General features: G+C 57.1%; 45 protein-coding genes, 1 tRNA gene, 3 pseudogenes and 1 riboswitch (2 of these 50 cut by a window edge). Of the genes and pseudogenes, 20 read left to right on the top strand and 29 right to left on the bottom strand.

Features of this window, described 5'->3' with window-relative positions; genetic code table 11:
- Positions 1-247 carry the 3' portion of a hypothetical protein gene (locus J2D73_RS11575; RefSeq protein ID WP_207881706.1) on the top strand. Its footprint begins 944 nt before the window's first position, so only the last 247 of its 1,191 coding nucleotides appear in the window; its start codon lies beyond the left edge, outside the window; its stop codon occupies positions 245-247.
- A 1,340-nt stretch (positions 248-1,587) separates the two neighbouring features.
- Here the strand turns inward: J2D73_RS11575 and J2D73_RS11570 are convergent.
- Positions 1,588-2,526 carry a LysR substrate-binding domain-containing protein gene (locus J2D73_RS11570; protein ID WP_207881705.1) on the bottom strand — a complete coding sequence of 313 codons (939 nt, stop codon included), beginning with the start codon at positions 2,524-2,526 and terminating at the stop codon, positions 1,588-1,590.
- A gap of 959 nt (positions 2,527-3,485) precedes the next feature.
- Here J2D73_RS11570 and J2D73_RS20820 point away from each other — a divergent pair.
- Positions 3,486-3,689, top strand: a pseudogene (locus J2D73_RS20820) (DUF2312 domain-containing protein); the annotation flags it as partial.
- Positions 3,690-3,826: 137 nt separating this feature from the next.
- On the opposite strand, the pseudogene J2D73_RS11565 reads toward J2D73_RS20820, so the two are convergent.
- The 7 genes and pseudogenes from J2D73_RS11565 to J2D73_RS11535 form a co-directional block, all read right to left on the bottom strand.
- A pseudogene (locus J2D73_RS11565) lies at positions 3,827-4,093 on the bottom strand (HU family DNA-binding protein); the annotation flags it as partial.
- A gap of 494 nt (positions 4,094-4,587) precedes the next feature.
- Positions 4,588-4,833: pseudogene (locus J2D73_RS11560) on the bottom strand (helix-turn-helix domain-containing protein); the annotation flags it as partial.
- Positions 4,834-4,978: 145 nt separating this feature from the next.
- On the bottom strand, positions 4,979-6,769 hold the full coding sequence (locus tag J2D73_RS11555; RefSeq protein ID WP_207881702.1) for an oxaloacetate-decarboxylating malate dehydrogenase: 1,791 nt from the start codon (positions 6,767-6,769) through the stop codon (positions 4,979-4,981).
- A 64-nt stretch (positions 6,770-6,833) separates the two neighbouring features.
- On the bottom strand, positions 6,834-7,391 hold the full coding sequence (locus J2D73_RS11550; RefSeq protein ID WP_243429886.1) for a lipocalin-like domain-containing protein: 558 nt from the start codon (positions 7,389-7,391) through the stop codon (positions 6,834-6,836).
- A gap of 17 nt (positions 7,392-7,408) precedes the next feature.
- On the bottom strand, positions 7,409-8,212 hold the full coding sequence (locus J2D73_RS20815) for a c-type cytochrome (RefSeq protein ID WP_243429885.1): 804 nt from the start codon (positions 8,210-8,212) through the stop codon (positions 7,409-7,411).
- Positions 8,213-8,822: 610 nt separating this feature from the next.
- Entirely contained in the window at positions 8,823-10,466 is a 1,644-nt protein-coding gene (locus tag J2D73_RS11540) for a GMC family oxidoreductase (RefSeq protein WP_207881700.1), read from the bottom strand.
- 18 nt (positions 10,467-10,484) lie between these two features.
- Positions 10,485-11,021, bottom strand: a complete 537-nt coding sequence (locus J2D73_RS11535; protein WP_207881699.1) for a sorbitol dehydrogenase family protein — start codon at positions 11,019-11,021, stop codon at positions 10,485-10,487.
- Positions 11,022-11,307: 286 nt separating this feature from the next.
- On the opposite strand from J2D73_RS11535, the gene J2D73_RS11530 reads away from it, so the two are divergent.
- Positions 11,308-12,768 carry an ATP-binding protein gene (locus tag J2D73_RS11530; protein WP_207881698.1) on the top strand — a complete coding sequence of 487 codons (1,461 nt, stop codon included), beginning with the start codon at positions 11,308-11,310 and terminating at the stop codon, positions 12,766-12,768.
- On the top strand, positions 12,765-13,382 hold the full coding sequence (gene fixJ / locus J2D73_RS11525; RefSeq protein WP_207881697.1) for a response regulator FixJ: 618 nt from the start codon (positions 12,765-12,767) through the stop codon (positions 13,380-13,382). The genes J2D73_RS11530 and fixJ overlap by 4 nt, the downstream gene beginning before the upstream one ends.
- Positions 13,383-13,662: 280 nt before the next feature.
- On the opposite strand, the gene J2D73_RS11520 is transcribed toward fixJ, so the two are convergent.
- Positions 13,663-13,896, bottom strand: a complete 234-nt coding sequence (locus tag J2D73_RS11520) for a hypothetical protein (protein ID WP_207881696.1) — start codon at positions 13,894-13,896, stop codon at positions 13,663-13,665.
- Between the two features lie 215 nt (positions 13,897-14,111).
- Here J2D73_RS11520 and J2D73_RS11515 point away from each other — a divergent pair, with 215 nt between their 5' ends.
- On the top strand, positions 14,112-14,315 hold the full coding sequence (locus tag J2D73_RS11515) for a hypothetical protein (RefSeq protein WP_207881695.1): 204 nt from the start codon (positions 14,112-14,114) through the stop codon (positions 14,313-14,315).
- Here J2D73_RS11515 and J2D73_RS11510 read toward each other — a convergent pair.
- Together J2D73_RS11510 and fghA are read right to left on the bottom strand one after the other, a co-directional pair.
- Complete coding sequence (locus J2D73_RS11510) at positions 14,312-14,704, bottom strand: hypothetical protein (protein WP_207881694.1); 393 nt, start codon at positions 14,702-14,704, stop codon at positions 14,312-14,314. The two genes, J2D73_RS11515 and J2D73_RS11510, sit on opposite strands and share 4 nt — an antisense overlap.
- A 189-nt stretch (positions 14,705-14,893) precedes the next feature.
- Positions 14,894-15,742 (bottom strand): S-formylglutathione hydrolase, encoded by an 849-nt coding sequence (gene fghA, locus J2D73_RS11505; protein WP_207881693.1) that lies wholly within the window; start codon positions 15,740-15,742, stop codon positions 14,894-14,896.
- A 381-nt stretch (positions 15,743-16,123) separates the two neighbouring features.
- On the opposite strand from fghA, the gene J2D73_RS11500 reads away from it, so the two are divergent.
- The 5 genes from J2D73_RS11500 to J2D73_RS11480 all read left to right on the top strand — a co-directional run bounded on the left by J2D73_RS11500 (position 16,124) and on the right by J2D73_RS11480 (position 22,850).
- A complete protein-coding gene (locus tag J2D73_RS11500; protein WP_207881692.1) occupies positions 16,124-16,999 on the top strand; it encodes a bestrophin family protein in 876 nt (291 codons plus the stop codon).
- Between the two features lie 265 nt (positions 17,000-17,264).
- Positions 17,265-17,855, top strand: a complete 591-nt coding sequence (locus tag J2D73_RS11495; RefSeq protein WP_026398483.1) for a CarD family transcriptional regulator — start codon at positions 17,265-17,267, stop codon at positions 17,853-17,855.
- A gap of 18 nt (positions 17,856-17,873) precedes the next feature.
- The gene (locus J2D73_RS11490) at positions 17,874-19,493 is read left to right on the top strand and encodes a tetratricopeptide repeat protein (RefSeq protein ID WP_207881691.1); all 1,620 of its coding nucleotides are present in this window, start codon (positions 17,874-17,876) and stop codon (positions 19,491-19,493) included.
- A gap of 200 nt (positions 19,494-19,693) precedes the next feature.
- A complete protein-coding gene (locus J2D73_RS11485; protein ID WP_243429884.1) occupies positions 19,694-21,193 on the top strand; it encodes a SulP family inorganic anion transporter in 1,500 nt (499 codons plus the stop codon).
- Between the two features lie 235 nt (positions 21,194-21,428).
- Entirely contained in the window at positions 21,429-22,850 is a 1,422-nt protein-coding gene (locus J2D73_RS11480) for a TadE/TadG family type IV pilus assembly protein (RefSeq protein WP_207881690.1), read from the top strand.
- Between the two features lie 224 nt (positions 22,851-23,074).
- Here J2D73_RS11480 and J2D73_RS11475 read toward each other — a convergent pair whose 3' ends face one another.
- From J2D73_RS11475 to J2D73_RS11445, 7 genes are all read right to left on the bottom strand, one after another.
- Positions 23,075-24,058: a hypothetical protein gene (locus J2D73_RS11475; protein ID WP_207881689.1), complete on the bottom strand. Its 984-nt coding sequence runs from the start codon at positions 24,056-24,058 to the stop codon at positions 23,075-23,077.
- On the bottom strand, positions 24,055-25,008 hold the full coding sequence (locus J2D73_RS11470) for an MlaD family protein (RefSeq protein ID WP_086643315.1): 954 nt from the start codon (positions 25,006-25,008) through the stop codon (positions 24,055-24,057). Before J2D73_RS11470 ends, J2D73_RS11475 begins: the two co-directional genes overlap by 4 nt.
- Positions 25,008-25,706 (bottom strand): ABC transporter ATP-binding protein, encoded by a 699-nt coding sequence (locus tag J2D73_RS11465; RefSeq protein WP_207881757.1) that lies wholly within the window; start codon positions 25,704-25,706, stop codon positions 25,008-25,010. The genes J2D73_RS11470 and J2D73_RS11465 overlap by 1 nt, the downstream gene beginning before the upstream one ends.
- A 51-nt stretch (positions 25,707-25,757) precedes the next feature.
- Complete coding sequence (locus tag J2D73_RS11460) at positions 25,758-26,705, bottom strand: MlaE family ABC transporter permease (protein ID WP_086643316.1); 948 nt, start codon at positions 26,703-26,705, stop codon at positions 25,758-25,760.
- Positions 26,702-29,026: an adenylate/guanylate cyclase domain-containing protein gene (locus J2D73_RS11455; protein WP_207881688.1), complete on the bottom strand. Its 2,325-nt coding sequence runs from the start codon at positions 29,024-29,026 to the stop codon at positions 26,702-26,704. The genes J2D73_RS11460 and J2D73_RS11455 overlap by 4 nt, the downstream gene beginning before the upstream one ends.
- Positions 29,027-29,209: 183 nt before the next feature.
- Positions 29,210-30,631 (bottom strand): MATE family efflux transporter, encoded by a 1,422-nt coding sequence (locus J2D73_RS11450; RefSeq protein WP_207881687.1) that lies wholly within the window; start codon positions 30,629-30,631, stop codon positions 29,210-29,212.
- 660 nt (positions 30,632-31,291) lie between these two features.
- Positions 31,292-32,797: a Hint domain-containing protein gene (locus tag J2D73_RS11445; protein WP_207881686.1), complete on the bottom strand. Its 1,506-nt coding sequence runs from the start codon at positions 32,795-32,797 to the stop codon at positions 31,292-31,294.
- 1,778 nt (positions 32,798-34,575) lie between these two features.
- On the opposite strand from J2D73_RS11445, the gene J2D73_RS11440 reads away from it, so the two are divergent.
- Both J2D73_RS11440 and J2D73_RS11435 read left to right on the top strand, forming a co-directional pair.
- Positions 34,576-34,740 (top strand): hypothetical protein, encoded by a 165-nt coding sequence (locus J2D73_RS11440; protein WP_207881685.1) that lies wholly within the window; start codon positions 34,576-34,578, stop codon positions 34,738-34,740.
- The gene (locus J2D73_RS11435; RefSeq protein WP_207881684.1) at positions 34,737-35,330 is read left to right on the top strand and encodes a contact-dependent growth inhibition system immunity protein; all 594 of its coding nucleotides are present in this window, start codon (positions 34,737-34,739) and stop codon (positions 35,328-35,330) included. The genes J2D73_RS11440 and J2D73_RS11435 overlap by 4 nt, the downstream gene beginning before the upstream one ends.
- Positions 35,331-35,750: 420 nt before the next feature.
- Here the strand turns inward: J2D73_RS11435 and J2D73_RS11430 are convergent, their stop codons facing one another.
- The 4 genes from J2D73_RS11430 to J2D73_RS11415 all read right to left on the bottom strand — a co-directional run bounded on the left by J2D73_RS11430 (position 35,751) and on the right by J2D73_RS11415 (position 39,753).
- Positions 35,751-36,482, bottom strand: a complete 732-nt coding sequence (locus J2D73_RS11430; RefSeq protein ID WP_207881683.1) for a hypothetical protein — start codon at positions 36,480-36,482, stop codon at positions 35,751-35,753.
- A 2,094-nt stretch (positions 36,483-38,576) separates the two neighbouring features.
- Positions 38,577-38,651: transfer RNA gene (locus J2D73_RS11425), tRNA-Thr, on the bottom strand.
- A gap of 83 nt (positions 38,652-38,734) precedes the next feature.
- Complete coding sequence (dksA, locus tag J2D73_RS11420) at positions 38,735-39,148, bottom strand: RNA polymerase-binding protein DksA (protein WP_086643319.1); 414 nt, start codon at positions 39,146-39,148, stop codon at positions 38,735-38,737.
- A gap of 116 nt (positions 39,149-39,264) precedes the next feature.
- On the bottom strand, positions 39,265-39,753 hold the full coding sequence (locus tag J2D73_RS11415) for a flagellar assembly protein FliX (RefSeq protein WP_207881682.1): 489 nt from the start codon (positions 39,751-39,753) through the stop codon (positions 39,265-39,267).
- 220 nt (positions 39,754-39,973) lie between these two features.
- On the opposite strand from J2D73_RS11415, the gene J2D73_RS11410 reads away from it, so the two are divergent.
- The 5 genes from J2D73_RS11410 to J2D73_RS11390 all read left to right on the top strand — a co-directional run bounded on the left by J2D73_RS11410 (position 39,974) and on the right by J2D73_RS11390 (position 45,609).
- Entirely contained in the window at positions 39,974-41,068 is a 1,095-nt protein-coding gene (locus J2D73_RS11410) for a flagellar basal body P-ring protein FlgI (protein WP_243429893.1), read from the top strand.
- A complete protein-coding gene (locus J2D73_RS11405; protein ID WP_207881680.1) occupies positions 41,065-41,469 on the top strand; it encodes a rod-binding protein in 405 nt (134 codons plus the stop codon). The genes J2D73_RS11410 and J2D73_RS11405 overlap by 4 nt, the downstream gene beginning before the upstream one ends.
- A complete protein-coding gene (locus J2D73_RS11400) occupies positions 41,462-41,863 on the top strand; it encodes a hypothetical protein (protein WP_207881679.1) in 402 nt (133 codons plus the stop codon). Before J2D73_RS11405 ends, J2D73_RS11400 begins: the two co-directional genes overlap by 8 nt.
- A gap of 357 nt (positions 41,864-42,220) precedes the next feature.
- Positions 42,221-44,647 carry a TonB-dependent receptor gene (locus tag J2D73_RS11395; RefSeq protein ID WP_207881678.1) on the top strand — a complete coding sequence of 809 codons (2,427 nt, stop codon included), beginning with the start codon at positions 42,221-42,223 and terminating at the stop codon, positions 44,645-44,647.
- A gap of 245 nt (positions 44,648-44,892) precedes the next feature.
- Positions 44,893-45,609, top strand: a complete 717-nt coding sequence (locus J2D73_RS11390) for a MarC family protein (protein WP_207881677.1) — start codon at positions 44,893-44,895, stop codon at positions 45,607-45,609.
- A gap of 13 nt (positions 45,610-45,622) precedes the next feature.
- Here J2D73_RS11390 and J2D73_RS11385 read toward each other — a convergent pair whose 3' ends face one another.
- Both J2D73_RS11385 and J2D73_RS11380 read right to left on the bottom strand, forming a co-directional pair.
- Positions 45,623-46,204, bottom strand: coding sequence for a uracil-DNA glycosylase family protein (locus J2D73_RS11385; protein WP_207881676.1), 582 nt, complete (start codon positions 46,202-46,204; stop codon positions 45,623-45,625).
- 25 nt (positions 46,205-46,229) lie between these two features.
- Positions 46,230-46,931: an NAD-dependent deacylase gene (locus tag J2D73_RS11380; protein WP_207881675.1), complete on the bottom strand. Its 702-nt coding sequence runs from the start codon at positions 46,929-46,931 to the stop codon at positions 46,230-46,232.
- Positions 46,932-47,194: 263 nt separating this feature from the next.
- Here J2D73_RS11380 and J2D73_RS11375 point away from each other — a divergent pair, with 263 nt between their 5' ends.
- Together J2D73_RS11375 and J2D73_RS11370 are read left to right on the top strand one after the other, a co-directional pair.
- A complete protein-coding gene (locus tag J2D73_RS11375) occupies positions 47,195-48,433 on the top strand; it encodes an NAD(P)/FAD-dependent oxidoreductase (RefSeq protein WP_207881674.1) in 1,239 nt (412 codons plus the stop codon).
- Positions 48,434-48,777: 344 nt separating this feature from the next.
- Positions 48,778-50,652: a putative bifunctional diguanylate cyclase/phosphodiesterase gene (locus J2D73_RS11370; protein ID WP_207881673.1), complete on the top strand. Its 1,875-nt coding sequence runs from the start codon at positions 48,778-48,780 to the stop codon at positions 50,650-50,652.
- Positions 50,653-50,711: 59 nt separating this feature from the next.
- On the opposite strand, the gene J2D73_RS11365 is transcribed toward J2D73_RS11370, so the two are convergent.
- Together J2D73_RS11365 and J2D73_RS11360 are read right to left on the bottom strand one after the other, a co-directional pair.
- The gene (locus tag J2D73_RS11365) at positions 50,712-51,662 is read right to left on the bottom strand and encodes a homoserine O-succinyltransferase (protein ID WP_207881672.1); all 951 of its coding nucleotides are present in this window, start codon (positions 51,660-51,662) and stop codon (positions 50,712-50,714) included.
- A 43-nt stretch (positions 51,663-51,705) separates the two neighbouring features.
- A riboswitch (SAM-I-IV-variant riboswitch) is annotated at positions 51,706-51,812 on the bottom strand.
- A gap of 332 nt (positions 51,813-52,144) precedes the next feature.
- Complete coding sequence (locus tag J2D73_RS11360) at positions 52,145-52,963, bottom strand: JAB domain-containing protein (RefSeq protein WP_243429883.1); 819 nt, start codon at positions 52,961-52,963, stop codon at positions 52,145-52,147.
- A 211-nt stretch (positions 52,964-53,174) separates the two neighbouring features.
- On the opposite strand from J2D73_RS11360, the gene J2D73_RS11355 reads away from it, so the two are divergent.
- On the top strand, positions 53,175-54,350 hold the full coding sequence (locus tag J2D73_RS11355) for a glycosyltransferase family 2 protein (RefSeq protein ID WP_207881671.1): 1,176 nt from the start codon (positions 53,175-53,177) through the stop codon (positions 54,348-54,350).
- 325 nt (positions 54,351-54,675) lie between these two features.
- Here the strand turns inward: J2D73_RS11355 and J2D73_RS11350 are convergent, their stop codons facing one another.
- The 3 genes in view from J2D73_RS11350 to J2D73_RS11340 are tightly spaced (at most 26 nt apart) and all read right to left on the bottom strand, a layout consistent with a single transcriptional unit that may run on beyond the window.
- Positions 54,676-56,232, bottom strand: coding sequence for a SpoVR family protein (locus J2D73_RS11350; RefSeq protein ID WP_207881670.1), 1,557 nt, complete (start codon positions 56,230-56,232; stop codon positions 54,676-54,678).
- Positions 56,229-57,542 (bottom strand): YeaH/YhbH family protein, encoded by a 1,314-nt coding sequence (locus tag J2D73_RS11345; RefSeq protein ID WP_207881669.1) that lies wholly within the window; start codon positions 57,540-57,542, stop codon positions 56,229-56,231. Before J2D73_RS11345 ends, J2D73_RS11350 begins: the two co-directional genes overlap by 4 nt.
- A gap of 26 nt (positions 57,543-57,568) precedes the next feature.
- Positions 57,569-57,671 carry the end of a PrkA family serine protein kinase gene (locus J2D73_RS11340; protein ID WP_207881668.1) on the bottom strand. 1,844 nt of this gene lie beyond the right edge of the window, so the window shows 103 of its 1,947 coding nt (coding positions 1,845-1,947); its start codon lies off the right edge, out of view; its stop codon occupies positions 57,569-57,571.

Below are 57,671 nucleotides of genomic sequence, written 5' to 3'. Positions count from 1 at the left end.
CGGCATCGCTAGCGACGCGGCCCTGATTGTTGCCCCCGAGGCCGCGCCGGAGTTGGATGTTGCCGAAACTGCGGCCAGAGCGGGTACAGAAGCGACCGAGGCAGCTTCCAAATCGTCCACCGAGTCAATTATGAATACGATACTTAATCGTGCTTCCAAAGCATATGATGTTCTCGATTATGGGAGCAACCTCTATGGTATGGTGTCCAGCAATGGGTCTACGGAAAATGGAAGCGACCGCACCTGAATGTGAGCCGACGCGCCCGCGAACGCATGGTTTCGAACGGGGATTTGATTCGTACGGGATCCTTTTGACGCCCCAACCTCGCACAAATCGTTCGAAATAATGATATATGATTACAAAACGTCCAGAGTATCATGTGTCTGACGCCTGTCGGAGGAAAAGCTAGGGCATTCCGTTTGAGGCCTACCCAATCTTTGCTCTGGCGCCGGCAACGATTGAATTAGCTGACTTGCGTTCGATAATTCAGCACGTGAGCGACATTACGAACCTTCCGAGCCGTATCGTCGCACGATTTCGACGTATAGATATGGGCTGGTCCCTGCTTAAATTTCGTCCCCTGATAGACTGCCTGACCATAGAGTTTCAGTAGGAATCGATGCAACCCGAACAAGGCCGCCATTCGTTGTCCATTCGCATCGACAGAGATGTGTCGTTTCCTGCCCATTATTTTCTTGCCACCGTCGAGCTGACGTCTCGGCCCGCCTGTTCACGGCAGAGCACGTAAGGCAGTGCTGTCACGTTAATTCTGTTGTAGCAAACTGGACGCAATGGGCACGTCCGCGGTGAGTGACAAACGTCATCGTTTTCCGTGTGAGCCGATTCCGATTGCACATGCTGTGTGGTTGTATTTCCGGCTCTCGTTGAACTTCCACGTGATCGAAGAGATGCTCCTCGAACACGGAATTGTCGTGTCGTATAAGACATACGTGGCGCTGGAGTAACAAGTTTGGTGCAACGTCTGCGCGCAGACTACGCCTCAAGCCGCACTGCTCCAGGCGACGTCTCGCATCTGAACGACGTTGGGATCTTGATCCTTGGTCAGCTTCATTAGCTGTGGCGGTCCGTTGATCAGGACGGCATCATTCTCACTGTAATTCTGTAAACATGACGCAATACGAGGGCGGCGAGACAGCTTCGCGAGAAGCAGGGCATCATACCAAAACGCATGATTACGTACAAACTAAAATCATACGGTGCAGCTAGAAGTCAGGTCATGCCCTGTGTGGAACACAGCTCTCATAAACGCCCGAACAGGAGGGTGGAAAATCCGTATATTTCGTTACGAAAACGTTGTTATACTCAAAAAGTTTCGTTAGTTTTTGACTGTCACCGCGTTGCCGCCATCTTCTCTGCCGTCCGTAATGTCTTCGCCCCACTAGACTCAATCGACGACGCCATCACCCGACATCTGTACATTCTCAGGGCGCTCGCTCACTGGAGTAACGCTACCGCGTTCCAGACTTGAAAATATCATCTGAGGACAAGTTAAGGCCAGACAAAGTTAACGTGACGACACCGGTGATCGTACTAATCGCGCAATGAAATGCAACTGTAGTGCTAAATCACGCGGCGGGATCGACCGGTGTACAGCCTTCTGGGCAGTTGGCGCGCAGGAACCGCGCGAAGTCGCTGAAGGCAGGGCCGCGCGGATCCGATCGGCGCCAGACCAGTCCAATCAAGCGGGACGCCTGATGGTCCAACTCGCGGATTCCCACGAGATCCGCAAGCTGCGTGCGGTTAGCCAGAGCGAGCCGCGGGATCAGTGAATATCCTTCCCCAGCCGCGATCATGTGCCATAGCATCTCGAGGCTGGTCGCCAGCCGTGAATCGCCGTCGTGACTCGACTGGGCGCCGCAGAGCGACAACGCCTGCTCGCGCAGGCAGTGCCCGTCCTCAAGAAGGATAAGCTCCGGCCCATCTAACCGGTCCAGAGGTAGAGAATCATGTTCGGCCAACGCATGACCCTTTGGGAATACGCCGAGGAAGGGTTCTACGAAGACCTGTTCGCTGACCAGGGTTTCCGAGGCGAGCGGCAGGGATAGGAGCGCGAGATCGAGTTCGTTCTGGCGTAATTTCAGAAGCAGCGGCCCGGTCATATTTTCCGTCAATCGCAATGCGAGCTGCGGATACTGTGACCGCAGGCTCGATAGCAGGCCTGGCACGTAATAAGGGCCGAGGGTTGCGATGACACCGATGCGCAAAGGACCGTCGAGCGGCCCGGTCCGGCTCCGCGCTACGTCGAGCAACATACGCGCGGAGGCGAGAACCTCGCGGCCAATAGCGATCAGGCGTGCGCCCTCTGGCGTGGGAGACACATGGCGTCGCGACCGCTCGAACACCGTTACGCCCAAAAGCAGCTCGAGCTTGCGGACTTGTTCCGAAAGCCCGGCCTGACTCACCCCGCAACGCTCTGCAGCGCGGGAGAAGTTCCGCAGGTCATCGACGGCAACGACATATTCAATGTCGCGAAGGGAGAGGCCAGAGAGAGGAGTATATGCCATGACCCATAAATAATTCCTGGCTATCGAGATGAAAAGGACACCCGTGCCTATAGCCGATATCGGCAGGAATTATTTCCATTCTAATGATATCTCACGAAGATACGATATCGCGGACGGGGTGCAGGCGGCGTGGGTTGCGCCGGGCTCCATGTGTCCCATCGTGAATTAGCCCTCCAGATTAATGAAACGGATGAGCTCGTGCCGCTTACTCGATGCCAAAACGATCCAGTTGCCTTAACATTGTATCACTCAGGCTGACGCGATTGACGTTCTATTCGGTCGCTTTGACGGTATATTTCAGAATGCCGATTATCTGCCGATGTCAGGCCATATTCCGAACGCAACAATGACGGCAGTTCCAAAGCAGCGCAATGCCAACGGAGCAAAGGCGGATCTTCTCGCTGATCGCATCCACGAAGGTTGGAAAGACAAGCGGACAAAACTGTAGCGCGAGAGCGATTACGCCCGATAGACGCTGAAGTCCACCAAAGCGACGCGGCAAGGTGATGGAACGATCTTGTGAACATATCTCTCCATCTCGTTCTTCCGCTATAATTCGCATATTTTCGTCGGTCGGAATTCCTGCTGATCCAAAAGTGGAAGGCGAAAGATGTCGCCGCCAACAATGGTGCGAGATTGAGAGGAGGGCTGCTCGACCGCGGCAATACGGCCTCTGATGTTTGGGTCAGCAGAGCCTGGCGGTCAAAAGCTGGGTGTTGTTTGGACTAATTTACGCGCTGTGCGAACAACTCGACTCGGGAGCGCCTCCAGCTGCCGCAAATCTGCGCACGATGAAGCCTCAGATGAGCGAGTTTGTTCGGCTGGGTTCAGAAATCAGGACACGCGTCAGCGACGGACGAGCCGGTCGGGTAATACTGAGAGAGGTGGAGTTCCGCGAGGCGTAACACGACGGGAGCGTCGCAGAGGCCGCAGTGGGCAGTATATAGCGGTCGACAGCTGTGCGAGCCATCATCGAGCGCATGGCGCGGCTTGAGGAAGAGCGCAAAGCTCTTACGGCGGATATCAAGGATATTTTCACTGACGCGAAATTAGCGGGGTTCGACGTGAAAGTGATCCGCGTGATCATCCGCCTGCGCAGGCAGGAGCCATCGGAGATCAAGGAACAGGAGACGTTGCCGGTTTATCGCCGCGCGTTCGGCATGCAAAGCGCGCGGCGTAAGCGGTATCAGGCCTTTTTTCGACCGCGCGCGGCAGGCGTTGCAGGCGCAGCCACCTTGGCGGCTTTGGCTTTTGCCGGAGCCGCCTTTTTCTTCCCGCTCGCCTTCGCGCGAGCTTCCTTCACGGCGGCCTTCAGGACGGGAGAGGCCTTGTAGCGGACGGTCGCGCCAGCGGCGACCTTGACCGGCTCGCCGGTGCGCGGATTGAGCGCATTGCGAGCAGGCGTGTCATGAACAGTGAACGCGCCGAAGCTGGGAAGGGTGAAGCTGCCTTTGGCGAGCAGCTCGCCGACGATGGCGTCGATCACGTCTTCCGCGCCCTTCAGGGCGGCGACGCCTGTGGACTGAAATGAGTCCTGCAGGATGGCGGCGATAAAGGCTTTACTCATAAGGCTGATCCTCTCCAAAGGTGGGCGATGTCACTCTGTGCGAGTCCGGCGCTGCGAATAAGTTAATTCTGTCTCGATGGGAAGGCGCCATTTCCCAATGTCTCCCGCCATGGATTGCCGTTTCTTTCGAAAACGTACTACGTTCGATGGACCGCAACCGAGAGACCGGCAGGATTATGAACAGCGCAGACGCTGGATGCGGGCCATGACCTCTTTCTCCGGCAGCCCCCGCGGAGAAGCAGCTTCCGCGTCCTGAAGCGTTTTGTGAAGGGGTCCTTCACGCCGAGCAGCACCATAGCCTGAGCCCGTGCGTAGCGTGCGCGCGTGTCCAGACGGCGCTCAGTCGCCTCCAGCGTCCCGAGCAGCTTGGCGTCGACCGGTAACTTGGGGGAGGGCGGCCTCGCGAAATCGGGTTTTGGCGAGCAAACTACGGTGTGGAGCATCAGCGGGACGACAGCCCGGGATTATAAAAAGGAAACAAGAACATCTTCGTCCTAGCCCTCATCTTCGCTCTGATCGACAAGCGCAGCGCTCGCGGCTACAGCCTTGTGGCGGATGTCCTTCGTCACAGCGCCAAATCTGCTGACAAGACGCGACAGGTTGCCGCCATCGCTACGATGTAAGCTGCGACACAGTTCTGGTGAAATCGCGTTGCTATGGCGCAGCAGACGCTGCGCTATCTCGCGCATGCAGGGTTTCTGATCTCTCAGACCGGCGATCATCCGCCGGTCAGCAAGCGTTAGGTGGCTACTCTTTCACGCCAATCTCCGATCGCCTTATCCAAGCGCACCTCGAGAATAGTCCTAACGGTGCACGTCAGATTAGAATCCAATCGCCGAGAGCGCTTCAAAGCAGAAGGTTTATAGAGCCCTCTAGGTCGTGATCTTATATTGCGATGACGGGTTGGTAGATTGGCCACCATTGTGCGCTATTCACGGCTTCGATCACATCAGTGAACTTCTCTTGGGCAATGTTTTGCTCCTGCGCCTTGCTGGCCACTGCGACAGCAACAACACTGGAAGTCGCACGAAGGTCCGCGTTCGAAGGCAGCAGAGCCGCGCCGGGGGTGGCGTCCGTCGCTTGACTGGCTACTGCTTGCGCGGCGGCAAAGATCATTTCATCGGAGACATGGCTCGCCCGCGATACGATGGCGCCAAAACCAAGGCCCGGATACAGGGCGGCGTTGTTCGCTTGCCCTATCGTATAGGAAACCCCTTTAAAAGTGACATTTTCAAAAGGAGCACCTGTCGCGACAAGCACTCTGCCGTCCGTCCACTCAATAAGTTGAGCTGGCGTGGCTTCATGTAAATTCGTTGGGTTTGACAACGGAAAAATAATTGGGCGCTCAACATGTGAAGCCATATCTTTCACGAGCTCTTCGGTAAACAGATGAGGCGTAGTCGAGGTGCCTATCAAAATAGTTGGACGCACTTTTTTAACGACCTCTGCCAGATCAATTACGCCACCATTCTGAGCCTTTTCACTGCGTAAGGCTGCCATTGCCGGCCACCTGGTTTGGGTTGCCGGCAACATATCAGCCGACACACGTGACCATGCCTGAACCTCCGCAGCTGGTCTGGCATAGCTTACCTGAAAATCAAGAAGTCCGTGTTTCATGTCGTCAGTAAGCAAACCCGGCAAATCGACAAGCCAGATGCGGCGGGTTGCCTCATCTTGCGACACTCCATGCCGCACCATCTGATCGCGAATCTGGTCCGCAATACCGACCCCGGCTGTGCCTGCGCCTAAAATTACCACGCGCTGATCGGACCAGAGTGTGTCACTGCGGCGAACTGCATTGAGCAATGCACCAAGAACGATTGCGCCAGTCCCCTGCATATCGTCATTAAAGGTCGGAACCTTGTCGCGGAAACGGCTCAAAATACGGCGTGCATTTGTTGAACCGAAATCCTCCCAATGCAACATCGCCCGGGGAAAGAGTTTCTTCGCCGCCCTGACATATGCGTCTATAAAGTTGTCATAAACCTCACCGACAACACGACTGTGTCGATAGCCGATGTAAAGTGGATCGTTGAGAAGCTTTTGGTTATTTGTTCCAACATCGAGTACAATCGGAATGACGCGATGAGGATCGACCCCAGCAGCCGCAGTATAGACGGCGAGTTTGCCGATGGAGATATCGATGCCGTTGGCGCCCCAGTCCCCAATTCCGAGAATTTCTTCGGCGTCACTGGCAACCAGCAGATCAATATCGTCAGCGCTGGCGCCGAAGGCTGACAGCTTTTCCTCAATTTCATCAGGTTCGTTAATACTGAGAAAAACGCCACGAGGTCGTGTTATAATCTCACTGTATTGTTCAATTGCCTCTCCAACCACCGGATCGTAGACAACCGGAAGCATTTCCATGAGATGGCGTTGAAGCAACGCGTAAAACAGCGTCACATTATTATCGTGGAGCCTCCACATATAAATGTGTTTATCGAGATCGGTGGGGGCTTTACGATAGGCTGTGAGGGCGCGTGTCAATTGAGGCTCCAACTCATTGGAGATTACCGGCGGCAATAGACCGTTTAACCCCAGAGAGTTTCTTTCCTCCTGCGTAAAGGCTGAACCTTTGTTGAGAGCCGGATCACGCAAAACATCACATCCTCGAGCGGACGTCTCAATTTTTCTAGAACAGCCTATTCCCGTGATTTTGGCCTGTCTGCTGAACACATCTATCTCCTGAAGTCGACCAATCTTTATGGCGCTAGAACCTAGAGACCGAAAATGACCTGAATCACTGAATTCGTTTAAATTCAATGATACTACGAGAAAGTTTTCCTGAATCCCAGTTGGGCATTTTGCGCCAGGGTGTGGTGACCTTTGCGTTTTCCCCATCGATTGAAATGGTGCGTCTTTGCTCTGTACCAACCCACTCCGGCGCCCAGGCAGTCTGCACACCGGTGACCCACTGATTTCCCTCGACTCTATAGCGGCCGATATATGCAACGAGAGTTTTCATAAGATGAGCGCGATCCTCATCCGTCTTCGCCGGTTGCCTGTTGCTACCTTCAAGATTGAATGCAACCCAGCCATCCGGGGTGAAAATGACTCGGCCCCGAGGAGAAGATCCCATCGCATCAATCATTTTCCCTGTTTCTTTGTCTTCTACTTTGTAAGAAACAAGCCCCCAGACGCCAACAATATTCCTTTTCAGATTAGCGGTGTCGACGAAGGACGCGGGAGTGTCATTTACGCCCTGTGCATAAGCGGGAACCTCGATCATCAATGCGCTTATCGCACATGCTCCGAACGCTGCTTTAACCCACGAGGGAAGTTTTTTTCTCGAAAACATAATTTTTTCTCCCTTTTTCAAGCTCGAATGCGTCTGAAAACGCCGTAAATACATGCCAGAGTTATGATAGTCATACTCCCTGCCATGCCAAACCGGGTGAGCGCCAGTAACGGTGATTTTGCTCCCCCCTCGCGAATCAGCTTGACTTCCGCGCCTGAGACGGAAACCTGAGGCCGTCCGTACGTGTCCAGGACATATTTTGTAAGCTTGGCTATTTCCTCGTCATTCAGTTGCGCGGCGTCCGACTTCCTGCCTCCGAAGCCGGGCATAAAGGCCTCGACACCAGAAACGTGACGGTCGACGCCAAAGAGAATGGTCGCAATAAGGTTGTCTGCGTTGGAGGCCCCCGTAACGGAGTTATGCCACAATGACGGGTAATACCCGTCACGACTGCCTTCAGCCTTGAAATTATGGCATGAAGCGCAGTTGCCCATAAACAATTCCGCACCGGTCATATTGGAATTATCTTCCGAGCGGATCGGCTGATCACCCCGGACGCGATCCGCGCTGGAGATGGCCCGACCAAGTGTGAACCGCGAAGTATTTCCGTCTTCGGGATCACGAACCGGTTTTACGGAGGCGAGGTACGTCGCCACTGCCTGAAGGTCGTCGTTTGTAAAATGCTGAAAACTGTGTTCGACCGCTTCTCCCATTCCACCGGCCGCCTGCGCCAGGCCGTCAATATGGCCAGACTTCAGATAGGTTTTGATATTCTCAGGTGACCAGCTCCCTATCCCGCTGATTTTATCAGACGTGATATTGGGTGCGTACCATGATCCAAGGCTCGCGCCACCTAGACTCTCGGAAGGTTTTTCCTGCATGAGAAATCCACGCGGCGTATGGCAGGTTCCACAATGCGCTGGACCTTGCACAAGATACGCACCCCGATTCCATTCTTCGGATCGCGAAAGATCAGGCTGAAAGAGCCTGTCATTACGAAAAAGTATATTCCAGAACATCATCGAACTACGAATATTCATTGGGAATGGTAGAGATGTTTTAGGGGGAGTGCTTTCTACGGGCCGAACGGATTTCATGAAATACACGTACAGGTCGTGCAAGTCCCGGTCTGTCATTTTCGAATACGCCGTGTAAGGCATTGCAGGATAGAGATTGTTCCCGTCTTTTCGGATTCCCTTCCTGACAGCACGCGAGAAATCCGCTTCGGTGTAATCTCCGATACCGAACGTCGTGGACGGCGTAATGTTCGTAGAGTACATCGTACCGAGCGGCGTTTTCAACGCCAGCCCACCAGCGAAAGGCTTGCCGCCCGGTGCTGTATGACAGGCCACACAATCCGACGTCACCGCTATATAGGCGCCCTGGTCAGTCGCTCCTTCGCTTCTGGCTGAAGCACTACTGCACAGGAACACCGCGCCCGAAAAGGCCGCAAGGAATGATAACTTCGCCGACAACCTCCTATGCATCAAGTTAACCATGATTCAATTGCCCAACAATCGCATCCGCAGCTTTGATGGCCAATGCCGCCATGGTTATCGTGCTATTTCCGCTGCCGCCGGTGGTCATTGCGCCGCCACCGGGCAGGAAGAGATTGTCATGATCATGTGCACGACAATCTGCGTCCACAACGGAATCCACGGGATCATTGCCCATGATAGTTCCGCCCATGATATGGTCGCTGTGTAAAAATTCCGGCGAGATCTTAATGTCTGTCGCGCCAAGAGCGATCGCCAGCTTTTTTAAAAGTGGCACTGTGTATTGCGTGGCGCTTCGACGCACATAATCACCCACATCGTAGTAGATGCGCGGACGGCTCAGACCCAGCCAATCCTTTTTGTCAGAAAGAGTCAGCCGGTTAAATGATAAAGGCAGTGGTTCGTGCTCAACGGTCAGACGCGCCGTGCAAGCCGACAGCCGTCGAATTTCCTGATCGAGGGCCTTTCCGTATAGACCTTTTTCCAGGGCAGCTAGACCGCCGAGCGTGCTCCGCGCCATATTTTCCATACGGAACATCGCTCCCGCGTAGTCACGGCGAAAATCGCCCTGACTGGTATTCATGATACTGCTGCTCTGGACGGGCCCTACTCCGGTCCAAAGCGGCTCGGTCATTTCAACATCTGCTACCAGTTTTGGCTGGTCCATCATGTTGCGACCAACCTGATCCGAACTATTCGCGACCCCATGTGGGTTCTTCTCATTCGCGGACAGCAGGAGAAGTTTAGGCGTTTCTATTCCGTTGCACGCAAGAACGAATATCTTCCCCGAAACGGAATGGGAGGTCTTGTTTGGGTCGAAGTAATGGATTGCCTCGATTTTCTTCTGAGAATTTGTTTCAACACGATACGCGACGGCGTTCGTGATGATCTTTCCGCCTTTTGCCTCAATCCGGGGCAACGCCGTTGCCGCATCGTATTTAGCGGCGATTGGGCATACTGGAAAACAGTTGTTGTTTCCGCAGCAGGGGGGGCGTCCATCAAACGAAACGCCACTATTGCGTGCCTGGGGCGCGGGAAGGTTCTGCATACCGATGGTTGCCGCGACGTCCGTCAGTCGTTGTTCGCCAGGGCCGAAGGGTATTGGGCCCATCGGGTAGGGGCGCGAACGGGTCGTGTTCGGGGGCCACTGTAAGGCCGGATCGCGAGGGCCACACACGCCCATCGCATGTTCCGCACGCGCGTAGTATGGCTCCAGCACATCGTAGCTGAAAGCCCAATCCCGCCCCACACCATAAAGGCTTTTCAGGCGTAGATCATCGGGTGTCATGCGCCAGCAGATTCCTGCCCAATGCCAGGTGGCGCCGCCTGCGTAACGCACATAGCCCTGCTCGTACGCTTTGGCGTTCGGACCGATCAGGTCGAGATAAGACGCTCCCTCACTTTCCGTGCGCGTTTCGAGATGGGGAGCCCACGGCTTTGGAGGATAAGGCGCATTCCAGTGGTTGCGCAGTCTAGGCGGCAGATTTCGGTAGTTTTCAACGATTGTGTCGCGACTGACCCGAGGACCGGCCTCAAGCATTAGAACCGAGAACCCGGCGTCAAGAGCCTGCTCAGCAATCAGACAGCCCACTACGCCGGTGCCGACAATGATGACATCGCTACTAAGATTTGAAGGCATGAACAATTTTCCAAAAATTTAAAATGAAGGCATGTTCAGCAAGGAAACTGCGGTCGAGTTCCACCCATTGGGAGCGGACTTTGCGTAGGAAGGTATCGTCATGACGTCGTTCGTCACCTTGTACATGAGAGAACTTTCAAAACCTATTGTATGGTCTTTCGATTTTCCATTAACAACACCGGAATACCACGCCGAGATTATCTTCATCGCCGTATTTTTTTGCTTTATATCAGTCAACGTGGGCATGAAATGCTCAACATCTACTGGAGATGTTTTTATTATCAAATCTTGAAGTTCTTTTATTTTATTATCAAAATCCTCTTCGACGTCACTAAATGCGCCATGAATTCTATGACCGACAGAGCGATCTAACTCATGAGGAACGAGAACCCTCGATACAAACATAAAATGTGATACAGGATCAGTCAGACTGGGTGGTCCCGATGACTCCGCAAGACCTCTGGACTGCGCAAAGCTCGCTGCAGTGGCGAGGGCGCTCATACCAAGAAGCAGGCGGCGCCTATTTATTTTTAATTTTGTACAAGGTGATCTCATTTTCCTTCTCCCTTACGCATTGTATTTATGATTTCCATATCATTATGTATTTTTTAAACTATCAAACGCTACCGGACGTCGTTGTTCCTGACGGCACTGGCAGAAATTCGGACGAAACAACCAACTGCACATGCGAAACTTGTGCGCTCCACCGTGTGGAGCGATGAAAATTTACGACGAAATCCAGATCTACATCTCCGATATTTCGATGAGTGATGCTATTACGTAGTATTACGGGCTTGCTCTCGGGCGACCATCTGCCGCAACATGCGAGCGGAGGACGTCATTGAGGGACTTCTGGGATCTGCCGCCCCAAGAGATCACTGCGCGACCAAACCATCGCGGTCTCGCAACTAGCTCTTTATCCGGGCTCGGGCTCGTCGTGCTGGGCACGCTCATACGTTTCCTGATCAACCCATTTCTGGGCGGCAGGACTTTATTTCTGTTATTGCTCCCGGGGGTGCTCGTCGGCGCGGCGATCGGCGGCCTGCTGCCCGGTTTAGTCGCAGCCACCCTCGCGTCTGTGCTTGGCTGCCTGCTACTCGCTTACGACGGCGCGCCGCCGATCGAAAACTGGGTCGAGACACTTCTGTTCGCTACACTCTGCGTCCTGATCACCTGCGGCGGCGAGTGGCTGCTGCGTGCCCGCCGACGCACAGTCGCCATGGCTCAACGCATCCTCGAACGTGAGGCCCATCTTAGCTCCATCCTCGATGCAGTTCCCGACGCTATCATCATTCTGGACGAACAGGGCCTCGTGCAGTCGTTCAGTCACGCGGCAGAGACACTTCTGAGGTGGGGTGCGGTCGAGGCCATCGGGGTGAACATAGCGACCATCCTTCCGGAACTTGGAGTGGCTCCCATCCCCGAGCGGCATGGGTTGTCGGCAGTCGCCCGTCGCAAAGACGGGACGACGGTCCCTGTCGACCTGTCTACCGGACGCCTGAGCTCGGGAGGGAGCTCCTTCACGATAGCCTTCCTTCGTGACCTCACGGAGCGCGAAGAGGCGTATCGACGCGTGCGGCAGTTGCAGGCCGAAGTCACTCATATCTCGCGCCTGTCCGCCATGGGCGAGATGGCGGCGACACTGGCTCACGAACTCAATCAACCTCTGACTGCAATCGCGAACTTTCTCAACGGTGGCCGTCGTCTCCTGCAACTCGAGAGCGGGCAGAGCGCCCGCGTGCGGGAGGCCATGGACAAGGCGGCCGCGCAAGCGCTGAGAGCAGGTCGGATCATACGGTCGTTGCGGGACTTCGTGTCGCGTGGAGAAGGGGAGCCATGCCTGGAAAGCCTGCGGGCGCTTATCGAGGAAATGGCGACGCTCGCATTGATCGGAATCGCGGAGCGCGGGATCGAAGTGTCCTTTCAACTCGACTCGGGGGTTGATCAAGTTATTGCGGACAAGATTCAGATACAGCAAGTCCTCCTCAACCTGATCCGTAATGCCGTGGAGGCCATGGAAGACTGTGACGAACGGCGCCTAGTAGTGGCGATCGACACCTTCGAAGGCATGGCGCGAGTCCGCGTGACTGATACCGGCCCCGGTGTCAGCCCGGCGATCGCTAGCAGGCTATTCGAACCGTTCTCGACAACGAAGGATCATGGCATGGGAGTCGGCCTGTCAATCTGCCGTACCATCGTGGAGGCTCATGGAGGACGCATCGGAATGCAGCCGGAACCGGGGGGCGGAACGTGCTTCCTCTTTACCTTGCCTTGCGCCCGGACAGAGGAGTTCGGCGAATGAATCCGAATAGCATCGTCCATGTGATTGACGACGACGAGGCCGTACGTGAATCTCTTGCTTTCCTGCTGGTGGCGTCGGGGCATGCTGCGCAGACCCACGGATCGGCGGATGAATTCCTCGCCATCCTGAAGGAGGTTGAGCGTGGCTGCGTCATTACGGATATCCGAATGCCCGGCGTGGATGGCCTCGATCTCGTCTGCCGTCTCCGAGAGAGTGGCAAAGCGCTTCCAGTCATCGTGATCACCGGTCATGCCGACGTACCTCTGGCGGTGCAGGCAATGAAAGCTGGCGCGCGCGACTTCATCGAAAAACCATTCGACGATCACACCATCCTCGGCGCAGTGACCTCCGCTTTGCAGTGCGGCGATGAGAGCGACGCCGAACGAGCGCGAGCACATGTCATTGGCCAACGAATCTCCGCGCTAACTAGGAGGGAGCAACAGGTTCTTCGTGGTCTCGTCGACGGCCAGTCGAACAAACTCATTGCTCGGGAGCTTGGGATAAGCCCGCGAACAATCGAGATTTATCGGGCCAATCTCATGACCAAGATGGAAGCTCGCAGCCTGTCTGAACTAGTGCGGATGACGTTGACGGACCCGGAACGATCAAGGTAATCGCCTTGATGGTTGGCACATGCACAAAATGCATACGCCAAGCCTTATCGACTACCTCCATCTTCAACATCCCACAACAAATGCATTACGCCATCATGATTTTTACTCCACATTGCAGCTCTTGTATTAACCAATAACCCTGTCAATGTTTCTTTCGGAGCGAGCCTAATATATGTTTCACGCCACGAAGTGAGATGCAGACGCCGAACGTTTCGGCGTCTGCATGGGTAACTTTACTGAGGGAGACAACAACCAAGCAATTTCTCAAATCTAAGGTCAGCTATCCAAGCTTGACTTCTATAAAGCGGCGAAGCGAGTCTGACCTGCGCCCTCGTTTCGTGCCGGTTGGCACATAGCCGCCTTTCTCGCTGCCGGTCTTGACGCGCGGCGAGTGGGGTGGGGTGGCCCGCATCTCCGCCACCATCGCCAGCGCCTCGGACAGCCGCTTGTTTTCGACCACGGCGCCCTGGTCCACACACAGATCCTTGTCGAAGACGCGATAGGGCAGGGACACGCCGTGATGCCGGACCTCAACCGGACCATCGACGAAAGCGTCCGGTTGGCCCGTTCCACGCGGCCTTTGGCCTGCGAACTATTGGCGCACAGCATCTCGACGTTCAGCTCCGCCAGAGCCCGCCCGAATTGCGTCAGGCCCTGACCGCCGGTCGCATCCGCTTTGGCCACGCGAAAGATCGAGTGCCTGTCTGAATAAAAGGCGGTCGGACGGCCATGGGCCTCCAGATACAGCTCCCGCGCCTCGAAATAACCGTCCGTGCTCTCGCTGGGGACAAAGAGCAACGTTATCAGGCGGCTTGTGGCGTCGTCCACGAACACCAGCAGCGTGCAGGACGGGCGCTCGGGACCAAACCAGCGGTGCTCCGGCCCGTCGATCTGCACCAGCTCGCCCAGACGCTCCCGACGGATCCGCTCTAATGGAAGTTCTTGCGCTGGGAGCGCGTCAGCCAGATCCCGTCCGCGCGCATCCAGCCGCGCAGGGTCTCGCGCGGAATCACAAGCCCGTGGCGCGCCTGCAACGTCTCGGACGCCAGCGTCGGCCCGTAGGACGGGTAATGCACGCGCAGCAGCGCCAGCGCCTGGGCGCGAAGACTCTCGGGCCTGCGGTGATTGGACGGGCGTCCGCGTCCGCCATGTGCAAGCCCGCCGGCGCCGCGATCACGAACGCGCTCCAGCAGGCGACGCGTCTGGCGCGTCGTTATCCCCAAAAGATCAGTCGCCGACGCTGCCGTGCGGCTCCCGCACAACACCTCGGACAGCACGCCAACCCGGCGCAGGTCTCGATCGTCCATCAGCACCAGTCCCATGTCCGGCCTCCCGAACCGCACACCCATGGCGAGGACAGACTACACCTCAAAGCGGCAGGGAGGACATTTTAATCCGGCGCTAACACCATTAGTCGTATAATATATATTATGCCAACTCAATGACATGCTCAGCGGCGTATCCGGCCAACACACTCCCGTCGACCGGATCAAATTTTCTGACTACCGAGCTTACGCGGCCAGGATCGCAGCGTGATGCGTCACGTGATCTTCGATGAAAGACTGTATGAACCAGTACGAGTGGTCATAGCCCTCGTGAAGACGCACACTCATTGGCTGACCCGCCAATTGGGCGGCTTTCTCGATCTCTTGCGGACGTAATTGAGTGTCGAGAAACTGGTCGGCCACACCCTGATCGATCAGGATCGTATGTGGGTGACGATGGCCCGATGCAATGAGCAACGTCGCATCGTGATCGGCCCAGTCTGAGCGGTTGAGGCCGAGATAAGCCGTGAACGCTTTTTCTCCCCAGGGAACGGCGGCAGGATGAACGATCGGCGCGAAAGCAGAAACCGACTTCCATAATTCGGGGGTTCGAAGCCCATGCACAAGCGCACCGTGTCCACCCATTGAGTGCCCCATCAAGCCCAGTCGCTCGCCGTCTATGGGCATGACGGTGGATGTAAGCTCCGGCAGTTCCCGGCTCAGATAACTCCCCATGCGGTAATGCGCTCGCCACGGCGTCTGCGTCGCGTCGAGGTAAAAACCTGCTGCCAGCCCGAGGTCCCAACTGTCCCCCTCTCCTGCAACGCCAGCGCCCCGAGGCGACGTGTCGGGAGCGATCACCGCGAAACCGCGCTCCGCAGCAAATCGAATTATTCCTGACTTAGTAAGAAATGTTTCATGATTGCACGTCAGCCCCGCCAACACGTAGAGTGCAGGAACGCGCTGACCGCTTTGCGCCCGAGACGGAATAAAGGCGCCGAAGCGCGCTACCAGCCCCAACTGGTCCGACTGATGGCTGTAAAATCCGACACGCCCGCCTGCGCAGATATGCTCGGAGTGGGTAGTGAGCGCCATGGTCAGATCTCCCTCTCTGATCAGTTCGACATACTACGCGGGAAATCGGTCGATGGCATGCTCAATTATCCGAGCGCCGCGAACGATACCCAGCTTCCAAGCGCGAGCGCTTGCATCAGGAAGCGATGTTTACGTGACCCATGAATGACAAACTATGGCCCGAGGCCAGAGACGCGGCAGACGGCATTGCGATGGACGCCAGCCTGTGCGAACGCGTTGACCGGGCGGCAGGCTGGAAGCTTGAACTCATTCGCCAACGCCGGAAGACGAGGGTGTGCGCCGACCGAATTTCGTGAAATTCTGTCAGCGAGCGCACGACCAGACGCCACTCGAATACGTTAGGGCGTTGACGCCATCGCCCACAGGAGGACAGACAGCGGAATGATCGTCAACAAACGTATCGGTTTAAGCGTGCTGCTACGCGAAAGCATGTGGACGCTGCTAGTGCTTGGCGCGTGGGACTTTCTCGTAGTCATCCTGTTTCAGGTTTTTCATCAGGAGTGGATGGAGCAGCCAGCCCTCCCGATCTCTCTGATCGGATCGGCGATCGCCCTGTTCATGGGCGTTCGCAACAACAGCGCCTACGCAAGATGGTGGGAGGGACGAGCGTTATGGGGGTCCATCACCAACAATAGCCGTTCGCTCGGACGCCAGGTGGGCACTATTCTGGGCGGTCGTCCGGACCTGGTCATGGCGATGGCGGCCTACCCACATGCCTTGCGGCAGGCATTGGGCAGTGTCGACGCTTCCGAGGACGTGAACCGCCTACTGCCTCAGGACATGGCGGAACGGATCAAGGGTTGGCGCAATCAACCCAATGGCATTCTCTTCCAGATCGGCCTCGGCGTGACCGAGGAGTCCACAAAGCTGGGCATCGACGGAGCTCTGCACGGCCAGATTGATCGCATTCTGTCCGACCTCGCCAATGCACAGGGAGGGCTGGAGCGAATACGCAACACACCCCTGCCCGTGCAGTTTTCGGCGGTTCCAAAAGTGCTGGCGAACGTGTTCTGCATCGTGCTGCCCCTGTCGACGGTGCAGACGCTGGGCTGGATCACGCCTCTCGGCTCCTCGCTTGTGGGCCTGTTATTCGTCGTGTTGGACAAGATCGGAGCAGATCTTGAGGACCCTTTCATCGATTCCGTTCATGCCCTTCCGATGGAAGCCATGGCCCGGACAATCGAAATCGATCTGTTGCAGTCCATAAGGGAAACCCCGAAACCACCACTTGCCCCTGCAGGCGGGGTGCTGCGCTGACAGCGTGAAGCGTTACCCGGCAATCGCACCACCCTGCAGGCGCTTCTGAGCTCCAGAAGGGAGCCTCCCTCAACGTTTGCGGTCACAACGGCTGATAGCAAACCGTTATCCGTCACGACGCCCAAGGCGGGGGCGAAGGAAAGGATTTTCCGGCTGCTGCTGGCCGCACCCCGGAACCTCTGGCACGCAGAGGCGGCGGAGGCTCAGTCTCCGGTCGGCAGGCTGCCCGAGACATGAGCCCGTTTTTGTGCTAGGGACAAGTCCCATGAACACTTTCAGATCTCCCCCCAAAGGCGGGGTTACGGACGCCATGGCGCGCACGGCGGCCGCCACCACAGCCGCTCAAGCGAAAACCAAAGTCAAGGACGAAGACCCTTTCAAAGAGGGTGATTCGATTGTCTATGCAGCGCATGGCGTAGGACGCGTCGATCGCATCGGCGTGGATGAGATCGCGGGAACGCAGCTGGAGGTGATCCAGATTTCCTTCCCAGGCAACCAGATGACGCTCCGCATCCCCCTGACGAAGGCCCGGAAAGCCGGTCTCCGGAAAATCGTGTCGCGCGAGATTGTCGACAAGGCGATGGCGATCATCAAGGGCAAGCCGCACGTCAGCAAAGGCATGTGGGCGCGCCGCGCGGTTGCATACCAGGAGAAGATCAACTCCGGCGATCTCGTACAGATCGCAGAGGTTCTTCGTGATCTCCGCCGTAATGTCGACAGCCTCGACGGCAGCTTCAGCGAACGCAAGCTTTTCGAGGCCGCGCAGGAGCGTTTCGTGGCAGAAGTCGCCGTTTTGGAGAAGAAGGAGCCAGCCGACGTGCTGCAGTCTCTGACGGCGGTCATGAAAGCGGCCTGACGGAGCAATCGGCGCGTCATGACGCGGTCTTCTCCGCCCTCTCTCGAGCACTCGGGGCCAAGCCTCCACGCCATCGTGCGTCGGGCCTACGCCGAAGTTCAGGAAGGCCGCTTCGAAGCGACGCGTGACGCGCTCCTGCCCTATTCAGGGCAGGGCGAGCACCGTGTCGATCTGCTGCTCGGGTTCGCATACGCCGGAAGTCGACAATTCGATCTGGCCGCGCCGCTGCTTGTCAATGCAGCCTTGGCCAATGTGGGCGCCAAGCACCCTGCCCATGACGTTGTCGAGCTTTTCGCACGCTTCGACATGCGGCCGGATGCAGAGCGCGCCGTGCGCGCAATGCTTGCCTTGACGCCCGAAGATGCGCGTATTCATGACGCACTGGGAGACGTGCTGTGTCAGATGGGGCGTTTTGACGACGCCATCGGCATTCTCGAACAAGGCCTTAGCCTCCGGCCATATAATCCGCTGACGCTCAACCTGATGGCGATAGCCCGTGCAGAGCGCGGAGAGACCGAAACGGCGCTGGGGATGTTCCAGTCCGTGCTCAAACTGACGCCGAATAACGCCAGCGCACTCTCCAATCTCGCGTGCCTGCTTTCCGCTCTCAACAGGCCAGAAGAAGCGCTGGACCTGTATCGGTCGGCTATCGCCGAAAAACCGACTGACGCGCAGATACGGCTCAACCATTCCGTGGCGTTGCTCAAGGCCGGGCGTTTTGCCCAGGGATGGTCCGAGCACGAGTGGCGCCTCAAGCTGCCGAATCATACCAGCCTCCCGCGAGAAAAGCTTCTCCCGCCAATCGGACCAGACGTGGATATCCGGGGAAAGCGCATCCTGATCACGCAGGAGGAAGGGCTCGGCGATACGCTGATGTATCTGCGCTTCATCCCTGCCCTCGCCCGTCGCGGCGCAATCACGCATTTATGGGTGCCTGATTCTCTGGAGCATGTGTGCCGGCGTGTGGAAGGGGTCGCAATAGTGCAGGTCGGGGGCGACGTTCCCCCATTTGACTGGCACTGCCCGTTCATAAGCTTGCCGCGCGCGCTGGTGGGAACGCCTGACGCCATGGGCGATCCGGTTCCGTATCTGCGCGCCGATCCGGCCAAGGTGTCGGAGAAAAGCCGTCTGCTCCCACGTAACGGCAAGCTGAATGTTGGTCTGGTATGGGGCGGGTCGCCACGACCACATCATACCCCCGCACATATGGTGGACCGGAAACGATCGGCCTCGCTGGCAGCAATGGCCCCGCTGGCTGCGGTTGAGGGCGTCAATCTCATCAGCCTGCAGAAAGGCCCTTACGCGAAGGAAGCGTTCGATCCTCCGGAAGGCATGCGGCTGTATGATCCGACTGACGAACTGCATGACATGGACGATACGGCGGCGCTGATGATGGGGCTCGACGTGCTTGTGTCTGTGGACACCTCCGTCGTTCATCTGGCAGGCGCATTGGGACGTCGCGTGTTGCTGATGGACCGCTTCGACAATTGTTGGCGATGGTTGTCGGGGCGGGAGGACAGTGTCTGGTATCCAGATTTGACGATCATAAGACAGGATCGTCTGGGCGACTGGGCTCCTGTCGTCGAACGGGTGGGCGTTGCGTTGCGGAAGATGGTCGCTGAACGCCGGTCTACGTAAGCGAGTCTGGAAGCCTGACATCGGCTTCGCAAATCGCCTTCGCAGCGCGCGACATGAAACGACAGGTAGCGTCAACCGCTCTATCGTTACAGGCGTATCTGTGAGCGCGGCTCCCCGGATACTGGTTCTTTTCGTTGTTTTTGTGATTTTTTGTTCGTTCAGGTACGTCCGGGCGAACGAGGTTCTAAAGGAATTCTGTCATGGCTCTGGCGTCGCTCATGAGCGGCTGGCGCGGTCCCACTGTGTCTCCTGTACGCGAATGTCTGGCGGGAATGGTTGCGACGTTCGCGCTGATCCCGGAAGTGATTGCTTTTGCATCGGCCGCAGGCGTCGACCCTTCGGTCGGCCTGTACGCCTCCTTCGTCATCAGCGTGGTCATCGCATTCGCCGGTGGGCGTCCCGCCATGATCTCCGCCGCCGCAGGGTCGGTCGCACTGGTCGCAGCCGGGTTAGTGCACACGCACGGAGTACAATACCTGTTCGCAGCGACGTTGTTGTGCGGCGCGATCCAGATAGCGTTCGGCTTGCTCCGGGTCCATGTTCTGATGCGCTTCGTGGCGCGTTCAGTTCGTACGGGCTTCGTGAACGCTCTGGCTATCCTTATCTTCTACGCTCAAACGCCGCATATGATCGGCGTGTCGTGGCAGACATACGCGCTGATCACGCTGGGCCTCGCGATTATCTACCTAGTGCCGAAGGTTTTTACGGCCATACCTTCCCCGCTCATCTGCATCGTGGTTCTTACAGCGATTGTCACGGTGTATCCGATGCCGGTGGAGACTGTGGCGGACCTTGGCCGCCTTCCGGACGGCTTGCCGACACCGGGGTTTCCTCACCTCCCCCTGACTTTCAAGGCGTTGGGCATCGTGGCTCCATACGCGTTCGCTATGGCGATGGTCGGGCTGCTCGAAAGCCTGATGACCGCACGGGTCGTCGACGACATGACGGGCACGACGTCGGACAAGCGCCGTGAGAGCGTCGGACTTGGGCTGGCGAATTTTGCAGCTGGCGCGTTCGGCGGAATCGGCGGATGCGGGATGATCGGTCAAACCGTAGGCAATGTTCGTTACGGCGGACGGGGACGCCTCTCAACATTGATGGCCGGGGTTTTTCTACTCGTACTGATCGTCGCGCTTCGTCCGTTCATCGCCCGCATACCGGTCGCGGCACTCGTCGCCATCATGGTCATGGTGTCGATCAGCACGTTCTCATGGGCGTCCCTGCGTGAACTGGTCGCGCACCCGAGACTGGCGAGCACAGTGATGCTCAGCACGGTTGCCGTGGTGGTCGCCACCAGCGACCTTGCGGCCGGCGTGGCCGTTGGCGTTCTGCTGAGCGGCGTATTCTTCGCTTCGAACGTCTCTTCAATGCTTCGCGTGGAAAAGATGCTGGACGCTACGTCCGGCGCGCGAAAATACGTTGTGCGCGGCGAAATTTTCTTCGCATCAGCTGAGCTTCTCGAGGAATCGATCGATTACGACGATTCTGCCGAAACATCCGGCGGCACTCCCGCTTCACCACGAGATGTCGTTATCGACCTTCGGAGCGCCCATCTTTGGGACATTACATCTGTGGGATCGGTGGAGGCCATCGTGGAGAAACTGCGCGCACGGGGGCACAGCGTGACGTTGCTTGGCTTAAACGAAGCTAGCGAAGCGCTGCTGCGGCGCCACGGGGATGTTGACGCCACTATAGCCTGACTTTGACCGCCCTCCCCTTAGTTTGAGGAGCATGGCGCGTCGTCTCTTCCGTCACCCTTTTTTTACCTTCGGAGCTTACGGCTGGTTCCGAAGGTTTCGCGACACACGGACGCAGGCACACTGTGCTGATCCAATATTCGTGAACCCTTTCTGACCGCTCTATGTCGACCCGGTATCCGTCGGTTCTGCAGCTACTGATCGGCCAGCCCGAATTGCGGCAATGAAGTCAGGGTTCATGTCCAAACGCCGAAATCGTCCACTGCCCAACGGGTTGCACCGTCTTTGGAAATACGCGCGTGAGATGCTGCTCAGCCTGGCGCGAGCGCGCGGCGGGAATGTCGTCGTACTCACCGCGTTCTGCGCATTGCCTGTAATAACTGCAATGGGCGCCGCGATCGATATTTCGCGCGTGCATGGCGCACAGACATCGCTGCAATCAGTCAGCGACGCTGCGGCTCTTGCCGCGGCGAAGAGCGGAAACCTTTCTGTAGCAGCTGCGGAATCTTCCTCGGGTAGGACATCCGACGCACAGGCGGCCGCCTCCTCTGCGGCACAATCCTTTGTCAGCGGCAATTATTTGACTTCAGGCCTGACATCCTCTCCGGACCTAAGTATCTCAACAACCGTGAGCGCCGCGAATGTCGTAACGGTGACAGTAACCCTGACTTACAACCAGTCATTGTTGTTCGGGTCGATCTTCGGAATCAGCTCGACGCCGGTGACGGTGACGTCAACTGCTACGGTCGCTTTAGGCAGTTCCTACTATCAGGTCGTATTTCTTATCGATGTGTCGAACTCGATGGGGATCGGCGGCACCTCGACCGCGATCGCCGCATTGCAATCGAACAGGCAGATACAATGCGCGTTCGCCTGTCATGACCCCAATTCCTACTCATCCGTCACCACCGACTGCGTATCGTCGTCAGGAGGCGGCAATCGCCATCATGGAGGCTCATCCAGCGGCGCAAGCTTGTGCGACAAACGCGCAATTGCAAAGGCCGCGGGAATTTCCCTGAAAATCGATTATGTCAGTCAGGCTGTCGAAGACTTCATCACTCAGTTGGATGATTACACCGGAAACGACACCACACATTTCACCGTCGCCATAGATACGTTCGGCACAAATTTTACGCAGGCTCTGGCTCCGACGACGAACCTTTCGTCAGCGCTGACCGCCGCCCAGAACATCGACATCGAAACGGTATTGCCATGGGCGACATACAACTATGGCTACACGTACACCCAGAAAGCTCTCAGTTCAGCCTTGTCATCAATCACGAATGTCGGTGACGGCTCATCACCGACGAAAATGCGAACATTTCTGGTCTTTTTGTCAGACGGGGCTGAGGACCTCCCCGGCCCTTATGTCGATTATGGGCGGTCGCTGGACGTCGCCTACTCCAGCCAATGCGACGCCTTGAAAAATTCCGGAATCAATATTTTTTCTATATGGGCGCATTACTATCCGATTCCAACAGATTCACAATACTCAACGCTGGTAGCGCCGATCAGTGCGAATCTTGGCCCGACAATGCAGGCTTGCGCGTCCTCTTCCGACCAGTATTTCGAGGCGTCGGACGGCCCCGCGATCCAGAGCGCGGTAAGCTCAAGCTTCGTGGCAATTGCGGCTGCGGTCGGCCTGCATCTGTCAAAGTAGAGATATTCGGCGCCCACAGACCTCATGCGCGTCAGATTGGCGGCGGCTTATACCACGTCGGCGCACGCTGCCCGTGATGGTGTTTGGGGTGGAGCGTCGTGTGTTCCTGTCCGTCAGAACAGGCCGCTGGTAAAAGAGCTACTGCTACCAACGCGACCAGCCACAGCCGCCTTATCACACCGCTTACCCTCGTCTCAGATGAAATCAAAAACCAACTGCCGATTTTACGGGGGAGCATTATCATCTGTCATCTTCTTCGCGTCGAACGGCTCAAGTGCAAAAGGTATCGCCGCTTCCTGCGAAAGTTGCAACGCGAGAGCGTCCGGTGCCTGGGCGCCATCCGAGCGCGCCGCTACGCTTTGAGCCGCACGCGCCAGCAGAGACGCCGCCAAATCATTATGACCTGCGGCGCGGGCGGCATGGGCTTCGACTACCAAAGCGCGCGCCATAGCGCGATATTCACCCGTGCTCTGGCGCAATACAACGGACTCGGCAGCCAGCGACATGGCTTCAGAAGGCTCAGAGGAAAGCGACGCGCGTGCACGAAGTTCCGCGAGATCTCCCTTTAGAACCGCCGTATGCGGGCGAGGTGCGCTCGCGAGCGTCTGAATACTGGCGGCGAGCGTCCTGGCGTCGCCTTGGTCCGAGGCAATCAGGCCGCCGAGAAATGCGGCGCGAAGCGCCACGTCACGAATGGAACTCGTCCGAGCCTGCGCCGCACTGCGTGCTGCCTCACTATATTGCCCAAGCCGGTAAAGCGCCGCAGCGCTCACAAGGTTCAGACCACCTGTATCGGGGCGGGTAACACCTGCGTTTCGTTTGCTCTCCCGCCCTGGCGTCACAGCGTCAGATGAAGCACGTAAGGCCAACGCCTCACGCGCTTCGCGCACAGTGGCGAGGGCATTATCGGGCTCACCAGCCGCAAGCTGCGTGACTGCCAGATTGAATGACGCATCTGCGATCGCAGCAGCATCGTCATGGCGGACGGCAAGCCGCGTGGCCGCACGATACTGTTGCTCCGCCACCGAATAACGCTCAATAGCGAGAGCGTTCTGACCGGAATCCATAGCCTGAACGTATTCGTCATTTTGTTGCTTCACCGTATCATCCGGCTGTGCGCCGCCGCACCCCGTCAGAGACGTCGTCAAAAGCAGAACCGCCACAATTGGGAAGCCGACAAACCGCGAGCGAGGGTAAATCGTGCTCATGGGGACACCGTCCGAGCGGGCAGACGGTGTTCCGTGGACGTCGTGTGGCCACCCAGAAGCCACAGACCGCGCAACTGTTCAGTCAGCTTCTGAAGATTATAGAGCGACATCTGAGCCTGGGTCATCAACGCAGGGAAATCGGCAAGACTTTCGTCGGCGTTCTTGGCGATCGAAGGCAAACGCGGCGTAGCGTTTTTAAGATCGTTGGTCGCCGACTGAACATTCGCCATCGAAGCGTCGGATTTCGCAAGAATGGCCTTCACCTGCTCTTCTTCCGGGCGCAACCGGTTGATGACGTCGTTCAAGGACACGATGGTCGATTCAGCCTGCCGGATCAGCTGGTCATTCGTAAGAAGCTCTCCGACGTTCCCCTTGCCTGCATGGATATCGGTGACGATGGCGTCGAGTTCGCCCGTCATATGTCGAGCATTGGCGATGGCTGGCATGACCTGCGCCTGAATATCTTTCAGGGTCTGGGTGATCATGTCGGTGGGGCTGGGCTCCGTTGTCGCGTTGATGACCGCGTAATTCCAGTTCATCGGCTCGCCCGAACCGCGCGTCAGATCCAGATAACTGGCGCCAGCCACAACGAACTGCTTTCGAATGACAGCTTGACTGTCGCGACGGATGAAGGGTTCGACCTGAGGATCAAGATCCACGATCGCATACATCGCTCCCGACGGATTCAAACGAATGGCGCGGATCGTTCCCGCGTGCGCACCAAGAATCTGAACGTCTCCACCGACCGTAAGACCTCCAACGCCTGAATTCGGCAGGATGACGCGAAGGCTCGCAGGCGGGCTCAGCCAGTCGCTGAGCACGCCCGCCTCGACGACTGCGCCCGCAAACAGCAGGGTGCTGATCAATACGAGCAGCCCGACCCATTCGTCGGCATAACGAAGACGGATGAGAGGGCGGCTTCTGTTCTGCCGTAATCTGATCTGGAACATCAGCGTATCCGTACCGTTAGCAATCCATCGTCCGCAAGCCGCCACTGGGAGGTCACCGCACGGCGGTACTCACGCCACGTTGATGAAGTTCGGCCGAACCAGATAACCGACGCCCCCCGGTCACGAGCCTCGGTCAAGGATTCAAGAAATGGCGTCGACAGATCGACCGCAGTGGTTTCAAGAGGATCCTCAAGCAACAACAGCCTTGGCTTTCCAAGAAACCCCCTGACGCAAGTCATGCGAGCCAGATCCGCATCAGACAATCGTCCCGGCGCATCTACTGGAATGCCCGGCAGTCCGAAACGTTCCCCAAGCCGCACGGCCTCTGTCGTGAGGTCGTCAATGGAACGGTTCGTATGGTGAAGTTCCTTGAGCATCATCTGCATATGCGCGCCAAACAATCCGCTCCAGTTCGGACGACGCGTGATACGTCCGATTCGTCCACGCAGGGCGTTCGCACGTCGATCACCCAACGCGCTCCAGTCCAGACCAAGAAAACGCACAACCCCGGCGCGAAGATCGAGCATTCCTGCGCACAAATCAGCGAACATGGTGGCTCGTCCCATATCGCGCGTCTCAATGACCATGCACTCGCCCGGCATCAGCCTCATGGTCAGCGGCAACGGCGGCAAAGCCGCGCCTTCCTGCAACAGGGTCGCCCCGGACAGCTCCAGCACGGCGCCGACCGTCCGTTTCATGGCGTGTTCGGCCAATTGAGCCGACTCTTCTTGCGGCACAGCCGTTCTCCCTCACAACTTCAGGCTGAACAGGACGCTTACGGCCATGACGATCAGCATTCCTCTCGAAAAGCCCCGCGGCAACATTGTCGACACCGTGTCTTCGCTGCTGGCCGTCAGGCCGCTGACGCAACAGCCCAACCCAACCAGGAATCCGACGACGATAAACTTCAGCGGTATGAGGATATAATCGGCAGGCGTCATTGCCGTGACGACGTCGTAAAAAAACGACCAGATAGAGTTTGAAATCGCCCCCGAGGCGCGACTGACGACATAACCGGTAGCAAGCGACGCTACGGAGAACAGTATACCAAGCGTAAAGCCCGACACGGTGAAGGCCAGAGTGCGCGGCAGCACCAGCAATAAGAAAGGATCCACGCCCTCAGCCTGCATCGACTTGACCTGCCCGCCGGTCGTAAGCATCCCCAATTCGGTAAGCGCCAGCATCCCGCTGCGTCCGAGCATAAGCACGCCCACCAGAATGGGCGCGATTTCACGAACGATAACGGTCACCAGCAGCGAGCCCGTCATCTTCGACATCCCGGCGAACCCAAGCCAGTAGATAGCCTGCGACACGCCCCCTAACCCGGTCAGCGTGCCAGTGACGAGCGTCGCCACAAGCCCCCCGCCAGCGACCTCGCCAAGCGTCGTACGAAATTCGTAACGGACGGTCCGACGCCAGGTGTTGGGACGAACGCTTTCGTGCAGGACGCCCCAGATCGTCCCCAGCATGATCAGAAGAAACCACACCCGATGACGGGTTACGCTGCCGATGAAAGCCAGAAACACCCGTATCTTGCCGGAAAGGGTGTTCTCGTTCGGTTGGCTGTCGTCGCGAGCGTAATGCGCGACGCACTCCTCGTCAGGACGTGCGGCGCCGCCAGCCGTCCCGGCAAAGGCCTCCCCGTCGCGCTGGCTGCCGCCGTCGGTGGGCGGGGTGTCTGGCTGATCGTCGCTCATCGCCGCGTGGCGAGCACGTAGACGCGCCCAATTCCCGAACCTGGCGCATAGAACGAACCGCGACTGCGGAACAGGTAACGATCGCGCAAGGCCTGATAGACCCGTTCGGTCACCTCAATCGTGCCGACGTCTGGCGCGCCCTGCGCCATCAACTCAGCCAGAGTGACAGTCTCTCCCCAGAGATTGAAAGTTTTCGGCTCCTGCCCCAGCTCCCCGCCCAGAGCCGGACCAAAATCCATCCCGATGCTGAAAATAGGCTCGATATTCGCCGCCGAGAGCAGCATGACGCAGCGCTCACGCAGCGCTAATGCCGCCTCAGCCAAACGTCTGATCGCACCGGGATCCGGTTCCGCAGTGCAGCCCGCGACGCAGATCAACCTGTGACCAGCCACCTTGACCGAGAAAAGCTCGTGCGTCCGCGCGATATTCTGAACTTCCGTGGCGATCTGGTCGATCAGCTTGAGAAGCGCCTCCGGCCCCTCCCCGCTCTCCATCACCGGATCGCTGAAGGTGATCACCATCACAGCGACGCTGGGAAAGGCGCCCGGCGTCGTCTGGCCGGCCACCGCAGGCGGACGCACAAGCGCTTCATCGAACCTTGGCGTGGACAATCCAGCAGGGGCAGGCGCGAGAAGTTCGGACTCACCCGTCACGGCAATCGTTTCGGCCGCGGCCCCGAACCTGACGGCGGCAAGCGCTGCGACGATGTCGACAAAATAAACCAGATGGGGCGCGAACACGGCGTCCTCGAGCGTCATCATACCAATCACGCCGGAGGATCCGTGGCTTGCTCCCCGGATCGGATGCACGATCAGAGACGTCGTGCCGGCCTCACGCATCATCAGGCGGGAAAAACCGGCGGTCTTCTGATCCCTGCTGGCCACCGCAACGCTCACCGCCTCGCCCGCATCCAGAAGTTTGAAAAACTCTTCCAACTCATTGCGGGACAGTTCGAAACCACCGGAATGAGCGTCAAGCGAACTGTCGTAACTGTCGTCGCATATCAACGCGGTACCATCGTGAAGCAGGCGCCAGATCGCGACCCGCCGGGCGTGACTGGTTCTCGCTAACGCCTCGGTCAACGAAAGAGGTTCGCTGGCCGAGTCAAAAAGGTCCGGAGTATCAGCCAAACGTTGCAGTGCATCCGCTTCGGAGGCCGTCTGCATTTTCTGCCGCTTCAGCTCCCGATTGGCGCGATCGGTCTTTCTGCTCTGATGCGCCAGAAGTCCCGCAAGAATCGCGGCAAGTGCGACAATAATAGCCGAGAACTGGATACTCTCACGCCCGCTGGTCCGCGCAAATGCAGCGAAGTCGCTTTCCGGCGCGACCATGAGCAAAACCCAGCCATCGGTTGTCGGCAAGTTTTCGGCAATGCCGATGTAGTTTTTGCCGCCGGACTTGAATGCATGAGATCCAACGCCCCGCACCCGGAAACGGTCATACACCTGCAGAAACGTGGATTGCGTCTTGGGGTCCAGAAGCATCTGAGACGGATCGCCATGGGCGCGAGCGACAATCCGGGAAAAATCGTGCCCGGCGATAATATGCCCGGTGCTGTCCAGGATAATCGCCTTGCCACTTTTACCGATCTTCAGGCCATCGATGAACTGACTCAGCAGATTCAGCGACGTATTGATCGCGAACACATACCTGCTGCCGTCAGTTCCCGTAAGTCCGATTGAACTGGTGATGACCAGTTGCTTCGTCGTCTCATACAATGTCGGCGACGACCACGAAATCTCGTCCTTGCCAATGGCGCTCTTGAACCAACCGCGGTCGCGTGGATCGTAGTGATCGGCGGGATTTTCTTCTGAACGAAGCAGCTTGCCGTGCTCATCATAAAAATCATGATGGAACACACCGTCCGCGCCATCGGCTCCGGGGCGTAATTGTGTGTACTCCATCCCCTTTCCGTGCGGATCCCGCTCGATCAGAATGAAGCCCCCCTTCTCATCCCCGAGGTAGAAGGACTGCAACTGCGGCACCAACCGAAGCATCGAGCCGCCGTAAGCGTAGAAGGCGATGTCCTTCGACGCCGTGCGGGCGTGTCCGATAAAATCCTGCGCAAATGAAGCGCCTGTCGTCGCCGCAGACAAATACCCCGTTACGTCCTGCACGACATATCGCTGCACTGAGTCGAGCAGATCATGCGTCAGACCCAAAACCCCGGCGCGTGTGGAACGATAGGTGTGCAGACCGATTCCGCCGATGGTGGCAAGGATCAGCGCAACGCTGAGGAGGGGCACGCCAACTTGAACGAAGCGTTGTCGGATGGTCCGGCCAGTCTGTTCAGTCGGATTGACAATCTCGTGCGAGGCCAAGAATCCGGCTTCCTCTCACTGGGGCGCCTGCTTCTGGCGGAGGCGCAATGGACGTCACTCGAAGGCAATCTACCCATAACAGGGCCATGCGTCACGCAATGGTGAACACGGCAGCCCTGCGCCTCACAAGGGAGTCAACGACAAACCATCCCCGAGGTTCGATCGACCCCAGGAAACAGTGCGTTACATAATAGGCGTTAGAGACCGATGACGCCAGCGGATCGCCCAGTAAAGCGCCGTGAAGATGAACATGGCGGAAAAACTGGCCGGATAACCGAACCATACGCCCGACGCGCCATAGAGGTGGGCCGCGATATATCCTGCAGGCAGCTCGACGCAAATGATCGCCCCAAGAAGAAGAGCCATCGGCCCGACCGCGTCGCCGCTGGCGCGCATTGCGGACCCAAGCACACCGGCCAGCGCCAAGGGAGTCGCGCTCCACATCACGACACGAAACGCATGTGACGCAAGAGCGATCACATGCTCGTCGGCAGTGAACAGCGACGCGATCAACGCAGGATCCAGCGTCACGAATGCCGCAAGCCCCCCGGCCAACGCTAACGCCACACAAAAACCGAGGCGCAACACCGCGCGCGCTTCCTTTTCGTCACGCGCCCCAATGGCGTGAGCAGAAAGAACGGAGACAGTGATGCCGACCGCCATACCGGGATACTCAATATAGGTGAGCGTCTGGACGAACAGCCCATAAGCCGCGGTCATATCGGAGCCGAAGCTGTTGATCCTGCCAACCAGAGCGATCTCCGCGACTCCCATCGTCATGATTTCGACCATCGTGGGAAAGCCGAGTTGGAGTATCGGACGAAGCACCCGCCACGGAGCGAAAATTTGCCGCGTCATTTCAAGATCTGGCGCCAACGCATGACGGGACAGTCTGAGCCAGATACCGACAACGATCAGGGCCACGACCCAGCCGATAACGGCCGCCGCCGCAGAACCGGCGACGCCAAGCGCAGGCGCTCCGAACCTCCCCTCGATCAGGATGGGCGTCAGCAGGAGCGATGTCAGAATCTGGACAATCATCATCACCAGAGGACGCACACTGTCGCCAGCGCCCCGAAGGATGATGGCCGTCACCACAAGCAGAATGAGCCCCGGCGCGCCCATCAGAATCGCAGAGGCGTATCGGACCGCATGATCCAGCACGTCAGCCGGGGTCCCAAAAAGGACCAGCAAGGGGCGGATGGAGACCTGACCAAAGACGCAGATGACGAGTCCAAGCGCAAAAGCGACGCCCAGCGCCGCCGAGGCAACAATGCGCGCCTCGCCCTGATCGCCCGCACCCCAGTTCTGGCCGACCAGAATGCTCGCGCCCGTCCCCAACCCCACGGCGCAGGAGATAAACACGAGAAACATCGGATAGAAGGCACTGGCTGCGGCCAGATCATGCGGCCCCAGCAGGCGACCGACATAGATATTGCCGATTGTCCCCGAAAGCGATTGCAGGACGGTGTCAAAAAGCACAGGCGCCATGAACAGGAAGAAACGCCACGTCAGCGGGCGATCACGCCCCTTGGACGCAGCGATGTCCACGGTGACGTCCCGGGCGAGTTGTTCGTCCAGACCTGTTGGAACGATGTCGGTCATGATCTTCCGCCAATGGCCGCAGTCCCGTCACCTGGCGGGCGACCATTCCGATCATCGGCGGCGCTGTCCTGGAGCGTCGAGGCGAGCGGCGTCACGCCCCGGTGAATATCCGATCCGGATACGGCATCTGTAACACGCCGTCCATGGGGCGCGCCGTCCGAAAACACTGCACGACCTGACGTCTGATGCGACCGCAATTCTCCTCAACAACGTGAACCAGCCTCATTGCAGGAATATCATGCTGCTTGTATTTCGAAGCGCACTACGACGTCAGCATGCAAATAACGCCGCCACATATCGTAACTTCGTAGAATACGGCAACGAAGACTGGCCGCATCGTAACGCTCCCTCCCGTGCAATCTTCTGCCCTTGTGGGGCGAAACAACGGCTTTCAGGAAACGTGTGGTCCGTTTTACCCGATCAGCGTCCCTCGCGCGCGATTTTGAGCCTGCTCCCCAAGCTGCCGACTCTTGCAGCACCACCGATCACACGTAGCGCCCTCCTCACACGCGAACGAACAGGTATCTGAACGGAAGAGTTCTCTATGCCGTAAGAACCGCCATATTCCGGTTATTAAGCCGGGATTCCAAATTCAGAAGAAGCCGCACGATTACGCCGAACAGCTTCAAAAATGAGAAGGCTAGAGATTCATTACTGAGATCAAGCTTTTAAGAGCAAGTTTTCACTCACTTCATCACGTATTGCGTAGGGACCAGCATGTGTAACCTCAACAGTCAGTATGCCGCACGCGTTCGGATGACGTTCGCTCAATGGGAGGATCGCGTCTCCTGTTGTCCAGCGGTCATTCCCACCTTCGATCACATTCCATCCATCCATTTTTTCTGTCGTGAGATGATCGGTAATTTTCTTCACTACGGATTTTTCGAACATCTCAATTTTGCCGACACAAACCCCGAAATAGCGACGGTCATCAACAAACGGCCCACGCACGTCGCACGGCCGACTAGTGTTTGAGATCAGTCTTACGGCGCTCACGCCAGGCGGAATCATGAACATTATTCTGTTGCCCTCTGAGCGCAATTTGCGAACGATGGCGCCGCTCTCCACCACAAGATGCAGATCCGTGTCATACGTAAGCGCCTGAGGCTCCTGACGCAGCTCAAATCCCGCACCAATTGCTCGCGTCTCGAGTTCTCGGAAGAGAGGCTCAGCATAGTTTCTTGACGTATCTAGCGGAGCTGCGGCGTCCGAAGCCCAACTCCTACTTTTAGCGCCGCCAAAACCAAGCGTCACGACGCTACCGATTTCCTGGAATGTCGGACGATTGCCTGTGTCCAGATAGCTTTCTGTTAGAACGCCATCGACCGTAATAACCGAATGGTCTTCAGTTTCAATGTGATAATAATCGTACGAAATGATGGATGTGTCGTAAAAAATTGAGCGCCCATTGACCAACATGCGCGCCGGAATAAATTTTCCGTCGAAAAACAGGCAATGTTCCGGAGTGATAAGCATATCCTTGAATGGAACACCATCGGAGATAGCCGATTTTAAAATACGAATAGGATAACCAGCCTCATCGCCATGTAATTCACGGCGGACATTGCAGTGGGCGCGGCCGACCCATACTACACGCCGTGCTTTTTCGACTCCGCCTTCATAGGCTAATAGCGTGTCGCCTACTTCCATCTCTTCGATGCATTTTGAACCTGATGGCGTTCTAACTAGACTACCCGCCAGATAGCAAACCGAAACAGCTCCGTTTGAAGTTGTAAAACCAATTTTTGCAAGGCTGGTTTGATAGGTGGTGACGCCATTCTGGGTTCCGAACTGCGTGTAATTCTCCACAACATTGAACGGATCACCAGAAAGCGTGATCGTCGCGAGAAGATATTTTTGCGAATCGTAGATATTTATTGTTGTTGTCTGAGTATTTACATTAAAATTTACAACAGGACTGGGGGTCCCAGATGTGGTTACGTATGAATCTGAAGTATCTATTGCCGCGCTTGAACTCGATATTAATTTCAGTATGTTTTTATATGAGGTCCCTATGCTTCCAGTAATTGTGATAGTACTTTTTTTTCCTTCAACTAAATCCAAAACAAGGGTGGCGCCACTGCTTCCTGATGCAAAATTGTAAGTCGCTGTGGCGCCTGCGGCCGCAGTTACGGTTTGATTTGAGGAAATCGTTGTCGTCGCCATGTTGCCTCGAATTTTGTGTTTGATTTTTTCTACCAGTAGATTTTTGCCAGAAAATTAACGATTGACGCAACATATAAATCTGACCTCACCGATAGTTCACGCATTACCCAATTCACTCGACAATCAGTGAAATGTTCACAAGCGTCTAAGCTTCAGCCTCCTCATTTTCGGTGAAAAATTGATCGCGCGCAGATGTGAACGTCCGGCACTTCGTTAACGACTTTAACGTAGTCACCACCAACGACCACACTCTGAATACGCCATCCGACGACGCAGCTGATTGCCACGGTCGCAGTCAGGGCGGCGTCGATCACGTTAACCCGCAGGGACCGCGCGCGGAGTCAGTCTGCTAATTTTGAGACTATTGACCGAAATAGAAACGTAACGTAACAAAAGCAGCATCGTTAATTTTTTGCAAAATACGAGCGCAACATGATGTCGTCGCACCAGCATGCCGCAACGGAAGACTCAGTTATTGTCTCAAATTTCTTGACCGAGTACGGGCCAATGGCATTCGCAGTATTGGAACGGGAATATCTCTGGTGCCGCGAGCACGGCAATCACGAGCGGGCAGAATGCCTCGCCAAGCTCTTCAATGCGGTCAGGGACATTTCTAACCTCCCCTACTCATCAACCGACGTCATGTAACGCGTCGAAAGCGTCCCTCACCGTCGGCATCATGCACGTTTCCGAGGTGCATGCAGTTCGTGCTGGCGCTTCGACAATCCGGCAAATCGACAACCACATTAAGTGCCGGTGGCGGGGTACGTATAAAACGCTGAGCAGGAGACGCTCAGCCGCATGCTGCCCTGAAGCCAGTGTGCGGCTCAGCTTCGGCATTCCACTAAAAGAGCGATCCGATTTAGCGCTGGGATAAATCAAGTAACGGATACTAATCCGAACATTCGGGGCGTCGTTTCGAATTTTCTCAACAACAAGAACTCATCGAGTTCGACCCCCGTTATTCACAGGCTTACCTACGCAGGTGATGCTGCATAAGGTCAGTCGTTTTTCACCTTGATTTACTGGGAAAGTTGTCGCGCCCACAGTGCCTGAGATCAAGGAATCGTCAGAAACATCATCTAGGCTGGAACTGACGATTCGCCAATCAATTACAGTGCAAGTCCGCCAAGAGCATCAAGGAAAAGTTTAACTAAACACTCCGGTGAGCCGGCTGCCACGTGCGTCGCCTCACGCGCCTTTACATGCGTGAGGCGCATGTCCAACAAGAAATCCCAAATTGAGACGGCCACGCGCTTCATTAGAGCAAATTTGCGGCCGTCTCTGCTCAGCCCGACTGAAGCAAGTTGTGGGCGCTCAGCAGGCTTCGGGGTTACCGCACCAATACCTGATATACGCCGCCTCCCCAGAGCAGAAGCGTTTCATTGGTAGGTTTAACACCTACGAAACCCCAATTGAGCCGCCGTAGGCACACGCCTAGGGATGATCGGTCCCATTGTCGCTCAGTCGCCCGCCGCAGGATCGTCAAGCGCAACAGGTATGGCGCGACCGCTGCAGCACGCGAGCTTTAAAACCTATGGTCGAATCGCCCCGCTGGCCTGATGTAAAAATATCGTGTGGTTAGCATGCACGATGGAGATCGTATCGTTTATATGATACAATTAGATACATTGAGACACTGAATGATACATATTATGTAAAGGCGACCAAAGTGAACGAATTTTGGCTGCATCCCGCCCATCCAACTACGACAGCATTGCAGTTCCGATACCTGCCTCGCGGGCCGCGACCCCACAAAACGAAACGGCGCTCTCGCGGTGCGGAGCTCCGGGACGGCAGAAAATCAACTGGCCGAAGCAGGACTGACCAGTGACGCACAACGGGAGCAGGTCTGTCTGGCTTACCATGGAGCGACCGCAAAAATGGCGTCCTACGGCGCTGCGGACAAACCTCTGACCTTCGAGATCGACGCCATCACATGAATAATCCCTACCTCACGCCCGAGCGCATCGCCTGGCTGCACAGAAAAAATGCAGATGTTGTTCTTTCGCCAAAATATATCTCGATCAAATCTTTGGAAACCTGGGGCGGGCAGCACTTCTCCCGCACCGGCTGGTGCGCGCATGCGTCGTGGGAGGAGGCCACGCCGCAATGGATCGGCGAGAACTTCCGCAAGGCCATCGAGACCAGCGAGTATTTCGGCAGGCCTACCGGGCGATTCGAACCCGAGGAGTACGAGGCGATGGAAGTTGTCTCCGACGCACGGCGTCGGGCGTTCGAGGCCGATATCGCCACAACCTACGGCTACAAGGAAGTCGTCAATATCGGCAAACGATGCGATCTGGTGTTCGGAACCTGGCATTACCGGGTCGACGACATCATTATTCTCACGGCGAGCAAGCGGCGCGCTGGCGGACACAGCGCCTGGCCTGACGATGCGAAACATCAGGACAAGCGGATACACATTTCCCTGTCCGCGTCCGACGAGGAACTCGGTCTGGCTATTCGTGAGGCGCTCTCGCGGTGCGAGGCGCCGAGGCCGCAGAAGATCAACTGGCCAAAGCCGGAGTGAGGGAGGCTGTCATGCTAACTGCGGAGGTTTGACAGATGCCTGCTATTCAGGGTTTTCCCGAAAGAGCGCGGATGCGGAGCGTCCAATGCGCGTATGGCGCCCAAAATTTCATGTTCTACCGTCGGAGCGTCCCATACGACGCCGTCAGTTCGCGCTCAGTAGAATTTCCTGAATCAACCGATGATCGAAATAAAAACCAACCGCTTGCGGAATAATCTCGCGCACAGAGCAATGTCGTTTGCGGCTCACAGAACACGCACTCATGCTACGAAAATAAAACGCCTAACTTGATCTGACAACGCCAACGCACTAAATGGATATCCTGCGCCAGAAAATTACGGAATAATAAAATACTCCCGTGGCGCACAAAGTTCAAATTATGATACCTTTATTAAAAAATACAATTTTAAATTCTACCCATTATTGACCGATACCGTCGATATGAGATTTAATAAGCGCATTTGCAGCATGATGAAATCTGCGATCAGGGTATTTTTTGCAATAAGATTTGAGAAATTCCATGTCTTTTATTCTTCTCTCTGCGTGCGATCCTGCGAAAATAAGTGATTCTCCAGAATCTGTCATATTTTCCAATGTCGCAGTGACATACCCTTGATACCAACTGTAGAAATAATACTCCCAACGCTCAAGAAGACTTAATTCCGTTATGTCAGGTATTTTTCCAGACCCTCGGGTTTTTTTCGTGAAATCCGAACATGTAGACGCCCCCATGCCATACGCCATATTATTCGTTGTTACGAATTTTGAAGCACTTTTTTTGGGAAGAGAGGGATGCTTGTCGATTGTTATTAAACTCCCATCTGCCCCCAGATCATAGATTTCACCCTTTTCTCCAACCACATCGGCGTTCAGGAGGCGGGAAATCTGAATCATTTTTTTTAGAAGGTGTTCATTAGGATATTGGGCTACTATGCGTCCATCTACCCCCCATAGATAAGACAGCTCTTTTCCGGGATTAGGGTGAGCATCCCAACTGGCAGTCGTGGTTCCGTATTTCTTTGTGCTTGAAGAAATAATGAAGCTTAGTTCCGGATCTCGCTGTATAATGCCGAACCATTCCTCTAACGTGATCTTCGGACCGGGTTTTCTGGAAAATCGGGGTTCACGTGTGATTTTGATATTATTGATCATGGAAAACCTCTGGTTTCGCTTTGGTCGTCTTTGTAAGGCCAGCGCCGCAACTTCGGAAAGTAGAAATGAAAATGAGGGCGCGTGCAAGACATGAAACGCCTCCCGCATTCATTCTGTGCCTCGTTTATATTTTAATTAGCAATATGTTTTTACAATATTGGCATCTAAAAATGCGGATTCGGCCACTTACTTTTTGGTATAAATCGCTCTGAAGGAGCTCTCACGTTAACTTCGCCAGCTTAGCAGAGACATATCATTCGAAATTTTCAGATCTGTAGCACGGTGGGTGGGTGGGCGAATGTGGTCAAGCAATGAAGATGTCGGCGGAGGGCTGAGGACGTTGCGAAGGGTGGAGAAGAAATTGAGAAAGCGCTGACAACCTCCTGACAAACCGAATGCCTGTATGACGCGTTCATGCTATTTTGTGAATTCTCCACCCTGTTGTTCAACCCTCCCGTGGGAGCAATATTCCATCGCCCTGTTTCTGGTCAGCAAGTGCTTCGTCACCTTCATGACGCACCTCGCCTGAAGGAATTCGCCGAGAACATAGCCATCGTGTTTCGCAGCACGCCACAGTCAGTGCGCCCTGCCGTGAATCACGATCCGGCCCCCGTCCGGATGTTGGACGTCGCGCGCAGTAGAGCGTTTGCAGCGCAGCCCATGCACATACGCCGCACGAATTTCAGGGGCCGCCGCCGAAGCATCTTATACGACGTCGTCAGCCCAGGCTCGAGCAAAAACTCTTCGATCAGCCGAAAGCGGGAATACAACGCGCAGCGCGTGCACAATAATTTCATGCGAAATGCAATGTCGTTTATAATTCGCAGAACACACGCTCATACCATAAAATTTGTCCGCCTCACTTAACGGGGCCGCATCAATATTGGGTGCGGACAGGTCTGAAGGAAATGACGACGATAAAATATTTCGACGCAAGTCGACAAGAAACGAACCAAATTATTCAATTCAGGAACGGCAGTATCAAATCCTATACGTCATTACGAAATGACGTGAGCAACGATAGCACCTCTGTGACCATGGGCGCGCAATGGGAACAGATCTGTCTAACTTACCATGGAGGCGCCGCACAAATGGCGTCTTATGGCGCGGCAATGTTCGGATCCTGTTATTACCGGGTCGACGACATCATTATTCTCGCGGCGACCAGACGGCATGGCGGCCGTCACAACGCTTGGCCTGATGCCAAGACAAAGAGATACGCATTCTCCTGTCTGCGTCCGACGAGGAGCTCGCAATGGCCATTCGTGAGGCGCTCTCGCGGTGCGGGGTTCCGAGACGGCAGAAAATCAACCGCCCAAGCCGGAGTGGCGCCGGGGTTAATTCGTTGCGAGAGCAAACGACAGTCAGAAATGTTCTGGATGGTCAATTTGCTGACGCGCGCGCCGAGAGCACCGCAGCAGCCTCGAATACGAGGCTGCTGCGGTGTCTGAGCCTCCAGCCAATCTGTAGCCCTCACATATTAACCGTGTTCAATGTCGCGTCTGCACGACCAAATCTCATCAAGCAGGGCCGACATGAGAGGACCGTGGAAAAGTTCAGGCAGATTAGTGATGACCGACGATAACGGAGCTCTTCACCGGCCGAACTGCTCTTCTGTGGGCGGTGAGCGAAAAATGGATAGCCAAGGCCTCCCTGCATTTTGACGCTCGGCGTCGTCATCTATGATCGCGGCACATGCAACAAAGGTCACCCAGTTGCGCCCATGATGCCTGAAATTAGAGACGCCTTTAGACGGGCCGCATCGATTCGCACTACCGACTCGATGATCGAATATCGCGGCAGGCCCGCCTGGCGCATCAAAATCGGGCGTGACAAAACAGTCGGGCGAGCAGGCCTATCGAACGTAACGCGTCACACGTTGCGCCATACATGCGTGGCATTGATGGTCGTGGAGATGTGCCCTTCGGAATGGCGGACCGATTTCTAGATACCGCCGCTGCCGTTATGGAGCAGGTTTGCGGACGCCACAGCTCTGATTGGCTCAAGCAGACCGCTGGAATCCTGAGCTGATTTTCTGGTTCAGATGAACCATGAAACTCAAACGCCTCAAGGCAAGATATCTAAGGAGATTCATGGTGCTGCTGGACAGGATTGAACTGTCGACCTCTCCCTTACCAAGGGAGTGCTCTACCACTGAGCTACAGCAGCGCCGGAGTGAGGGGGTAGCTACAGCCTGTGGCTCTTCACCGCAACCCTCGAAACCACCGTTTCGGCAGATTTTTTTGCCCCGGTCAGTCGTCGCGATGGATTTTTTCCATACGCTCATGACGCTCCTGCGCCTCGATTGACAGAGTCGCGATCGGACGTGCGTCAAGGCGCTTCAGGCCGATCGGCTCGCCAGTTTCCTCGCAATAACCGTAGGATCCGTTGTCGATGCGTTGCAACGCCAGATTGATCTTGCCGATCAGCTTACGCGCCCGATCACGGGTTCGAAGCTCAAGCGCCCGATCAGTTTCAACGCTGGCGCGGTCTGTGACGTCTGCTTCGTGAATCCCGCCTTCGGACAGGCTGGCCAAAGTGCCTCCGGCCTCCTTGAGCAGGTCGGCGCGCCACTTCAGCAATCTTTGCCTGAAGTATTCAACCTGCAGGGGGTTCATGAATTCTTCGGCTTCGGACGGCGTGTAATCCGGAGGAAGTGTGATCATGAGTGGCGTCTCCGCTCATGGGCCGGAAAAAGCCCAATAATGCGCGGCTTATACCCTCGCCTTTCCGCCCCGCCAAGCACGAATTGCTCAGGAGGTCCTCAGCGGTGAAAGGACGTTCACTTGCTCGGCAAAGAACAGGGCCCGTCGTTCATCGGTTCGTGAACACCGGGCGCGCGCCGCCGCGCCTGCCATCGTTCGGCTTTCGCCGCTTCCACAGCGACGCGCACCCGGATCTCCTCAATGACGTCATGCGATCCTGTCTCCGTGATGGGAGGCGCGCATTCGAGAATCCGAATCAGGGAATTGAACGCTAGACACGCGTCGCCGTCACACAGCAGGGCCAGTTGCAGGGAACGAAGCGCGTCAGTGGCGTCGCGTCCCCATTTCATGTCGGCTTTTGTCCTGCCCGCAGGGACTCGTTCACTCCCCTGCCCCTCCAGTTCCTGGAGGGCGAGTAAACCCGGCGACGCCACATTCGCGGAGGAGACGACCGCCGTATCTTCCTTGGAACCCTCGAGCGTGAACCCCGGGCCTCCAGACTTCCTCGCGGCGGTTTTCCTCCCTGCATAAAGCGGCGCGCGTCCGATAGGGTAAAGCGTGGTCATGACAACAACCCGACCGGCGACGGCCATGATCTGCGAAGGCCATCGCGGAGTGCTGATGTGTTTCTTTTCGGCATCATCCGTCCCGTCGTGCAGCGTTGAGGAATTATTTGCTCTTCGTCGGCATAGTGTCCCCTGAAAAAGTTGACGAGTGGCAAAAATCGGCATGTTCCTTCCCTTGAGCAAAGCGCAGGTTTACCTGACGCCTGCATGGCGTCGCGTAATGGCGGGGTTGATGATCGGATGGGTCTGCCTCTTCGGCGTTAGCGCACAAGCCGCGCAGGTTCGAATCAAAGATATCGCCGATTACGAAGGCGTGCGAAGCAACCAGCTTATAGGATACGGCCTTGTCGTCGGCCTTCATGGAACCGGCGACAAGCTGACGAACGTGCTGTTTACCCGCGAAACTCTGATCAGCATGCTCAACCGCCTTGGCGTGAATATCCGTGATCAGGAAATTCAGCTTCAGACACATGACGTTGCGGCTGTTATGGTGACCGCCGACCTTCCGCCGTTTTCACATGGCGGCGGGCGAATTGACGTGACCGTTTCCGCGACCGGCGACGCCAGCGATCTCACCGGAGGAACGCTTCTGGTGACGCCGTTGATGGCCGCCGACGGCGAGGTCTACGCGGTCGCACAGGGCTCCCTCGCGACCAATGCTTTCGCTGCGAGGGGCGCGGCGGCGTCAATCGTGCATAATATCCCGACCAACGGACATATCGCTAACGGCGCCATTGTCGAGCGAGAGGTTCCCGTTGACCTCACCAATAGAAAACTCATTCACCTGTCACTAAGAAACCCAGATTTCACAACCGCGACACGCGTCGCGCAAGTAATCAATGCGGCGTTGCGCGGAGCGGTGGCGTCAGTGGAAGACCCGCGTACGATAGCACTCGACCTCAGCGCCAGAGACCGCATGGAATCACTGTACCGTATTGGAGACCTGATGGTCGAACCGGATACGCTCGCCAAAGTCGTCGTCGATGACGCCAGCGGTACAATCGTCATCGGAAACGATGTCCGCATCAGCACTGTCGCAATCGCGCAGGGCAACCTGACAATCCAGGTGACGGAAACGCCTATGGTGTCGCAGCCGGGACCACTTTCGAACGGCACAACTGCCGTGGTTCCTCGTACAAACATAAACGTCAACAACGGAAACAACGCCAAGTTGGGCGTTTTACGAAACGGTCCCACTTTGGGAGACCTCGTCACTGGCCTCAATTCTCTCGGCGTCGGGCCACGCGACATGATTTCCATCCTTCAAGCCATCAAGGCCGACGGCGCTTTGCAAGCGGATCTGGAAGTTCGATGAGCGTTATTTCACCCGGTTCCTACGGCGATACGCGCACGAACAATAACGGAACCGCGTCTTTTACGCCCCAATCCGTGAAGGCGCCCTCAAATGCGAACGCAGATGAGTCCATCTCCGTCGGGGCCCTACTTTCTCCAGGCACGGCAGAAGGTCCCGTCGACGCGAAAGCCTGGAAAGCCGCGACCGACTTTGAGGCGATGACGACGGCGCAATTTCTTCAACCAATATTCGCGACTGTGGATGAATCGAAAGAGCTTTTTGGCGGAGGCGCCGGAGAAGCTGCGTTCAAACCGATGTTGATTACTGAAATGGCCAGGGAAATGGAGAAAAGCGGCGGCCTCGGGCTGGCGCGCTCGATCTACCGGCAGATTCTGGCGATGCAGGAAAAAAAAGATGACTGACGATGTGCTTGTGGCAATCGAAACTGTTCTTTCTGTGGTCGAGGAAGAAAATACCCGCCTCGCTGCAGGCGATATTCCAGCCGCGACCGCACTGCTGCCGAAGAAAGAAGCGGCACTTGCAGGATTGTCGAGATTAACTCCGACTTGTGAGCGCGCGGAAGCTTCCGGTGATGCCTGCTACACCGGAGACGTTTCAGATGCGGTGACACGTCTCAACGCCACGTTAGATCGCAACAAGGAGTTGCTCCAGCAGGCTATGATAATTCAAAATTATGTTGTTCGTTTGCTCAGTGACGCAGCGTTAGCAACCCCGCACTCCGCCCATTACGGTCAGAGTGGATCATATATGACGAACAGCCGGGTCTCCGCGAGGGCATTTACGAGCAATGCGTGACATTCTGGCAGCTGCCATTAGTTCACTTTGAAATATTAAGCAAATTATGTTAAAAATTACCAGAAAACATCCAAATATGATAGATTATATAAACAATATCATGCTCAGAAACGCAAATAAAATTCGAATATTTTGTTTATTTCCCGATTGACACGATCATCAACCTGCCTTCGAAGCTTCCTGAGTGCCGACCATTCTCAAAAAAAAGCAACGCCGTCCGCTTGCTTACGCACGTAATCCATAAATCCCCCGTCGCGCCAACCGGCGTCATAAAACGATCACAGGACTCGCTGCCTCCGCAAATCTATCTTCCGCCGCCGCAGGGGGCATCCCTGGGCGAAAGAGCTGCGGACATCGATGAAATTCACATTAGCGCTTACAACGTGCCTCACCGGGGCTGCTGTTTTGCTTACGACGACTGCGTCTTATGGTCAGAGTTCGACGACGGCGCAACGCAAGGCAAAGCACTCGACAAGCCGAAGCCGTGCATATCAGCAGCCAGCGGCTACCCAGCCCAACGGTCGCCCAGAAGCACCCGCAGTCCGCTCTGCGCGCCCCGTAACCAAAGCATCTGCGCCGCGCGCGGAGGCCGCCGGAAGCGAATCCATCGTTGTGCTCGGTGCTGGCGCGTCTAAGGAAACGCAGACCATCAGCCACACTGCGATCCAGCAATATGTCCCCGGCACCAGTCCGTTCAAGGCGTTATCCAAACTCCCGGGCGTGATGTTCACGTCGTCAGATCCGTTGGGATCTTACGAATGGTCGCAGCAGATCATCATACGAGGCTTTGATCAGAGTCGCCTCGGGTTCACGATGGACGGAATACCGCTGGGAAACCTCGCCTACGGCAACGACAACGGCCTTTCCATAGGGCGCGCGCTCCAGACCGAAAACAACGGGCCGGCCACCCTGACCCAGGGCGCTGGTTCGATCGGCGTCGCCGCCTCGAATGATCTCGGCGGCGCGTTGCAGTTTACGTCGATCGATCCGACCAAAAAATTTGGGGTCGATGTATCCGGCACCGTAGGCTCGGCCGCGACGTGGCGTACATTTGCGCGCGTCAACAGCGGCGAACTGCCGGGCGGTGGACGGTTCTATGTGTCCTACGATCATCAGGGCGCGAACAAATGGAAGGGTGACGGCGTCCAGATTCAGGACCAGGCCAATGCAAAATACGTTCAGCCCTTTGGCGAGCACGTAAAATTTACCATTTTTGGCGACTGGTCCAAACGCGCAGAGAACGATTACCAGGATCTGTCGCTTTCGATGATCCGACGTTACGGCTATAGACTGGACAATATCACCGGGAACTATCCGCTCGCCAAGCAGATCGGATCTGCCTACCAGAACGGAACAGCGTTTCCCGCAGGAATCGAAAATCAGGACACCACCTATTACAATGCGGCCGGGCTTCGTCAGGACGCGATGGGTTATGGCAAGCTCGATTTCGACATCACCGACCGCCTCAAAGGCTCGATCACGGGATACGGCCATACAAACTCCGGCGAAGGCGTCTGGGTGACCCCCTACAACGCCACGCCTGCAGCGCTCGGCGGCTCGCCTCTCTCGGTGCGCACAACGGAATACGATATTCACCGCGCAGGTTTTATCGGCAGCCTGACATACAAGATCGGCAACCATACAATCGAAGGTGGTTTCTGGTTTGAAAACAACAATTTCGAGCAGGCTCGCCGATTCTATCCCCTGAGTCAGAACGGAACGCCTGATTCGATCCACTGGTACAAAGGAAATTCCTTTGAAACTCAATGGCAGAGCGCGTTCAACACCAAGACGTATCAGGTTCACATTGGAGACACATGGCGCGTCACGCCCAACCTGAAGGTGAATTACGGCTTCAAGTCCCTTATCGTCGATAACAACGCGCGAGCCATGAACGGCAACTATCAGGGAACACCTCTCGCCACGGCCTATCCTTCAGGTTCCCTCAACAGCACCAACGGCTTCCTGCCGCAGGTAGGCGTCAATTATCGTATCAACCAGAACAACGAACTGTTCGCCGACTACGCCCGCAACATGGCGGCGTACGACAGCGCCCAGACATCGGGCCCCTTTTCAACAACCACCGCCGGGTTTCAGGTCCTGAAAGGAAAGCTGAAACCGGAAATGTCGAACACCGAAGAACTGGGTTATCGCTTCCACAACCGCGTGATTCAGGCGTCTATCACTGGATACTACGTCGAGTTCCAGAACCGCCTGCTGGCCGTAACGCAAGGCGTGGGCATTCAGGGCAACGCGTCGGTTCTCTCCAACGTCGGCGGAGTCACCGCGCGCGGCGTGGACATGGCCTTCAACTGGATATTCGCGCGCAACTGGTCGCTGTTTGGGTCGTACGCTTTCAATAACTCTTTCTATAACAACAATGTTTATTCCGATGGCGTGATGTCGGCTCGGATCAAGGGCAAGAACGTCGTCGCGATGCCGCGTAACCTCGCCAACCTGCAACTCGGCTACGATGACGGTGCGATCTGGGGCAACGTGTTGATGCAGTTTCAGGACCGTCGTTACTACACCTACACGAACGACGCATATGTTCCGGGCAACGTGATCTTCAACCTGAACGTCGGCTACCGCTTCCAGAGCTCCAACTGGCTCCTCCGTGGGCTCGACGCGCAGGTCAACGTCACCAACCTTTTCGACAAGCACTATGTTGCGACCGTTGGCAGCAACGGTTTCGAGAACTCCGATCCTTCGGGCACTTTCCAGACGCTTCAGGCTGGGGCGCCGCGTATGGTGTTCTTCACACTTCGCAAGCACTTCGATTGACCTGCCCATGTTCTTCGGAGCACCCGCTCCGAAGAACATGCATCACTCTTGCGCAAGGCGCTCCGTGATATCTCTGCGCACTTCGCCGTCACCCTTCGTTGCGCATTCATGAATTGCGCTTGCGCAAAACCGGCGGATCGCTACAAATTTAAAGAGTATCTTTTGTAGCGGGCAGGCGTGATTACAGGCCTTATGATCGATTTTGAGATTGAGGCGCATCGCTCCGTCGATTGGTGGAAACACCCGTGGCGGTAATACCCCACGTTCCCGTCCATCCGGTCGAAACAGCGCTCATCGTGCGGGACAGCTTTCTGCTCGCCTTCCCTGCCCTGTTCTCCATCGTCAACCCACTCGGCGCGTCGATTATCTTCCTGCAGGCGACGGGAGAGCGCTCGCGCACAGAACGCGCTACAATTGCGCGGACTGTGGCCCTTTACTCATTCGTACTGCTGCTGGCTTCGGTATGGATAGGTAGCGCCGTGCTGAGTTTTTTTGGCGTCACCATCAATGCGCTGCGCGTCTCGGGCGGTATGGTCGTAGCAGTTCGTGCGTGGGCGATGTTGCAAAGTCCCGAAACAACGGAGGCCCGCCGTGAAAAGCAAGCTCTGGAAGCAGGCCGCCCTATAAGCTCCCCACAGTGGAGCGACATTGCGTTCTTCCCGCTAACCATGCCGTTTACGGTCGGCCCAGGCAGCATCGCCGTGGCGATCACGTTGAGTTCGGGGGGCGCAGGATCACATTTCCTATCCTATAGCACTGGCATTTCCCTTGCTGCTGCGGTCGTGGCGATCACAGTGTGGATCGCTTACGCCTATGCCGAACGCCTGACGGAAATTCTCGGTGTAACGGGAACCCGTATCCTCAGCCGTCTCGCCGCTCTGATCCTCCTGTGCATCGGCGTGCAAATCGCAGCTGGCGGCGTCATTGGGTTCGCGCGGGATGTACTCACGCCACCAGCGTGACGGTGCGGTCAACTCAGATTAACGCCTGCCTCACAGCCTCGCGCAACGCTGGCAGCACGTCCTCCCCAAACCATGGAGAGCGGCGCTCCCAACCCGTGGTCCGCCAGGACGGATGCGGCAGCGGAAAATAACGCGGTAGGAAAGAACGAAAATCCCGCACCCGTGCGGTGACGTTCCCCGTCCCCAAAACATGATTCTGGGCATAGGCGCCAACCAGCAGCGTCAGACGGATATCGGGCATGAACGCCAGAACCCTGTCGCGCCAAAGCGGCGCGCATTCCGGCCTTGGCGGCCTGTCGCCGCCGCGCGGCAGACGTCCGGGGTAACAGAAACCCATCGGAAGGATCGCGACGCGTCGTGCGTCATAGAACGTCGCGTGGTCCATCTGAAGCCACTCTCGGAGGCGATCGCCGGATGCGTCGGTGAACGACTGTCCGCTCGCATGAACCTTTGTCCCGGGAGCCTGCCCGGCGATCAACAGACGCGCGGTCGTCGATACATGAAGCACAGGACGCGGACCAAGAGGCAGTTCGCCAGCGCAAACCGTGCAGGCGCGGATATCCCGCACAAGCGCCGCCAGCGCCTCCTCGCTCACCGGGCCGCGCCCACGGAAATGCGCTTCATGCAGCCAGAAAATCCCTCACGAAGCGTGGGACCACTTTCGTGGCCGCGCCATAATCCCCCTCGTCGAACATGGCGGCGGCGCCTGACGGGACGAGATTCAGCTCGATGGTATGCGCATGTCCGGACGCCTCCTGCACGAAGCCAGCCGCCGGGTAGACAGTCGCCGATGTGCCAATGGCCACGAATACCTCGCAACAGCGCAGGGCGCGAAGGATGCGTTCCATCTGGAGAGGCATTTCTCCAAACCAGACGACATCGGGTCGGAGCGTCATCTCCCGACACGCCGGGCAACGTGTCGTGCGATCGCAGTCACCGGTCCACTCAGGGGTTGCGCCACAGTTCATGCAACGCAGACGCAAAAGCTCACCATGCATATGGACAGGCGCGCGTGATCCGCCGCGTTCGTGCAGGTCGTCGATATTCTGGGTAACGAGCAGGAACGCGTCCTCTGGCTCCTCACTGTATGCGGCCTCAAGCTCAGCCAACGCCTGATGCGCGGCATTTGGCGAGACGCCAAGCAACTCCCGCCGCCGCTTATTATAGAACGCATCGACCATGGCCGGATCGCGAACGAAGCCTTCAGGAGAACACACGTCCTCCAGCTTGACCTGCGACCAGACTCCGCCTTCGTCACGAAACGTCTCAAGCCCCGATTCGCGGCTGATACCTGCGCCCGTCAGTATCACGATCCGTTTCATGCGCGCGCGTCCATAGTGATGTCTCTCGCCCCGAACGTCGCACGACGGGCGTATCTCGCCAACAGCCGCGCCAAGCCTGCGTTCATGGCCTCCTGCGAGGGTGAGGCCTTTCGCCCAGACTTTATCAGTGCGATATCGTTACGAGACGGCCTGCTGAAGCGGGACGAGAGGCGGCGCGCCCGATTCGACAGGTCGCGCCTTTCTTTTGTGTTCAAATGCCGGACGCGTGCTGCGCCGCGTCATATCAACCGGCTGGAGTAGACATGGCGGGTAGAAGCGTACTTGTTCTTGGCGGCGGCATGTGTGGCGTCGGCGCTGCGTGGCATCTGCTGCAACGGGGGTTCGACGTCACACTCGTCGACCGCCGGGGGCCCGGAGAAGAAACGTCCTACGGGAACGCCTGCCTTATACAGCGTGAGTGCGTAGAGCCGCATGAGTTCCCTCACGATATCCGGATGCTCGCCCGCATCGGTCTCGGGCGCGACAATTCGGCGACGTATCATTGGGACGCGATGCCGGGACTGGTCAGGCCGCTGGCGCGTTACTGGCTGAACAGCCGACCGGGGCGTTACCGCTCGATCATCCGCAGCTACGAGGCGCTGATCCGCCATTGCCTGTCCGAACACGCCCCGATGATCGAAGCCGCCGGAGCGGAGGATCTGCTTGCGCGCGTAGGGTTCAAGCAGCTTATTCCGACCGGGGCTGATTTTGACGCCCAGACAGCGTCGGCCCGTCGGCTGCAACGGGAGTTCAGCGTCAACTCCGTCGTTCTCGATGCAGATGCCTTGGCTGCGAGCGAACCCGCCTTGAGGGTCAGAATGGCGGGCGCCATCCACTGGACGGATCCGTGGCTGGTTCGCGATCCGGGCGAACTCGTAAAGCGATACGCGGCGCTGTTCGAGCGCGAGGGCGGCAAGATCGTGCAGGGCGACGCAATGACGCTAGCCCGCAAGGGCGCGTCCTGGACTGTCGGCACAGATGCCGGATTGATCGACGCCTCCTCAGCCGTAATTGCGCTCGGGCCTTGGTCGGATCGGCTGATGACGAAGCTGGGGTACGACTACCCGCTGTTCATAAAGCGCGGCTACCACCTCCATTACAAACCCGACGTTCCTCTTAACACTCCCGTGATGGATCCGGTCGCAGGCATGGTGGTGGTGCCCGCCAAGCGGGGTACGCGCGTCACGACCGGCGCAGAGTTCGCAAAACTGGGCGCCCCGCCTTCTCCCAGACAACTCGTGGGCGCCGAAGCACGCGCACGCGAACTCTTCGATCTCGGACGGGCGGTGGAAGACGCCCCGTGGCTCGGGAATCGTCCGTGCACGCCAGATATGCTGCCGATCATTGGCGCAGCGGCGTCCCATCCGGGGTTGTGGCTGCACTTCGGCCACGCGCATCAGGGCTTCACACTCGGCCCGGCGACCGGGCGTCTGCTGGCCGAAATGATGAACGGGGAAACGCCGTATATCGACCCCCGTCCCTATACGCCGTCGCGCTTCTGAGCAGACCGGGCGCGTCGCGAACTGCCGACGCGCCCGCATTCGGTAGTTTTGTGTTATTTTTTCTTGCCTGTACGATTTTAAATTAAGATTTTTACAGGAAAGTTGTGACCCAGTTTCTCGGATGGCCACAGAAAAACCATTTACAACAAGAAAGTATCAGCCCTCGACGCGACTGATAGATCGCCTTTGGCGGCTTACCTGCGTACGGAAAAGCTTTGCGTATCTTGTCAAGCGCATGCTGCGTAGTTCAAAACCCACCCAGAGTTCCCATTGCGGTCAAAAAAGAGAATCGTCTCAAGCTGTTTTTTGACGGCGTCGGCGGCGGAATGCGCATGGAAACTTTCATGGCCAATGCCGACATGAACTCCTTCATACATCCTAAAGAGACCGAACACTTGATTGCAGACCGTTTCAATCGTCGACACGCCATGGTCGCCAACGGCAGTCTAAGCGCTGCGGCCCCCCACGCAGGAAGCGTGCGCCCGAACGCGTCTTCCCGATGGCGCGACGGCGAACGGTTGCAAACGATGCTGGATACTCTGCCGGTCGCAGTCATGACGGTCGACGTTGTCAATTTCTCCGTGACCTACGCCAATCGCCTTGCGGAGCATTCTCTCGCGACGATTTTCAACGCGCCTGCCGTCGATCCTGGTGGTCTTGTCGGCGCTGGTCTCGACATTCTGTACAGGGACCCGGAGTGGCATAAGGCCCTGTTCGCCGACGAAGCCAATTTACCGCATAGCGAACGCATCCGCATCGGCTTTGAAGTGATCGAAATGCGGGCCACTGCATTGGAAGACGCAGCAGGTCGCTATATCGGGCCTATGCTCATGTGGTTCCTCGCCACTCGCGAGGTCGCCGCCGAAGAAAGCATCCTTCTGCTCGCGCATTACGATTCACTGACCGGGCTACCTAATCGCGCAACGTTTTTCGAGCGTATAGAAGAGCGCCTTGCTGCGCCCGAGCCGAAATTCGCCCTGCTCTACCTCGATCTGGACGGCTTCAAGTTCGTCAACGACTCATACGGGCATGTCGCGGGTGACGATCTTCTCAAACTTGTCGCCGAACGCCTTATTGCGGAAGCCGGGCGCCGCGACGCCGTGGTGGCGCGGCTCGGCGGCGACGAATTCGCACTGATCATTGACGATACGCATCATGAATCCCTGATCGCTTTCGCACGCGCACTGATCGAAACCTTGAGCGCCCCCTATCGGCTGTCGTCTGGAGTAGTCGTGCAGATCGGAGCCTCCGTCGGCCTCGCCATCGCTCCGGATCATGGCTCAGCCGCCGATATCCTGATCGCACACTCGGACATCGCACTTTACAACGCCAAGGCGGCTGGACGCAGAACGGTCAAGATTTTCACCGACGCCATGGCTGAATGCCTTCTCGAACGCGTTCGACTTGAAAACGACCTCCGCGAGGCGCTCGACGCACGCTCCGGCATGTTTGTGTTCTACCAGCCTATAACGAATGTTGAATCGGGTCAGGTCGTGGCCCGAGAAGCCTTGGTTCGCTGGCATCACGCTCAACGCGGTTGGGTATCTCCGGGAGAGTTTATTCCTGTCGCGGAGCAGTGCGGTCTTATCCATCAACTTGGAGAGTTTGTTCTCCTCGAAGCCTGCAAAACGGCCCAGACTTGGCCCAACAAGGAGACAGTTGCAGTCAATGTTTCCGCCCGACAATTAGGTCAGGGAACGCTGCTTCCGGTATTGGAACGAGTGCTGGCTCATAGCGGGCTGGAGAATCACCGGCTCGAACTCGAAGTGACCGAGACGGCGCTGCTCAGCGAGGAAGTCGACTGCGTAACCGAGCTTAGGGCGGTGCGCGCCATGGGGGTGCGAGTGGCGCTTGACGATTTCGGAACCGGATTTTCCTCTCTTTCTCACCTCCGCTCGTTTCCTTTCGACAAGATCAAGATCGACGGTTCGTTCGTACGAGAAGCCGCCCACCGGCCCGAAAGCGCTGCCATCGTCAATATGATCGCTCGACTTGGGCATACGCTCGGCGTGACGACGGTGGCGGAGGGCGTCGAGACACAGCAACACCTACAACAAGTGCGCGATGTGGGCTGCGTGGAAGTACAAGGCTATTTTCTCGGACGCCCTGCGCCCGAAGAGGCAGATGCAAACGCCGTGGCGAATCTGAGTTGCGGCGCACTCGCGCTGGAACTCAGATTGCCAGATCAGATCGAAGGACCGGCCCTGAACATTCTCTAGCCTATGAATTGGCCCCGTACCCGCGCAACACCGCACGCAGATACGCCTACCTGATCGCCTCACGCACCCCCTGCCAGTTCCTGCGAGCGCTGTTCCCGTCCGACGGCGGACAAGTCGAATGGCGTCGTCTGGTAGATATGGTTTACCCAGTTTGCCGCCAACAGGTGTGCATGGCTGCGCCAACTGTTCGACGGTTTGCGAGAAGGATCGTTGTTGGGGAAATAATTGCAGGGCAACGCCGTCTCCGGGTCCGCTTCCCTATCCCGGAAATACTCGCTGGCAAGCGAGCGAGCGTCATACTCCAGATGGTTGAACATATGGAGCAGCCGGTGCGGCCTGTTATCGAGCATGCACAGGCCCGTCTCCGCACTTTCGGCCAAAACCTCCAGACCGCTAGCAGACGGAATGTCCTCGCGCCGCACTTCGGTCCAGCGCGAAACCGGTATCGCCGCTTCGTCAGAGAAACCCACGAGGTATGGAGACGCTGGCGCCAGAATAGCGTGGTCGAAGATTCCGAAAGCCTTTTCCAACAGCAGGTGCTTAGGCATTCCGTGAAAATGCCACGCCGCAGCTTGAGCCGCCCAGCAGATTGTGAGCGTGTGATGTACGTTCGTCTGCGTCCAGTCGAAAATCCGCCGTAACTCATCCCAATATGTCACGGCCTCAAAAGGAAGCCGCTCCACTGGCGCTCCCGTCACGATGAAACCGTCGAAGCGTTCCTGCCGGACCGCGTCCCATGGACGGTAGAACGAAGTCATGTGATCGGACGCCGTGTGCCGCGACACGTGACCGGTCATGCTCACAAGACTCAACTCGACCTGAAGAGGCGTCGCGCCAATAAGCCGCGCAATCTGCGTCTCGGTGCTGATCTTGTTAGGCATGAGATTAAGCAGGCCTATGCGGAGCGGCCGGATATCCTGACGGATGGCGTCAGTCTCCCCCATGACCATGACGCCCTCCGCCTCGAGAGTGGTGCGGGCCGGGAGATTATCGGGAATCTTTATGGGCATCTTGTCCTGCGTCGTCCTGCTTTAATCTGGACTGACGCTGTGGCGGACTCCGTTTGATTGCCGGCGTGGCCACATCCCCCCTTTCGGAAGCGCCACCTTGCCCGGACGGCAGGTTGGCGTCGGGCGTCGGCCCAACTCTTGATGTGCCGCCAGTGATAGTGCGCCGGGTCGCGCAGTCAAGCCGCACCGCTTGTGACGTCGGTTATTCATGCGTTCAGCGAATATCTGCAGCCTGACCGAATCACAGCCTGCACCCGCAGCGTGGCCGTATTTGCTCAGGCGCCTCTTGTGCGTCCGGCTCAACAACAGCCTTTTGCGCCGTAGGTTTACGTTACGTTCACCGGCAACCCCCGCCACGGCGAGCGCGCCCTGACGAGATCAGCCACCAGAAGAAAACCTCGTCTCGCAAGCGTTTTCATGAGCACTCTTCGGACAGTTTCTTCATACGACGCTCATTGGGATGAGAAGCGTCCAGCTGGCTGTTACAACAACCCGGCGTCAGAAAAACTGAACCAGCGTCCATTCCCGACGATGATATGGTCGCGCACAGTAAGACCAAGAGCAGCCGCCGCCGCCGTCACCTGTCGCGTCATGGCCACGTCATCCTGCGACGGCGTCGGATCGCCGCTCGGGTGATTATGGACCAAAACGATGCACACCGCGCCTATCTCCAAGGCCCTTCTCACCACTTCCCTAGGATAGACCGGCGTGTGGTTGACGGTGCCCCGCGCCTGCGCCTCATCCGCGATGAGGCGATCATCAGAGCCGAGGAACAGAACACGGAACTGCTCTATCGATTCCCGCGCAAGGACTGCGGAAAGGTAGGCATGCAACCGCTCCCGATTCGACAGGACGTCAATGTCCTGTAACCCGGCGCGATGGAAGCGCAGCGCAGCGTCGCGCACGACACACAAGGCCGAAACCAAGTGCGAACCAACGCCCGCGACAGAACGCAACGCCTGCTCCGAGGCAGTCAGAACGGCGGAGAGAGACCCGAAGCGCGACACCAGCGTTCCAGCGAGCGCCTCGGGCCGCCCGTTCTTAGGCATTGCGAGAGAGATCAGTGCGGCAAGAACCGACACATCGTCCGGTAATGCCGCGCCATCAAGAAGCTGTCTCCAAGCTTCGACAGGAAACACAGATTCGCAGTAGCCGCCGCCCGGAGGCGCGACGCGCTGACTCCGCGACGAAGCCTCTGCATTTCCTGGATGACGCGCATGGGGAGAGTTACCGATGGCGTCGTGATCGGTTTTTTGCGGGGCCATCCGCATATCGGCAAACCCGCCGCCTGTCTTGGTCATGCGGATGCTTACTCCTGTAACGTATGGGCGCGAGTGCTCAGAAACTTCGGACGAAACACGAGCGACCGGGCGCCGCGCCAAGCGCACGCCGGATCGTATGGTTTTGTAGAAAATAGCCCGTTTTTAGAAAGCGTGACCAGCAGCTCGGCTCATGCAATCTTTCGACCCCATCCCGCGCGCGTCCTTCGCGCAACAAGTCAGGGAAGAGAGAATGTCTGCGCCAAAAATCGACGTCCTAATGTCCGCCTACAACGCAGGACGCTTTATCAAAGCGACAATCGACAGCATTCTCGCGCAGAGCTTCAGGGATTTTCGCCTTATTGTCGTCGACGACGGCTCAACGGACGATACGCCGGACATTCTTGAACGTCTCGCCGCGCAGGACGCGCGGATCGTCGTGCTCACGCAAGCGAACGGCGGAATCGTCTCCGCTCTGAACACCGGTCTCGCGCTGTGCGCCGCGCCCTATCTCGCGCGCCATGACGCGGACGATCTGTCCGACCCGAACCGCTTCGCAGTGGAACTCGCCTATCTGGAAGCCAATCCCGAATGCGTCGCCGTGTCCGCACGCGCGCGCCATATCGACGCCAAGGGCGTCCTGCTCGGAACAGTCTCGACAAGAAAAGATCCCGACAAGGCGGATGCACGCGCCATCCCTGCGGTGGAACCTTATATCTTGCAACCGCTTCTGATGGCGCGTCTGGCGGCCGTGAAGGCCGTCGGTGGTTACCGTCTCCTGCAGGTGGCGGAGGATTCTGATCTCTACTGGCGTCTTCGCGCCATTGGGCGTTTGCACAACCTGCAGGATTGCCTCGGCTCATACAGGATTCACGACGACAGCATTTCGAGTGCCTCGATCATTCGCGGTCGACAGGCGGCGATATGGTCGCAACTTGCCGCGCTCTCGGCGCAACGGCAGTCGGAAAATAAACCTGACATCGGCTTCGACGAGACGTTGCTGCACGGAATCAGCCAAACTGTTTCGCTTCAGGACATGATGGCGCTGATCGCCGATCGGATATCGAGCGACGAACGCCGATGGCTTAGTCTGGCTGCCTCGGCAAAGCTTCTCGAACTTTGCTACTATCGGCCTTTCGAGCCTGACGGGAGCGACGTTACGTTTATCAGGCAGGCGCTTGCGGCTGGACAGACTACCTGCGCGTCCGCCAATTGCGGAGCGTTCCAGGAGGCTCTTATGTCGGCCGCGATTCGCATGGCGTTCGCAGGTAGTCTCAACGATGCGTTCCGTCTGGCAGGTTGGAAAAAGGCATTAATGTTGCTTGCCCGGATTGCCTTCAGGATCGCCCTGCCCGCCGCACTGAAGGACAGAATCAAGGGATTGCTCGGACGTCCCGTCACGCGTCCGGCGGTAGGAGCCGCCAGATAATCTCCGTGCGGAACCTTCTCAGGAGAGGCCCATCACTCGAAATATATGCTTTATGAGTGAAGGATTATTATCGGCTTCGTAAATCGCGGTTCGAAAACAGCGGCAAAAAAGAGACCCTGTTTTCAGAAGTAGCCGATGAATCCATAGCAGGAATCCCGATGACTCAGTCCAAGGATTTCATGGCATTTCTTCCACTTCTCAATCCCGTCCTTCTGCCACCGCAAACTCAGAAACACGAAGCCTCACACCGAAGCAGCTCGTTTCCGACGTCGAAGAACAGTTTATGCATGGCAGGAACAAGATTCAGCGCTGCAATACCGCCCAATCACCCGCCCACCGACGCATTCGCCTCGTGTGACGCCAGAACCTTGCCGCTCGGCGCGTCGATTTCGTCGAGGACGACCCTGTAGCCCCATAGATTGGCCAACCCCCTCAACGTAAGCTTCATATCACTCTCAGCCAGCAGCTGCCCGCTCTTGGTCCGGTGTTCGAGGCGAAGGGTGCGGTCTCCAAGGATGTCGACATCCACGATTTCAAGTTCGGCATAGAATGTGGATGGGTCGTATGACGCGGCGACAGTCCTCCGTATGTCGCGATAGCCATGTTCGTCATGAATGGCGTCGACCAGCAGATAAGGCTCCCGCGTATCGTCCAGAAGGCGGAACATGCGGAATTCGCGCATAACGCGTGGCGACAGAAACTGCAGCACGAAGCTTTCGTCCCGATATTCCGCCCAGGCGTGCCGCAGCGTGCCCAACGGGTCGCCATTACCCGCGATGTCCGGGCTCCAGCGCCGGTCCTCCTCGGTCGGATCGACGCAGACACGCGCGATGTCCTTCATCATTGCGAAGCCGAGAGCATACGGGTTGAAACTGGTTGATCCCTGCTCATAACCCGGTTGGGTGATCACGTTCGTAGTCGAATGAATCGCCTCCATGAACGCAGCGTCATCGATACGGCCAAGTTCATGCAGACGAGTCATGATCCGGTCATGAACCCAGGTCGCGCAGCCTTCGTTCATCAACTTGAGTTGCGGTTGAGGGTAAAAATACTGCGAGATCAACCGCACGATACGGATGATCTCGCGCTCCCACGCCGCCAACCTCGGAGCGTGTTTTTCAAGGAAATACAGTATGTTTTCTTCGGGCAGTCCAAATTTCCGACGCAGGGCGTCGCGCTCGTGCTCACGCGGCGGGGCGGCGCCTTCCGAAACAGGAAGGGTGCGCCAGAGATCGTTGTAAGACCGGTCCTCATGCGCGCGCCGTTCTCGGGCGCGGTCCTGCTCCGCCCGCAAGTCGATCCGCCTGGCGCCGCTGTGCCGATGCACGCCCTGATTCTGCAACGCGTGCGCGGCGTCAAGAATACGCTCTACCGCCTCCTGCCCATGCGCTTCTTCGCAGCGCGCGATATACCCGCGTGCGAACTCCAGATAGTTCAGAATCTGCGACGGATCCGTCCATTCCTGAAAAAGCCGGTTGTTTTTGAAGAAATGATTATGGCCGAAGGCTGCGTGCGCGATGACCAGCGCCTGCATCGTCGCGCTGTTTTCCTCCATCAGATAACTGATGCAAGGGTTGGAGTTGATCACCACCTCATAAGCAAGCCCCATCAGGCCGCGCCGATAGGCATTTTCGTGGCTGACGAAGCGCTTCCCGTGCGACCAGTGCTGATAGGTCAGCGGCATGCCGCTGGTGGTGTAGACATCAAGCATCTGCTCGGACGTGATGACCTCGATCCGGTTGGGGAAGACATCAAGGCCCAGTTCTTTCTCAGCGATTTCCTCGATGGCGTCATAGCAGTCGCGGATAACGCGGAAATTCCACTCTGCCCCCTGATACAGCAACGCTTTGCCGCCCGTCGCCCTCTCCACCGCTCCATTCATGCGCCAGCCCCCTGCGTTGCTGGACGTCGCGCGAACAACTCCCTGAAGACCGGGAAAATCTCCTTGCGATCAGAAACCTGCCGGATCGCAAGATGCTCATTTCGCGCCGCGATCCCGCGATAGGTGCGCCACAGATCGGTGTCGCCCCTGATGATCGCCCCTGATCCCATCACTTCGATGTAGGCGTAGTACTGCACGAGCGGCAGCACTCCACTTTCCAGAAGCTCGGCTGTCCTTGGCGTGTCGGAGGTGGAATTGTCGCCATCGGACGCCTGAGCGACATAGATGTTCCAGTGCTGCGACGGATATCGCGCTTTCTGCACCCGCAGCAATTCTTCCAGCGCCGTCGAGACCACAGTGCCGCCGGTTCTGGGGTCGTTGAAGAACGTTTCCTCATCGACCTCTTCAGCTGTTTCCGCGTGGCGGATGAACACCACGTCAAGCGTCTTGTAACGCTTTTCGAGAAACACGTGCAGCAGCAGGAAGAACTGTTTCGCCAGATCCTTCATCCGTTCCGTCATAGAGCCCGAGACATCCATGACGCAGAACATCACGGCGCGCGTTGAAGGCTTTGGCGTTTGCGCAAAACGCCTGTAGCGCAAATCGACAGGATCGACCCACGGGATGCGGTTCAGCCGCTGCCGCAGCACGCTTCGCCGTTCCCTCAGCGCCTCGAGTTCATCGACGTCGGTGGCTGAGAGCGGGCGGCTCTCCTCGAGGGCGGCGATACGCGCCTCGATTTCGATCAACTCCTCCGGTTTCGGACGTCCGAGGCCAATACGACGCGCCATCGAGTAACGCATGGTGCGCCCGAGATCGAGTTGCGATGGGGAGCCATCGTTGCTCAGACCCGCGCGGCTCGGCGCCGTTACCTCTGTCGTCGCAATCTCTCGTTTCACCAGATCAGGCAGTTCGAGGTCGCCGAAGAAAAGGTCCAGAAACTCGTCACGTGACAGGAGGAACCGGTAACTGTCTTCCCCCCCACCTTCGTCGCTGGCGTTGCCGCCTCCCGAGCCACCCTTGCCAGAGCCTCCTGGCGGCCTGCGAATCTTGTCTCCACGGGAAAATTCGTGGTTGCCCGACAGGACGATGTTGCGAGACCCCGACGTAAAAATACGATGAAAGCTGGGCTCATGCAGCGCATCAGCTGGAATCGACACAGCGCTTCCCTGCCCGGCCTCCCTGATTTTCCCATTCGCAACAGCGTCGCGAACGGCGCGTTGCACCGCATCCCGCGCCCTTGTCAGAGCGCGTCTTCTATTTTCCAGATGTTTACCGTGCGGGTTCGAGCGTCTGTCGATGATTTCCAAGGGGCATGACCTTCCGAAAGCGACACTCAGGCAGATTGCTTCACACGCATATACCATTCGACCAGACGTCGGACCTGCCGCTCCGTGTAACCACGCGCCACCATACGCTCGACGAACTCGTCGTGTTTT

This window comes from Acetobacter sacchari, assembly GCF_017377715.1.
In the GTDB taxonomy this organism is placed as follows: Bacteria; Pseudomonadota; Alphaproteobacteria; order Acetobacterales; family Acetobacteraceae; genus Acetobacter; species Acetobacter sacchari.
Note: the sequence above shows the minus strand (reverse complement) of the source record. Positions and strands in the feature narration are given on the sequence as shown.

Coding starts and splice junctions, on each gene's coding strand:
- J2D73_RS11395 (WP_207881678.1), top strand. CDS start 42,221: ATGAAATTCACATTAGCGCTTACAACGTGCCTCACCGGGGCTGCTGTT.
- fghA (WP_207881693.1), bottom strand. CDS start 15,742: ATGGCGCTCACTACCCACTCCGAGCATATCTGCGCAGGCGGGCGTGTC.
- J2D73_RS11430 (WP_207881683.1), bottom strand. CDS start 36,482: ATGATCAATAATATCAAAATCACACGTGAACCCCGATTTTCCAGAAAA.
- J2D73_RS11490 (WP_207881691.1), top strand. CDS start 17,874: ATGACGCGGTCTTCTCCGCCCTCTCTCGAGCACTCGGGGCCAAGCCTC.
- J2D73_RS11445 (WP_207881686.1), bottom strand. CDS start 32,797: ATGGCGACGACAACGATTTCCTCAAATCAAACCGTAACTGCGGCCGCA.
- J2D73_RS11475 (WP_207881689.1), bottom strand. CDS start 24,058: ATGAGCACGATTTACCCTCGCTCGCGGTTTGTCGGCTTCCCAATTGTG.
- J2D73_RS11435 (WP_207881684.1), top strand. CDS start 34,737: ATGAATAATCCCTACCTCACGCCCGAGCGCATCGCCTGGCTGCACAGA.
- J2D73_RS11550 (WP_243429886.1), bottom strand. CDS start 7,391: ATGTTTTCGAGAAAAAAACTTCCCTCGTGGGTTAAAGCAGCGTTCGGA.
- J2D73_RS11500 (WP_207881692.1), top strand. CDS start 16,124: ATGATCGTCAACAAACGTATCGGTTTAAGCGTGCTGCTACGCGAAAGC.
- J2D73_RS11535 (WP_207881699.1), bottom strand. CDS start 11,021: ATGAGATCACCTTGTACAAAATTAAAAATAAATAGGCGCCGCCTGCTT.
- J2D73_RS11350 (WP_207881670.1), bottom strand. CDS start 56,232: ATGAATGGAGCGGTGGAGAGGGCGACGGGCGGCAAAGCGTTGCTGTAT.
- fixJ (WP_207881697.1), top strand. CDS start 12,765: ATGAATCCGAATAGCATCGTCCATGTGATTGACGACGACGAGGCCGTA.
- J2D73_RS11485 (WP_243429884.1), top strand. CDS start 19,694: ATGGCTCTGGCGTCGCTCATGAGCGGCTGGCGCGGTCCCACTGTGTCT.
- J2D73_RS11540 (WP_207881700.1), bottom strand. CDS start 10,466: ATGCCTTCAAATCTTAGTAGCGATGTCATCATTGTCGGCACCGGCGTA.
- J2D73_RS11470 (WP_086643315.1), bottom strand. CDS start 25,008: ATGTTCCAGATCAGATTACGGCAGAACAGAAGCCGCCCTCTCATCCGT.
- J2D73_RS11480 (WP_207881690.1), top strand. CDS start 21,429: ATGTCCAAACGCCGAAATCGTCCACTGCCCAACGGGTTGCACCGTCTT.
- J2D73_RS11465 (WP_207881757.1), bottom strand. CDS start 25,706: ATGAAACGGACGGTCGGCGCCGTGCTGGAGCTGTCCGGGGCGACCCTG.
- J2D73_RS11355 (WP_207881671.1), top strand. CDS start 53,175: ATGTCTGCGCCAAAAATCGACGTCCTAATGTCCGCCTACAACGCAGGA.
- J2D73_RS11360 (WP_243429883.1), bottom strand. CDS start 52,963: ATGACCAAGACAGGCGGCGGGTTTGCCGATATGCGGATGGCCCCGCAA.
- J2D73_RS11400 (WP_207881679.1), top strand. CDS start 41,462: ATGACTGACGATGTGCTTGTGGCAATCGAAACTGTTCTTTCTGTGGTC.
- J2D73_RS11365 (WP_207881672.1), bottom strand. CDS start 51,662: ATGCCCATAAAGATTCCCGATAATCTCCCGGCCCGCACCACTCTCGAG.
- J2D73_RS11370 (WP_207881673.1), top strand. CDS start 48,778: ATGGCCAATGCCGACATGAACTCCTTCATACATCCTAAAGAGACCGAA.
- J2D73_RS11410 (WP_243429893.1), top strand. CDS start 39,974: ATGGCGGGGTTGATGATCGGATGGGTCTGCCTCTTCGGCGTTAGCGCA.
- J2D73_RS11460 (WP_086643316.1), bottom strand. CDS start 26,705: ATGAGCGACGATCAGCCAGACACCCCGCCCACCGACGGCGGCAGCCAG.
- J2D73_RS11405 (WP_207881680.1), top strand. CDS start 41,065: ATGAGCGTTATTTCACCCGGTTCCTACGGCGATACGCGCACGAACAAT.
- J2D73_RS11570 (WP_207881705.1), bottom strand. CDS start 2,526: ATGGCATATACTCCTCTCTCTGGCCTCTCCCTTCGCGACATTGAATAT.
- J2D73_RS11510 (WP_207881694.1), bottom strand. CDS start 14,704: ATGGGACTGGTGCTGATGGACGATCGAGACCTGCGCCGGGTTGGCGTG.
- J2D73_RS11415 (WP_207881682.1), bottom strand. CDS start 39,753: ATGACCACGCTTTACCCTATCGGACGCGCGCCGCTTTATGCAGGGAGG.
- J2D73_RS11495 (WP_026398483.1), top strand. CDS start 17,265: ATGAACACTTTCAGATCTCCCCCCAAAGGCGGGGTTACGGACGCCATG.
- J2D73_RS11380 (WP_207881675.1), bottom strand. CDS start 46,931: ATGAAACGGATCGTGATACTGACGGGCGCAGGTATCAGCCGCGAATCG.
- J2D73_RS11515 (WP_207881695.1), top strand. CDS start 14,112: ATGGGCCTCCAGATACAGCTCCCGCGCCTCGAAATAACCGTCCGTGCT.
- dksA (WP_086643319.1), bottom strand. CDS start 39,148: ATGATCACACTTCCTCCGGATTACACGCCGTCCGAAGCCGAAGAATTC.
- J2D73_RS11450 (WP_207881687.1), bottom strand. CDS start 30,631: ATGACCGACATCGTTCCAACAGGTCTGGACGAACAACTCGCCCGGGAC.
- J2D73_RS20815 (WP_243429885.1), bottom strand. CDS start 8,212: ATGCAGGAAAAACCTTCCGAGAGTCTAGGTGGCGCGAGCCTTGGATCA.
- J2D73_RS11375 (WP_207881674.1), top strand. CDS start 47,195: ATGGCGGGTAGAAGCGTACTTGTTCTTGGCGGCGGCATGTGTGGCGTC.